Below are 56,907 nucleotides of genomic sequence, written 5' to 3' on the forward strand. Positions count from 1 at the left end.
GTGTATTCCGTTGATCGATGCCGAAGGTCGTTTGCTGGCCATTCTGGCGGTGCGGCAGATGCCGTTCTTCGCGTTCCAGGATCGCACCCTAAGCCTGTTGGCGTTGCTCGCCGGGCACATCGCCGACCTGCTGCGCCGCGACCCGCAAGTGCTGCAACTGGCCGACGCCGATGCGCAGCAGTTCACGCTGCAACTCAAGCGTTCGCTGGTGGATGTCGAGCAGCACAAACTGGCGGCCGGTCTTTTTGCCTTCGAAATGACCCGTCCCAACGATGAGCTGTCGCGTCTGTTCGAACGCAGCCAGCGTGGCCTCGATCTGCAATTGCCGCTGCGTAACAACCGCGATCATCAGCTGTTGCTGGTGCTGTTGCCGTTGACCAGTCCGCAAGGCACCGAAGGCTACCTGGCGCGGATGAACCTGATGTTGCACGAACACTTTGGCATTGAAAGCAGCCTCGACAGCCTCGGCGTGCGCGTGTTGCCGTTCAACCTGGAGCCTGGCTGTGAACGCAACGGGCTGCGTAATTTCCTGTTCAACGAGTGTGGCCTGAATGATCAGCAAGTGGCTGTTTAGCGGAGCCTTGTTGTTAGAGGCAGGCAGTTGGGCCAGTTTGTGGCTCGCGGCGCCCGAGTTACAACAATTGCTGGTGTTCACCCTCAGCCACGGCCTGGCGTGCGTGATGTTGTGCGCGGCGGTGTGGCTGTTGCTGCCGGCGCGCTACCGTTCGCCGCTGCCGTGGAGCCCGCTGTTTATCTTCAGCCTGGCGTTCTTCGTGCCGGTGCTTGGCGCGGTCGGCGTGGTGGCGGCGATCTTCCCGGCGCTGTACCTGCCGCGCAAACGCGACAAGCAAGCGTGGCAAGCGGTGGGCATCCCGAAACTGCCATTCCGGGCGCAGTTGCAACTGCACTCGCCGATCTTTGCCGATGGTGGTTTGCAGGACGTGTTGCGTCATGCGCCGGATCCGGATCAGCGTCTGGCCGCCCTGTTGGCCACGCGGCGCATGCCCGGCAAAGAAGCGGTGCCGATCCTCAAACTGGCGCTCGGTGACCCGAGTGACGATGTGCGGCTGTTGGCGTATTCGATGCTCGACAAGCAGGAAAGCGACATCAACCTGCACATCCAGAATGCGCTCGGCGAACTGGCCGGCGCCAATGCCAAAGCGGCGGGTGCGCTGCACGGCAGGCTGGCGCGCTGGTATTGGGAGCTGGCCTACCTGGGCCTGGCCCAAGGCAGTGTGCTCGACCACGTGCTGACCCAGGCCAGCGAACATGCCGAGCAAGGCTTGAAAGCGGGCGAGGGCGGTGAGCTGTTTCTGCTGGCCGGGCGCATTGCGCTGGAGCGAGGTGACGTTGAGCGTGCCGAAGTGCTGCTGAGTCAGGCTCAAGAGAACGGCATGGGCGCCGCGCAGGTGCTGCCGTTTCGCGCCGAGCTGGCGTTCGAGGCCGGTCGTTACCACGAAATTCCCGGTTTGCTCGCACGCCTTCCCGAGGAAACCCGTCAGCGGCCGCCGTTCGCCGCATTGGTCAGGAGCTGGACATGAGTCACAAGGAACAGGCACCGGTTGCCGACATCTGTCTGCTGCTCGAAGGCACCTGGCCTTACGTGCGTGGCGGCGTTTCCAGCTGGATACACCAGATGATCCTCGGCCTGCCGGAACTGACCTTTTCGGTGATGTTCATCGGCGGCCAGCGTCAGGCCTATCCGACCCGGCGCTACGACGTACCGGCCAACGTGCTGCACATCGAAGAAGTATTCCTCGAAGATGCGACCCATCCGACCGACAGGCTGGTGGTGCCTCGTGAGGCCGACGAACAGCAATTACAGGATTTGTATCGCTTCCTGCATCACCCGGATGCGCCAGACCCGGCCCTGGGCGAACGCTTGCTCGACTGCATCGCCCAGAGCCGCATGACCCTCGACGACGTGCTGCGCAGCCGCGCCAGTTGGGAGTCGTTGAGCGAAGGTTATCGTCAGCATTGCGCCGACCCTTCCTTCGTCAATTATTTCTGGACCCTGCGCGCAATGCAGTCGCCGTTGCTGATGCTCGCCGAAGCCGCGCAACGGATGCCGAAGGCGCGAGTGCTGCATTCGATTTCCACCGGGTACGCGGGCTTTCTGGGCTGCATACTCAAGCAGCGCTGGAACTGCACCTACTTGCTCAGCGAGCACGGGATCTACACCAAGGAACGCAAGATCGACCTGGCCCAGGCCAGCTGGATCGCCGAGAGTTCCGGCCAGGCGCTGAACCGCAGCCTCGATGCCGGCTCGGGTTACATCCGCACGTTATGGGTGCGTTTCTTCGAGCGCATCGGCCAGCTGACGTACAACAGCGCCGACAACATCATCGCGCTCTACGACGGCAACCGTCAGCGCCAGATCAAAGACGGCGCCCTGGCGGCCCGCACCCAGGTCATTCCGAACGGCATCGACCTGCCGGTATGGACCGCAGCGCTGGAATCCCGTGCCCACGGCATCGCGCCGGTGGTCGGTTTGATCGGCCGTGTAGTGCCGATCAAAGACGTGAAAACCTTTCTGCGGGCGATGCGCGGCGTGATCAGCGCCATGCCGCAAGCCGAGGGCTGGATCGTCGGCCCGGAAGAGGAAGACCCGGAATACGTCAGCGAATGCCGCAGCCTGATGGCCAGTCTGGGCCTGGAGGGCAAGGTGCATTTCCTCGGCTTCCAGCGCATTCAGGACATCCTGCCGAAACTCGGCCTGATGGTGCTGACCTCTATCAGTGAAGCGCAGCCGCTGGTGATCCTCGAAGCCTGGGCCGCCGGTACGCCGGTGGTCAGCAGCGACGTGGGTTCGTGCCGCGAGTTGATCGAAGGCGGCAGCGCCGAAGACCGCGACCTCGGCCACGCCGGCAAAGTGGTGGCGATTGCCGACCCACAAGCCACGTGCGCCGCGATCCTTGAATTGTTGCGCAGTCCGCGACGCTGGCAGGCCGCCCAGGCCAGCGGCTTGTTGCGGGTCAATCGTTATTACACCGAAGCCTTGATGCTGCAGCGTTACCGCGACCTGTATCAAGCCGCCATGGAGAACAGCTAAATGGCCGGTATTGGCTTTGAACTGCGAAAAATCCTGTCCCGCGATTCCTACACGGCGACCTTGCACGCCTACGTCTACGCCGGGCTGATCAGTTCCGGGCCGTGGGTGTTGTCGATCATCAGCGTCATGCTGGTGGGCATCATCAGCATCGGCCTATTGCTGCCGAACATGCTGGTCGGGCAGTTCCTGGTGACGGTGACGTACCTGATGGCCACCTCGTTGATCCTGACGGGCGGCTTGCAGCTGTTCTTCACGCGCTTCGTCTCCGACCGTTTGTTCGAGCACAAGTACGATCAGATCCTGCCCAACCTGTTGGGCGTGTTGTTGCTGGTGACCCTCGGCGCCGGGTTGTTGGGCATTGTGGTGCTCGGCTTGTTGTTCAACGAGCCGCTGATATACCGCGTGCTGGTATTGGCGAACTTCGTGGTGCTGTGCAACTTGTGGCTGGTGATCATCTTCCTCTCGGGGATGAAGGCCTATAACCGCATTCTGCTGGTGATGCTGGTGGGTTACACGCTGATGGTCGCGAGTGCCTACGTGCTGAGCTTTTTGCAGATGCCGGGCCTGCTGCTGGCGCTGTTGATCGGGCACAGCACGCTGCTGTTTCTGTTCCTCTACGACATCCTGCGCGAGTACCGCGCCGAGAAACTGATCGCCTTCGATTTCCTCGAACGCCGCAACGTTTTCCTCAGCCTGCTGGCCACCGGTTTCTTCTACAACCTGGGGATCTGGATTGATAAGTTCCTGTTCTGGTTCAACCCCGGCACCTCCAATGAAATCGTCGGACCGCTGCGCGCCTCGATCCTTTACGACTTGCCGATCTTCCTCGCGTACCTGGCGATCATCCCCGGCATGGCGGTGTTTCTGGTGCGCATCGAGACCGACTTTGCCGAGTGGTACGACCGCTTGTTCCGGGCGATCCGCGAAGGCGAAACCCTGCAGCACATCGGTCAACTGAAAACCGAAATGACTTTGTCGATCCGCCAGGGTCTGCTGGAAATCTGCAAGGTCCAGGGGCTGACGGCGGTGCTGTTGTTCCTGTTCGCGCCGCGCCTGCTGGACTGGTTGGGCATCTCCAGTTATTACCTGCCGCTGTTCTACATCGACCTGATCGGCGTGAGCATTCAAGTGGTGTTCATGGCGTTGCTCAACGTGTTCTTCTACCTCGACAAACGCACCGTGGTGCTGGAACTGTGCGTGTTGTTTGCGGTGTTGAACGCCATGCTGACGCTGTTCAGCATGTACCTGGGGCCAAGCTTCTTCGGGTACGGGTTTACGCTGTCGTTGCTGATCTGTGTATTGCTGGGTTTACACAGGCTTTCAACGGCGCTGGAAGATCTGGAGTACGACACGTTTATGTTGTCTCGCTGACGTTACGGTTCAGGCAAAAAAGGCACTGGCGATCATCGCCAGTGCCTTTTTTTTGTCCGACTGACGTCACTTGTCAGCCGAGGTTGCGCTGCTAGGCTTGTTCAGCCGGACCTGTCCGGCATGCCCATAATCTGTTTCAAACTGTAGAACGTTGTTCGCGGGAACCACATGTTTTTCAACTGGAGGTTTTCCCATGAGACTGCAGCTATTAAATGCTGCGATCATCGTCGCCAGCATGGCGGCCACCGGCTCGTCTCTCGCCGGTGAAGCATCGGCAGCATCGACTTCACAAACCGACAAGACCCCCTCCACCACTGCGGTAAAACAGGAGATCAAGCTCACCCGCATCACCCCCGAGTATTGGCGTGTCACGTTTCACAATCCGCCTTACAACATCTACGGCCCCGAGACCATGCCGCAGCTGAACGAGGTTGTCACGGCCATAGAAACCGATCCGAAAGTGGTGGTCGTTGTTTTTGACAGTGACGTCCCGGACTTCTTCCTCACGCACTACGACTTCGTCCCGCCGCTGACCGACACCACCAGCCTGCCCAACGGCCCCACCGGCCTGCCGCCGCTGCCCGATATGCTGGTTCGGCTAAGCAAGGCGCCAGTGGTCTCGATTGTGTCGATTCGCGGTCGCGCCACCGGCGTCGGCAGCGAACTGGCCCTGGCCAGCGACATGCGCTTTGCCAGCCGCGAAAAAGCCATCCTCTCGCAATGGGAAATCGGCGCCGCGCTGGTGCCCGGCGGCGGCCCGATGGCACGCCTGCCACGGCTGATGGGGCGTGGGCGCGCGCTGGAAGTGCTGCTCACCGGCAACGACATCAATGGCGAACTGGCCGAACGCTACGGCTACGTCAATCGGGCGCTGCCCGATGCCGAACTCGATACATTCGTCGACACCATGGCCCGGCGCATCGCCCGGTTCGACAAACAGTCGATCACCGACATCAAACGCCTGGTCGACGCCGCGAGCCTGCCACCCAACGAAGCCATCGCCGCCGAATGGGACGGTTTCATCGGCTCGGTCAAACGCCCGGCGGCGCAGCAACGCATCACCCAACTGATGGAGCTTGGCCTGCAGAAAAAAGCCGACGTCGAAAAACGCCTGGCGCACTACACCGGCACCCTGGGCGAGGCCTCGAAATGAGCCCGCCGTCGTTCAATCCTGATCAGGAGTCACTGTCATGAGTGCAGCACTGGAAACCGTTCTCTACACCGCAAAAACCCACACCGTCGGCGGCCGCACCGGCACCGGCAAGTCCAGCGACGGCGAGCTGGACGTCAAATTCAGCTCACCCGGCTCGGGAAAACCGGGCACCAATCCGGAGCAACTGTTTGCGCTGGGGTATTCCGCGTGTTTCATCGGCGCGATACAGGTGGCGGCGGGCAAGATGAAAATCAAATTGCCAGAAGACACGTCGGTGGATGCCGAGGTGGATCTGGGTAAAACCGCCAGCGGGGACTTTCAATTGGCGGTCAGGTTGAACGTCAATTTCCCCGGGTTGGAGGAGGGCGTGAAACGGGAACTGGCTGACGCGGCGCATCAGCTCTGCCCGTATTCGCGGATGACGCGGGGGCATGTGTCGGTGGATTTGAAAGTGCTTTGAATCCCCGCCACCTATTGGGCTGCTTTTGTGGGAGTGAGCTTGCTCGCGATAGCGATTGTTCATTCAACATGGATGTCGACTGATCCGCCGCCATCGCGAGCAGGCTCACTCCTACAGGTGATCTCCAGCGAACTCAAAATCTGAGTAAGACAAAAATCCACTGTGGGAGCGGGCTTGCCCGCGATAGCTGTAGATCAGCCGATAAATATGTCGAATGACGCACCGCCATCGCGGGCAAGCCCACTCCCACAATGAATCAACTGCGTGGCGCAGATTTCGGCACGACAACGTTGTCCAGCATCCGATTCACCGCCAGCTCCGCCAACATCACAATCTGCTGAATCGCCATCGCGGTGTGTCGATGCGGACCTTCCAGATACCCCGCAAAATCACCCGCCATCACACTGGCCTGGGCCAACGACTCACAGGTATGGGCGAGCAGGTCTTCGTCCTTGATATCCGGGGCAACGAGAAACATCGTGCTCGGCTTGCGGGCCGCGGGGGATTTCAGGGCGGAGGGGTTGAGGTAGTGATCGAGCGCGCGGTCGGCGGCTTCGTGGAGTTTTTTTGAATCGAGGGATTCGTAGGGGGAAACGTCGTCCGGGGCGGGCGGGTTTGGGGTTTCTTTGATCATGGCAATCGTCCTTTTAAGTCATTGGAGCTGCCACTCTTCCGATTCCACTCGAATAGGTGGCAACTGTGCGCGGGGTGGAAAAACCGAGATAAACGGACAAAACCCGGCAGACCCGAAGGTCTCCCACGCACAGCCGCCATAACTTGAACCTGCGGCCGAAAAAAAGCGCCACAGTATGCCATGGGGGCATGTTTGTTTATCTTCGGGTTTCCACACCCGATCGCTGATGCGCAGCGACCGACAAAGCCTATCCACTCCGCTTCCTACCCGACAACCGCCGCGACCTGTCGGAAAGCTCCCCGAAAATCACAGCGTCTGTAGGATCAGGTCGAGATTCAATGTTTAAAAAAACGCCTTCAATACCGGCGGTTTCCTACAAGACCAGCACCTAGCTCGAAGGCCCAACCCCAAACTTCAACCCACCCCAATGCCAGCCCTTCGACTGCTTCGTATAGCATCCAGCCTGATTCTTGGGTTCGGCATCACAGGCAATCCGCCCGTTGTTGTTGGTGTCGGTGGTACGGTCGTTGTAGTGCGCACAACCGGACGTCAGGGAGAGGGTTAGCGCAGCAATCAGTATTTTGAATTTCATGGCGGCATCATTGCGGGTAGGACGCCAGCATAAGACTGGTTGTTTAGAACCACAAATCACCAACCCCCAGATGCAACAAAACCCGCACTTGGCGGGTTTTGATTAGCTGAAGCTGGCCAAGATATGAATTAGCGGTCGATCAGGTTTTCCATTCACTCTAATCACACTGCCGCTCACTGAGCCAGTAGCCATTAACCGTTTCATTCCGCAGCATAGGGCCCTATTGACGTAGCCAATCTTCTGGCCTCTCAAGAAAATACCCACGGCCTCAGTATCGTGCAGGTTGCCTGCGTCAGGCACGAACGTTACCAGGTCGCCGACTCGCGGCTGAATGTCTGCCATGAGCCCATGGTGGCGAAATCCGGCAACTTCAATTAAGACGTCAATCGGAGTCTCTGCGCTTTGTAGATCAGGACAGAGTTCAAAGCTGTCGCTAGGCAGGCGTGCACCGGTCAATCCTAGAAGAGCGAAATTTGAACCAGCAAAGTCGCTTGGCAGGTGATGCTGAGCCAAAAACACGACATAGTCTTCGCGTTTTTTTGGTGGAAGACGGCGCATGAAGGCGTCTTCTACACCGTTAAGGTGCTCTTCCTGATCGATATCGAACGCAGGGAATCCTGTAAAGCCCTCATTGAGGGCTTTGTTAAAGTCGGGAGTGTTTTTCAAATAGCGAAAAGCCACTGTGCCCTCTTCACGGGTCAATTCTGCCACTACGCGACGATTGCGAACGACGCCCTCGGAGATAGGTTGGAGCCAGGTGAGCAGAAGCCTACGAGGTTCAAACACATGATTAATTGTATTCATTGAAGAATTTCCTGAAGTAAAGCTTTTCTGTGACCTATGAGTTTCGTCATGAACTCAACGCGCCCCACCGTTAGCCTGCTTTCGTGGGGGAGGTCCAGCTGAGTAAGGCTCAGCATTTTTTCGTACAACCCATCCAGATCAAATCGTTCCAGCTTGGCCCTGAGCATAGCGCTAATGCCTGGAGCATGTCTGGCTATCATCCTCATCGACTCTAGGTGGGTAATCCGATGTGTATCAGTTCGACTTTCTCGAAAATGATGACACCCTCGTTCGATATAGCTTCGAAACCGGGCGTCGTCCCACCCCTGCACTTTCTGAACAAAGCGCTCATGGCCCATGCTAGTACCGTTGTCGAACCACGGAGCGAATGAAATGTCGGTTTTCGGTGCTCCTTCTTCGTCTTTTTCGACGGTTACGAGGTAGCCCCAGTTATCTTGATGTCTATCAGAGTTGCCGATCAGGGAGTCGAACATAAGCATCAAGGCGAGTGGTACGAATGAAGATTTGCCTATGAGCTCATCACAGAACTGCCTTGCTTCCATTAGGTTGTGCTGTGTCCCGAGCCTACGATCAAAATCTGGATTGACCTTCTGAAAAATGTCACCAGCGGGGATGAACGTCTGCCTGTTTTCTTGGTAGAACCACTCAATGAGAGCCCCACATTGTCCAGTAGTCGAGTCAAAGGCTGCGAATGCCGGAGGTACTGGAATACCTAGCTGAAGGCCTACTTGATATGCCACCACCTCTACCCAAAACTGCTCTGGATAAGGCGTGGCTGACTGCTTGAAGAGGTATCGCCAGTCAGGTTTGAGTATTTCTGTAGGGGCATCAATAGGGGTAAAGACAGTTCTTTTGGGTCTGGCTCCCTCTGGATAGGCCCCCCCATATTTATCATCAGCCGGCCATGCCGCAACGTCTATGGCTTGGTTCTGTAGCAAATCCCTGCTCTCCCAGTAAGTCAATTTTGGAGTTCACGTTGCCGGGCACATGACCACTGGTCGTGCACTACCTAAAACGGCGTAACTATAGGAACGGGGTACCATATCGCTATCCATTATTTACGCCAATAGCCCTTTGTCTCTTGGTGTGTGTGATGGTTTTTCTGGTGGATAAAATGGGACGTGAGCAAAAGGAACCGCCATTCGTAGCGCTGCTTACAGATCCAACGGATTTACGGTAGTAGTCAGCCACTCCGCGGGCAAGCTCCCACAGGATTTGCGCTGTCCATGAGGTTGTGCCCGGCGTTGAGAGTTTCGCAGGGGCACGGGTGCGCTACTAATCACCAACCCCCAGATGCAACAAAACCCGCACTTGGCGGGTTTTGTTTTGCTTCGTATTTGGTGGAGCCGGGGGGATTTGAACCCCCGTCCGCCAGTACTCCGCTGTCGGTACTACATGCGTAGCCGTTTCTATTAAGTTAACCCTCAGCGACCCGAAGGGCAGGGTGCTTTGGGCGAGTTGTGTAAGTTTTAGCCGCTTCGTCCACAACGTACTGCACGGCGATTCTGTTCTATATGACAATCACTTTGGGTTTACAGACATCCCCTGGTGATTGCTGGACCCGAAGGTACCAGAAGCTCAGGATCTAAAGCTGCTTACGCAGCGAGAGAGAATTCCTGGCCGTAGGTTTCGTCATTGGCAACTATAAGTAGTTGCAACAGTGGATTTACGAGTTCTGTTACCAACTCGGCATGCACCTAAAGTTTCGCAACCGGCGTCGAATCCTAAACGGCCCCGAGCCTGTTGCTCTGTGAATCATGGTGAGCAACAAGCCTGCGCAGTGTACGCCAAACGCGTGAGAAGGCCAACCCGAAGGTTGGCCGCGAGTGATTATGGGGTGGGTTCGTTGCTCAGTTTGTCAGCGCCAATGCCTGGATGGCCTCGGTGGCGCATTTTTTGTCGTCCCCGGCGGCTTTTGAAGTTTTGGCGCTGGCCAGCAGTCTTTTGATCTCCGGTGCGTTGGTGGAGGTCGCTGGTAGCGTATTCACTTTGGCTTCGAGCTCCTGCAGTTTGCTCGTACAAAGGTCGTTGTCCGCAGCAAATACGGGAGAGGCCAGCATTGCAGCAGAAATGAACAGACCAGCGAGTGCGGTACGTTTCATGGATATCTCCTTGAACTGATGGTCTCGGTGCTGCCGTATGAGCGGGCGGCTCCGCCGAGGTCGCAACATAAGCCACGATTGATGGGGCCTACTTAAAAGACTGCGGCAATGCGCAAGAATTCGGTTGTTGCATAAAAGGCTATGAAAAAAATGTTCGATAGGTGTAATGGCAATAAAGAGGGTTACCAAACCCCAGATACAACAAAACCCGCAATTGGCGGGTTTTGAGTTGCTACATATTGGGTGCCGTCGCAGGCGCAAAAGGCCAACCTCGAAGGTTGGCCCCGAGCGGAGTTATTTCCCGCCCTTGCTCGCGTTCTTGAGATCCTGAATGGTTTGGTTGGTCTCGGCGATGCAATCGTCAGTCCCTGCCTTGGTGCCTTTTGCCTGATCGGCTTGGGCTTTCTTGACGCTTTCCATGACCTGATCAGTCATATCCGGTGGAATCTGTGCCTTGGCATTTTCGATGGTTTGCAGGTTGACCGCACAGAGGTCTTTTTCAGCGGCAAACGAGGTGGACGCCATCAGCGAGGCAGTAACGAACAGACCTAACAGTACAGAACGTTTCATGTGTATCTCCTTGAACTGAGGGTCCAGGCATCGCTGGCCGTCAGGACGGGCTGCCGAGTTTTGGTAAAGCCCGGCAATGTCCGGGCTTATTGAGTGGACTGTGGCAGCGCGTCAGGGTTCTATTTTTCTTGCGTAACCCTTGCCTGCGTTACCCGGTCCACCAAATAGACTAGTCCGTGATAATCGATTCCGCCGTATTGCGTCAGTCCGATCTCACAAGTGCGACTGGTGGAAATCCCCTCGCTGCACTGCTGCACCGCATCCTTGAGCGTGCGCAGCGAATGAGCATTCAACTCCGGCGTAGTGAAACCCTTGTCCCCGGCAAAACCACAGCAATGAATGCCCTCGGGAATGACCACGGTTTTGCTGCATTTGCGCGCCAGATCGATCAGCGCCTGGCTCTCGCCAAGGTGCTGGGTGCTGCAGGTGACATGCACCGCGATCGGCGCTTCCTGCGGTGTAAAATCCAGGCGATCCATCAAGTGGGTGCGGATGAATCGCACCGGGTCGTACAGGTCGAGTCGAACTTCGCCCAAATCCTGAACCAGCCGCAACGTGCACGGGCTGGTGTCGCAATAGATCGGATCGAGCCCGCCGCGACTGGCGTGCAGCAACGCGCCGATCAGTTCCTGGCGTTTGTGCTCGGCTTGTTCGGCGTAACCTTTGGAAGCAAACGGCTGACCGCAGCAGAGGCTGTCCAGGTTGTCCGGAAAGACAACCTGGTAACCGGCTTTTTCCAGCAGCCCACGGGTTTTGTCGTACAGCGACATCTGCTCTTTATCACCCGCCGCCGGGCCCATGACCCGCGAGACACACGCCGCCAGATACACCACGCGAGGGCGCTCGTCCGATACGACCGGGCTGAAGCGAATGGCTTTTTCCGGCTGCGGCATGGCGTTGGTCCATTGCGGGACCTGACCTTTGGACAACTTGGTCAACGTCGCCGACAGCTTCGCCAAACGCGGTGCGCCCAGCAGCATCCGCGCGCCGTTGGCGACATGCAGGGTGAAGCGCGCGCCTTGCAGCGCGGTGGCGAAATTTCCTTCAAGCCAGTTGGCGGTTTTCGTATGCGTCGCCTTGCGGCTGCGAAGCTTTTTCACCAGCTCACCGGTGTTGATGCCTACAGGGCAACGTTGCGCGCACAAGCCGGTGGCGGCGCAGGTGTCGATGCCTTGGTATTCGTAGGCGGCTTCAAGTTCGGAGGTGTCGACGCCTGCGCGCTTTTTCGCCTGAATGTCCCGCCAGATCACGATGCGCTGGCGCGGGCTCAGGGTCAGGCCTTTCGACGGGCAGACCGGTTCGCAGAAACCGCACTCGATGCACTTATCCACAATCTCGTCGGCGGCCGGCAGCGGTTTCAGGTGCTTGAGATGGATCTGCGGATCTTCGCTGAGCACCACGTCCGGGTTGAGGATGCCGTTGGGATCGAGCAGTCGTTTGAGTTGCCACATCAGTTGATAGGCATCGCTGCCCCATTCCAGCTCGACAAAGGGCGCCATGTTGCGGCCGGTGCCGTGTTCGGCTTTCAGCGAACCGCCGAATTCCACCGCCACCAATTGCGCCACGTCGTCCATGAACGCCTGATAGCGTGCGACTTCTTCCGGGTTGTTGAAGCCTTGGGTGAAGACGAAGTGCAGATTGCCTTCCAGGGCATGGCCGAAGAGGATCGCTTCGTCGTAGTGATGTTTGTCGAACAGTTCGATCAAGCGGTTTACGCCGATGGCCAGTTGTTCAACCGGGAAGGTCACGTCTTCGATGATCACCGTGGTGCCGGTTTTGCGCACGGCGCCGACGGCAGGGAAGGTGTCTTTGCGGATCGCCCAGAGTCGGGCGTTTTCCACTGGGTCTTCGGTGAAATCGACTTGTTTTTCCACAGGGAAAGAGGTCAGCGACGCCATGATCTGCGCCAGTTGTTCCTGTAGCAAAGTGGACGAGGCAGCGCGGGATTCGATCAGCAAGGCACAGGCATTGTTCGACAGCTGTTGTACGAAAGCCGGCATGCCGGGTTTGTTCTGCACCGAACGCAGACTGCGACGGTCCAGCAGTTCCACGGCCGACACCGGTTGGCTTTTCAACACGGTGACGGCGTTGCAGCAGGTCTCCACATCCGGGAACACGATCAGTGCCGAGGCCTTGTTCGGGTGATCGATGACCGTGTCGTAGGTCACCGCGCTGATGAAGCCGAGCGTGCCTTCGGAGCCCACCAGCAAGTGGCTCAAGATATCCACAGGCTCATCGAAATCCACTAGCGCATTGAGTGACAGGCCGGTGGTGTTTTTCAGACGGTATTTGTGGCGGATTCTCGCAGCCAGTTCGGCATTGGCGCGGGTCTCGCGGCCCAATGTTGCCAGACGTTCAAGCAGCGCGGCGTGGCTCTGGCGAAACGCCGCAACGCTCGCCGCATCTTCGGTATCAAGACGGCTGCCGTCGGCCAGCACCAGACGAATACCGGCCAGCGTGTGATAGGTGTTCTGCGCCGTGCCGCAGCACATGCCGCTGGCGTTGTTGGCGACGATGCCGCCAATTTTGCAGGCGTTGATCGAGGCTGGGTCCGGGCCTATCTTGCGCCCGAACGGCGCCAGCCACGCGTTGGCCTGCGCGCCGATCACACCCGGTTGCAGACGGATCTGCGTGCCTTGGCCGCGGATCTCGCGCCCGTTCCAGTTATCCCCAAGCACGATCAGCACCGAATCGCTGATGGCCTGGCCGGACAGGCTGGTGCCGGCCGCGCGGAAGGTCACCGGGACCTGATCACGTTGCGCCAGTTTGAGCAGCGCGACCACTTCCTCTTCGGACTCGACGCGGATCACCAGTTTCGGAATCAGCCGATAAAAACTGGCATCGGTGCCGAAGGCCAATGTCGACAACGGGTCGTCGAAGCGCCGCTCTTGGGGGATCAGTTGCTGCGCATCTCGCAGGAAAGCCGCCGGTAGAGTCATTGGTCCTCCAGAATCAAAACCACCAGGTCTTTCGGACCGTGCGCGCCGTAGGCCAGGACTTGCTCGATATCAGCGGTTTTCGACGGGCCGGACACCAGCAGGGCGTTGGTCGGCATGCCTTGCGCCCAGTTGAGTTCCTGCTGGACCTGATAGAAGTTGTCGCGGATTTCACTGGCCTTCAGCAGGGCAAAATGCACCGGCGGCACCAGGCTCATCAGGCGCGGTTCTTCCCGCGTTGGCCAGAGAATCAGACTGCCGGTGGCGGCGATTGCACCAAGGGTGGTGGTCAGGCTGGCCGGGGTATCGTTGAACAGCTCGGCTTTCCACTCTTCCATCGGGCGGTCGTAGGACTTGAGAGTCGGCAGACCTGGATTGTTCGCCCAGTGTTGAGTGACGCGTTGACCGTGAGGCGTAGTCGGCGCGATCAACAAGCTCGGCAACTGACGGTCTCGCAGCAACTGTGCGAGCAGCGCCGGCCAACCTTCGCCGGACGTCAGGTGGATTTCGGTGTGCACCGCTTCCATCAGTTTGCGCAGTTGCGGGATACGTTGTTCGGCGGTGTAGGTATAAGGCGCTGTCACCAGCTCGACGTCGAACGCGTCCGGCACCGGCGTTGTGCCTGTCAGACTTTTCCGTAGCTTGGCGAGGATGTTTTGCTTGGCGCTCATCAACGATCTCCCTGTTTGGCCAGATGCTCGCGGGCCATGTCATGCAGTGAGCGGGCAGCGGGTTTCGGTGCGCTGTGGTTTTGCGTCCACGGACCAACATTATTTGGTACCAGGGCACGCAGCCGTGTGGCGAAAAAGCCAAACAGACGATACAGCGTCGGCGAACTGTTGAGTCTGGCCCAAGCGTTCCAGATAAAACGTTCCTTGCGCGAATATTTGCTGCCCTGGCCGCGCATGACTTGATGCGGGCTGTCCGGGGCTTTGACATTCTCTTCCCGCAGGCGGCGCAGCAGTGCCGGGATCGGAATTTTTACCGGGCAGACTTCCCCGCAAGCACCACACAACGACGACGCGCTCGGGTGGTCCGGGACGTTCGCCAGGCCGACCATGTGCGGGGTGATGATTTTTCCGATAGGCCCAGGGTAAACCTCCCCATAGGCGTGGCCGCCGATTCGGGTGTAGACCGGGCAATGATTCATACAGGCGCCGCAGCGGATGCAGTTCAGGGTCTGGCGCAATTCGCTGTCGGCGAAGGCCTGGCTGCGGCCGTTGTCGAGCAGGACCAGATGCACTTCTTGTGGGCCGTCGAGTTCATGCGCCTTGCGTGGGCCGGAGATCATGTTGACGTAAGTGGTGATCGGCTGGCCGAGGGCCGAGCGCGTCAGCAGCGACAACAGCGGCACCACGTCGCGCAGGTTTTCCACGACTTTTTCGATGCCGGTGACGGCGATGTGCACGGGCGGCACCGTGGTGGTCATGCGGCCGTTGCCTTCGTTCTCCACCAGCAGCAAGGTGCCGGTTTCGGCCACGGCGAAGTTGACGCCGGAGACGCCGATGTCCGCTTCGAAGAATTTCTGTCGCAAGACTTTGCGACCGATCTGAATGAGTTGGTCAACGTCCTTGGTGTACTCCACGCCAAGTTTGTCGTGGAACAAGGACGCGACCTGACCGGCATTCTTGTGGATCGCCGGCATAATAATGTGTGAAGGCTTCTCGTGATCGAGCTGGACGATGTACTCCCCCATGTCCGACTCCAGGCATTCAATGCCTTGAGCTCCGAGGACATGGTTCATCTCCATCTCTTCGCTGACCATCGATTTGCCCTTGATCACTTGCCGCCCCTCGTGAGCGCGGATGATCGAGAGGACGATGCCATTGGCTTCGTCCACCGTTTCCGCCCAGTGCACTGTCACACCGTTGCGGGTCAGGTTCTGTTCAAGCTGCTCGAGCAGGTCGGGCAACTTGGATAACGCACGGGCGCGGACAGCATTGCCCAGCGCTCGCAAATGTTCTCTTTCATGGGCATCGCTGAAGGACGCTGCCCGTTTTGTCATCAGAGAATCCATCGCAGTGCGAAAGTTGTTTCGCAGCTGCTTGTCACCCAATGCTTTGTGAGCCCGGGTGCGAAAATCTTCTTCCACGGTAACCGTAGGAATAATCGCGGAAGCGTTCATAGAACACCTCCGGTTCGCTGCCAAAGGAAACTGGCCAGGTGTTGGCCGCGCAACGCTTCCTTCTGTTTCTCCAGCGAGCCGTTGATGTTCATCAGGCAACCGCAATCGGCACTGAGTACCTTGTGTGCGCCGGATTCCTTCAACGACCTTGTCTTGTCAGCCACCATCGCGCCGGAAATATCTGGCATACGGACGCTGAAAGTCCCACCGAAGCCACAGCATTCACTTTCATGGCTGTGGTCGACTCGCTCCACGTTACGGAGCTGCGCCAACAACTCGCGGCCATGCAAGTGGGTGTTCATCTCACGGCGTGCCGAGCACGACGTGTGCAATGCTACTTTGACTGGCTCGCCACTGTCCTTGAGCTGCACCTTGCAGACAAACAACAGAAACTCGGCCAGTTCATAAGTCCGGGCCGCCAGTGCCTGAACCTGTTTCAAGGTTTCCGGCTCGTCCTTGAACAAGTCGGCGTAATGTTCGCGCAACATGCCGGCACACGATCCCGACGGCACCACCACCGGGTAATCCCCGGCGAACAGCGCCAGTTGCGAGCGTGCCACGGTCCTTGCCTGCTCGGTGTAACCCGAGGTGTAGGCCGGTTGCCCGCAGCAGCTTTGCCCCTGCGGATACTCGACACGAATGCCTTCGCGTTCCAGCAAGTGAATAGCGTCCATCCCGGCTTCGGGGTAGAACAAATCCACCACGCAGGTTCCGAACAGGTAGACCCTTGACGGTTTCTCGCTGGGGTATTGCCGAGGCTCGGGCAGTGGCGGGGCGACGCGGGTCGCATTCGGCACAGCGTTGTAAAAAAGCTCGCTCATCAGGCGTGTCTCCGGGTGGTCCCGGTTATCCGTCTGTGGAGGCTGCTGAATATAGAGAGGCAAGCTTTCAGCAGCCTTACAGACCGGGTTGTGAATAGCTGACGCCGGAATCGTGGTCCGGCGTCGGTTTTTGCTTTTTATCGTGTAGTACTTAGTGCACCAGCATGCCGGTGAGCCAATAGGCCTGGATGTAGGTAATCAGGCCGACGATCGTTGCGAAGAATAGGCTGTGCTTGAGGGTGAAGCGGAACAGATCCGATTCCTTGCCTACCAGGCCGGTCGCGGCGCAGGCGACGGCGATCGATTGTGGCGAGATCATCTTGCCGGTCACGCCACCGCTGGTGTTCGCCGCTACCAGCAACACATCGCTGACGCCGATCTGGTGCGCGGTGGTCGCTTGCAACGAACTAAACAGCGCGTTGGACGAGGTATCGGAACCGGTCAGGAACACGCCCAGCCAGCCGAGGAATGGCGAGAAGAACGGGAAGGCTGCGCCGGTGCCTGCCAATACCAGCGCCATGGTCGAAGACATGCCCGAGTAGTTGGTGACGAACGCGAACGCCAACACCATGCCGATCGACAGAATCGGCCAGCGCAGCTCGTAGAAAGTCTCTCTTAAAGTGGTCAGACCAGTTTTGATGTTGATCTTCAGCACCAGCATCGAGATCAGCGCGGAGAAGAAAATAGCCGTGCCGGTCGCGGAAATCGGATCGAGTTTGAACACCGCTGGAATGGCGGTTGGCGCAGTCACGATCGGGGCGACCTTGATCACCATCTGATCCAGGTGCGGGATGGCGAAGTTGAACACCCAGCTGTACATCGAACCGCCGGCGGCGAACATGGCCTTGAACGGTTTCAGGGTCCAGATGGTGACCAGCACGGTGAGGATCAGGAACGGCGACCAGGCTTTGACGATTTCGAACAGGCTGTAGGGTGACGCCACACTGGTGCGCGGCTGACCGAAACCACCGGCGCTGGCGGTCACCACGGACGCCGAGACGGCACCGGCGATGTGTTGGCCGGCGGCGCGTTTTGGCTGCCAGACTTTCAGGAACAGCGTCAGGGAAATCAGGCTGACCAGGGCCGAGGTGATGTCCGGCAACTCAGGGCCGATGAAGTTCGACGTGAAGTATTGGGTGATGGCAAAGCTCAAACCGGCCACCAGCGCAGCAGGCCAAGTCTCCCGAACGCCGCGCAGGCCGTCCATCATGAACACCAGCCAGAACGGCACGAACAGCGACAGCAACGGCAGTTGGCGGCCGGTCATGGCGCCGATCTTGAACGCGTCGATACCGGTCACTTGCCCGGCCACGATGATCGGAATCCCCAGGGCACCGAAGGCCACCGGAGCGGTGTTGGCGATCAGGCACAGGCCGGCGGCGTACAGTGGGTTGAAGCCCAGTCCTACAAGCAGCGCGGCGGTAATCGCTACCGGCGCACCGAAACCGGCGGCACCTTCCAGGAACGCACCGAAGCAGAAACCGATCAGCAGAACCTGCAAGCGCTGGTCGTCGGTGATCGACAACACCGAGCTGCGGATCACTTCGAACTGACCACTCTTGACCGTCAGTTTGTAGAGGAACACGGCCGCGACAATGATCCAGGCAATCGGCCACAGACCGTAGGCAAAGCCATAGCCTGCAGCGGCGAAGGCCATATCGACCGGCATCTGGAAGGCAAAGATTGCAACGGCGATGGACAACGCCAGGGTGATGCTGCCGGCCACATGGCCTTTGAGGCGGAACACCGCCAACGCCAGGAAGAAAAACACGATGGGGATAACGGCCGCGAGCGCGGAGACGCCAAGGCTGCCGAGCGGGGTATAGAGCTGTTGCCAGGTTTGCATATGGGGTGGCCCCTAATTGTTGTTGGTCAGGCACTGGTCAGCGTTCTTGGATAATTGGTAATACCAATTTACAATCGCTGTTGGCTAGGGTAAAAGCCTTGTATGTGGTGTGTCAATTTGTCGCCCTAAAACTTTTGTCGAATAAGCGCTGAATCGTGGGCGTGATCCGCTTTAACAAGTGCCGTCTGGTAGGTGCTGGCACAGCGCCGATAGGCCAGAATAGAGGGCCCGGCGAGCCGTCGGGACCGTGGAGAATTGAGTTATGGGGTTTGATCAGATTCGTCAGCGCCGTTTGTCTGACGATATTGTCGAGCGGCTCGAGGGGATGATCCTCGAAGGCACGTTGAAGTCTGGCGAGCGCTTGCCGGCCGAGCGCGCGTTGGCCGAGCAGTTCGGCGTGTCACGCCCTTCGTTGCGCGAGGCGATTCAGAAACTGGCGGCCAAGGGCTTGCTGGTCAGTCGCCAGGGGGGCGGCAATTATGTGGTGGAGTCGCTGGGTTCGACCTTCAGCGATCCACTGTTGCATCTGCTGGAAAGCAACCCGGAAGCCCAGCGCGATCTGCTGGAGTTTCGCCATACGCTGGAGGCGTCCTGCGCCTATTACGCGGCACTGCGCGCAACGGATGTCGATCGCGAGCGACTGACGGCGGCTTTCAATCAGTTGCAGGACTGCTACACGCGTCACGATGAAGTGAGCCGGGCGGAAGAGGGCGCGGCGGATGCGAAATTTCATTTGGCGATTGCCGAGGCCAGTCACAACGCTGTGTTGTTGCACACCATTCGCGGGCTGTTTGATCTGCTCAAGCGCAACGTGGTGACCAACATTGGCGGCATGTACAAGCAGCGCACGGAAACCCGCGACATGCTGATCACGCAGCACCGGGAGTTGTACCTGGCGATTATCGAAGGGCGGGCGGAACAGGCGCGAGAAGTCTCCAGTCGACACATCCTGTATGTGCAGGAAGTGCTGGAAGAAGTGCGTCAGGAAGTGCAGCGCATGGCCCGGGCTGAGCGGCGCAAGGGGATGTAGTCAGTGGGGTTTTTGGTAAGTGTGCGATCGCCATCGCGAGCAGGCACGCTCCCACATTTGTTTTGTGTCGTTCACAAATCAAGTGTGGGAGCGTGCCTGCTCGCGATGGCGGTCTTGGGAGAAAAGAGAGTTAGTCTTCCTTGCCCTTGTTACGCACCGCACGCTGCAACTCGCGACCGGCATCGCGTTCGCGTTCGGTATCACGCTTGTCGTATTCCTTCTTGCCCTTGCCCAGAGCGATCTCGCACTTGACCATATGCTTGCTCCAGTACCAGGACAGGCACACGCAGGCATAGCCTTTTTGCTGCACGGCGGCGGCCAGCTTTTCCAGCTCGCGGCGGTTGAGCAGCAATTTGCGGGTGCGGGTCGGATCAGCGATGACGTGGGTGCTGGCGGTCATCAGCGGCGTAATGTGGCTGCCGAGCAGCCAGGCTTCGCCATCCTTGAGCAGCACGTAACTGTCAACCAGTTGCAGCTTGCTTGCCCGCAGACTTTTTACTTCCCAGCCGGCCAGGACCAGACCAGCCTCGAACTTATGCTCGATGAAGTAATCGTGTCGCGCCTTTTTGTTTTGCGCGATGGTCCCTGTTGGGTGTTTCTTCTGTTTAGCCATAGGGGCGGCATTATAGGGAGTTGCACGCAAGTCGGCTACGGTATCGCTACGTGCTTGAGCAGGTTGATTGAATCCCGGACAATGCGGCCTCTTTTTTGAACGCTTGGGCGTGATAACGATGTCGACAGACAAGGTTTCTGTCCACGGCAGTTGGGCTAGCCGCTGGGTCTTCATACTCGCCGCGACCGGTTCGGCCGTGGGCCTGGGTAGTATCTGGAAATTCCCGTACATGGTCGGCGTCTACGGCGGCGGCGCCTTCGTGCTGATGTTTCTGGCCTGTATCGCGCTGATCGGTGTGCCGGTCATGCTGGCCGAAACCCTGATCGGCCGCCGCGCGCGGCAGAGCCCGGCCAACGCCTTGAAGGTGCTGGCGGTGGAAGCGGGGCATTCGGGCAAGTGGTCCTGGGGCGCATTCGCCGGGATGATCACGGCGTTGCTGATCCTGTCTTTCTATAGTGTGGTCGGTGGCTGGTCGCTGGATTACATCATCGACATGGGGCGTGGCGACTTTCAGGGGGCAACGCCCGATCAGGTCGGCGCGTATTTTGGCAATGTGATCGCCGATCCGTGGCGTCTGACACTTTGGCACACGATTTTCATGCTGCTGTCGGCTGTGGTGATCGCCAAGGGTGTAGTTGCCGGGCTGGAGCGCAGCCTGCGAATAATGATGCCGCTGCTCTTTGTGATGATTCTGGTGCTGCTGGGCTACAGCATGACCACCGGGCATTTCATGGAAGGCGTGCATTTCATGTTCGACTTCCACCCGGAAAAAGTACTCGATGGCTTACTGCCGGCCATGGGGCACGCGTTCTTCTCCCTGAGTGTGGGCGTTGGTTCGATCATGATTTACGGCGCTTACATGCCCAAGCATTCGTCGATCTCCGGCACCGTGGTCGGCGTGGCGCTGCTCGACACCTTCGTTTCGTTGGTGGCCGGTCTGGCATTGTTTCCGATTGTGTTCGCCGCAGGCCTGAACCCGAGCGAAGGCCCTGGCCTGATGTTTGTCAGCCTGCCGTTTGCCTTCGGTAACGTAGCGTTCGGCCAGTTGATGGGCGTAGTGTTCTTCGTGCTGGTCGCGGTGGCTGCCTGGAGTTCGGCGATTTCCCTGCTTGAGCCGATGGTGGCTTACCTGGTCGAGCGCACGAAAGTCAGCCGCGCCTGGGTGACTTTCTGGCTGGCGTTTATCTGCTGGTTCGTGGGGCTGGGCACGGTGTTTTCCTTCAATATCTGGAAGGAAGCCAAATTTTTCGTGAACGAAGGCGGGATGTTCCATCTCTATCAATGGGGTGCGGCCGGTGGTCTGGACTTCTTTGGTGTGATCGATTTCTTCACGTCGCGGATCATGTTGCCACTTGGTGGTTTGTGTTTCGTGGTGTTTGCAGGCTGGGTGATGGGGCGTGAAGCGGTACGCGACGAGTTGTCGATCCGCAACCCTGCGTGGTTCGCCCTGTCCTTGTTCTTGATGCGCTATGTGGCGCCCATCGGCATTCTCGTAGTGTTTGCCGCACAGCTGTGGAAGTGACGCTGACATGACGACACACATTCAACGTTCGGCTCTGCTGCCTTACCCGGCGCAAGCGCTGTATGACCTGGTCAACGACGTGGCGCGTTATCCGGAGTTTCTGCCGTGGTGTTCGACCGCTGAAGTGCTGGAAAGCACGCCCGAGCACATGCGTGCCAGCGTCGGCGTGGCCAAGGGTGGGTTAAGTCAGCACTTCGTCACCAGAAATACTTTAGTGCCTGGCCATTCGATCGAGATGAACCTCGAGGAAGGTCCTTTCACCCAGCTGCACGGCATTTGGGTGTTCAAGCCGTTGGGCGAAAAGGCCTGCAAGATCAGCCTGGACCTGTCCTTCGATTACGCCGGGCCGATTGTTCGCGCAACCTTGGGGCCGCTGTTCAATCAGGCCGCAAACACGCTGGTGGACGCGTTTTGCCAGCGCGCCAAACAAATGCATGGTTGAGTCGATGGTTGACGTCGAGGTGGTCTACGCCGCGGTTGATCGTCAGGTGCTTCTCCCTGTGTCGGTGCCAGCCGGAACGACAGTACGCGCCGCTTTGCTGACGTCAGGCGTTGGCGAGGCCTTTACTGAGCTGGATTTGGCCAATTGCCCGGTGGGAATCTTCGGTAAAGTGATCACTGATGCGGGCAGTCGACCTGTCCAGGCAGGTGATCGCATCGAGATTTACCGGCCATTGCTGGCGGATCCGAAGGAAGTTCGTCGGCTGCGTGCCGCCAAGGCTGCCGAGGCCAAAGCCCGGAATCAGTGAGCTGCCTAAACGCCAGACAATAAAAAACCCGGACATGCCGGGTTTTTTATTGCGTCGCAAATTATTGCGGCGAAGTGTCCAGCGGTTCTGGCGTCGGGACCGGAACGGTTTCTACACCGTCTACGTCCTTCTGGATCTGGTCCAGCAACGAACCTGGCTTGACCGGTTTTTCCGGTTTCGGCTTCTCGGCGTTTTCTGCTGGTGCAGTGACTGTTGTGCCACTGTCCTTGCCGAGAATGGCTTCGTCGCGGCTCACGCCTGGCATGAAATCACCAGAGAGGCTGACAAGTTGATCATTTGGGTTGAAGATAACGCTAATGCGTTCCTGTTGGCGTTCACCGCCACCCGGTTGCAGGCTGTACAGATAATCCCAGCGATCGGCATGGAACGTGTCGGTCAGCAGGGGGTTGCCCATGATAAACCGTACTTGCTTACGGGTCATTCCCGGGCGTAACTGGTTTATCATGTCCTGCGTGACGACATTGCCCTGCTGGATGTCGATTTTGTAAACCCCGGGGAATGAACAACCGGCGAGTGCGAGCAGTCCCACAAAGGTGAAACTGGTTAGCAAGAGCTTGGTGTTTTGCATCGGTGGGCGACTTCCACTATCTTGGCTGGGACAACGTAAACGCCGATCATACCCGCATTAAGAGAAGCTGCGAAGCAGCATCGCGAGAAAGCTGACCATGGTTGAAAATAGCGAACTACGCAAAGCCGGCCTCAAAGTGACCCTTCCACGGGTCAAAATTCTGCAAATGCTCGATTCCGCCGAGCAACGCCACATGAGTGCCGAGGATGTTTACAAGGCGCTGATGGAGGCTGGTGAGGACGTCGGTCTGGCCACGGTTTACCGTGTACTGACTCAGTTCGAGGCAGCTGGCCTTGTGGTGCGGCACAACTTCGACGGAGGCCATGCGGTCTTCGAGCTGGATGACGGCAAGCATCACGACCACATGGTCAACGTCGAAACCAGCGAAGTGATTGAATTCTTCGACGAAGAAATCGAGCGCCTGCAGAAAGCCATCGTCGATAAGTACGGTTTCGAGATGGTTGATCACAATCTGGTGCTGTACGTGCGCAAGAAAAAGTAAGCATGTCGCGCGAGTTTCACATTCGCGAAACGAGCGAAGGCGACCCCTGGGTCGCCTTCGTGCTTTGTGCCGTCCTTAAATTTTTGCGGTGACGACCATTTTTTTCGCGTGAGCCAGGGACTCCTTGGTCAGGTCGATGCCGCCCAGCATCCGCGCCACTTCTTCAACGCGCTCATTCTTGCTCAGTTTGGAAACAGCCGTGTGGGTCGCCTCTTCGCCGCGCACCTTGTGCACGAATAGATGTTGATGGCCCTGAGCGGCCACTTGCGGCAAGTGGGTCACCGTCAGCACCTGCCCGCGTTCACCGAGGCGACGCAGCAACTGGCCAACAATCTCGGCGGTTGGGCCGCCGATGCCGACGTCCACTTCGTCGAACACCAGCGTCGGTACGCGTGAGGTCTGCGCGGTGATCACCTGAATAGCCAGGCTGATCCGTGACAGTTCGCCACCCGAGGCCACTTTGGCCAAGGCTTTCAATGGCTGGCCGGGGTTGGCGCTGACCAGCAGCTCTACCTGCTCGAGTCCATTAGGCAGCAGTTCGTCGCTGCTGTTAGGGCGTAATTCGATGGTGAAGCGCCCACCGGGCATGCCCAGTCGCTGGATTTCCTGTTCCACGGCGCTGGCCAGGCTGTTCGAGGCTTGATGGCGCAGGTCGCTCAGCTCCCGAGCCTTCTCCTGGTAATGACGGGCATAAGAGGCCAGCTCATCGCTCAGTCGCTCGATGGATTCGTCGTTGGCGTTCAGGGTTTCGATTTCATCCAGCAGGCGCTGTTGCATCTCAGCGACCTCGGTCGGCTGGATGCGGTGTTTGCGCGCCATGGTGTAGATCGCATCCAGGCGTTCCTCCAGGTACTGGAGACGGGCCGGGTCGGCGTCGAAGTTGTCTAGGAAGCGGTTCAGTTCGCCTACGGCCTCTTCAACCTGGATCTGTGCGCTGGTCAGCAGGCTGCTGGCCTCACCCAGCGCGCCGATCGAGTTATTAACGCTCGAGAGACGATTGAGGCTGGCGGTCAGCGCGTTCAGGACATTTCCGGAATCACTTTCGCTGCATTGCTCGACCACTTGCCGGCAGATGCCCAGCAGGGTTTCGGCGTTGGTGAGGTTCTTGTGCTCCTGCTCCAGCTGCTCCAGCTCGTTTTCGCCGAGGCCGAGGTTTTCCAGCTCTTCGAGTTGATAGCTGAGCAATTGATGGCGAGCGCGCTGCTCGTCGCCGGAATTTGAGAGGCGCTCCAGTTCCTGGCGAGTCTGGCGCCAGCGTTGGGCGGCGAGTTGCACCTGGCGGGCGAGGTCGGTGGCTCCAGCGTATTCGTCGAGCAAGCGGCGGTGAGTATCGGTCTTCAGCAGGGATTGGTGTTCGTGCTGGCTGTGGATATCGATCATCAGCTCACCGAGGGCTTTGAGATCGCCGAGCGGGCAGGGCGTGCCGTTGATATAGCCGCGAGAGCGTCCTTCGGCGGTGATGACCCGGCGCAGGATGCACGGGCCATCGCTCTCCAGGTCGCGCTCAGCCAGCCAGGCGCTGGCTTCCGGGATGTCGACCAAGTCGAAGGTTGCGAGGATGTCGGCCTTGTCGGCGCCGGGACGGACCACGCCGCTGTCGGCGCGGTCGCCAAGAGTCAGGCCGAGGGCGTCGAGCATAATCGACTTGCCGGCGCCGGTTTCCCCGGTTATCACGCTCATCCCGCGATCGAGTTCGAGATCGAGATGTTCAACGATGGCGTAGTTATGTACGGACAGGTGCACCAGCATAAAGGCCGCTCCCAGGCTTTAGGTCTGGTTATTTATACAGTGTTTTATTTGCGGCTGACAATGCCCCTGAATAGCTCGATCGACTCGGTCTGACGAAATACCTGGTCGACGCGTAATCACAATGCAGCGTTTTTTGTAGGGTTAATCGCAGCCCACCCCTTGAAGCTGATTTTTGCGGCCCCATATATCGGGACAGAAGCGCGAGTTGAGCTCGCGGACGTTATTGAAAGGAGAATTCTATGGCTGACGAACAGACAGTGGATACGCAAAATCTAGACGCCGATCAGGCTGCCCAGGATTCGGGTGATGAACTGGCGGCTCGTGTACAAGTGCTCGAAGAGCAATTGGCTGGCGCTCATGATCAAGCTTTGCGTGTAGCGGCTGATCTGCAGAACGTCCGCCGTCGCGCCGAGCAGGATGTAGAAAAAGCGCACAAATTCGCTCTGGAAAAATTTGCTGGCGATTTGTTGCCGATCATCGACAGCCTGGAGCGTGGCCTGGAGTTGTCCAACCCGGACGACGAAAGCATCCGTCCAATGCGCGAAGGCATCGAGCTGACCCTGAAAATGTTCCAGGACACCCTGAAGCGTTATCAGCTGGAAGCGATCGATCCGCATGGCGAACCGTTCAACGCCGTTCTTCATCAAGCGATGGCCATGCAGGAAAGCGCTGACGTAGAGCCGAACAGCGTTCTCAAAGTGTTCCAGAAGGGCTATCAGCTCAACGGTCGTCTGCTGCGCCCTGCAATGGTCGTGGTCAGCAAGGTCCCTGCGCCAGTTTCGCCTTCTATTGATGAGCAGGCTTGAAATTAGCCGCAAGGCCCCCATTTATAAGTCAAGCGTTTAAGTGCTACCGCAGTTAGCCACCACTGCTGCGGCAACCAAATCCAAAGTTTCGGGAGAGTGAACATGGGCAAAATTATCGGTATCGACCTGGGGACTACCAACTCCTGCGTCTCCGTGATGGAAAACGGCAAAGCCAAGGTTATTGAAAACGCTGAAGGCGCGCGTACCACGCCGTCGATCATCGCTTACGCCAACGATGGCGAAATCCTGGTTGGCCAGTCGGCCAAGCGTCAGGCTGTGACCAATCCGCATAACACCCTGTACGCGGTGAAGCGTCTGATCGGTCGTAAGTTCGACGAAGAAGTCGTACAGAAAGACATCAAGATGGTCCCGTACAAAATCGCCAAGGCTGACAACGGCGACGCGTGGGTAGAAGTGAATGGCCAGAAAATGTCGCCGCCACAGATCTCGGCTGAAATTCTGAAGAAAATGAAGAAGACCGCCGAAGACTACCTCGGCGAGCCAGTGACCGAAGCGGTGATCACCGTTCCGGCCTACTTCAACGACAGCCAGCGTCAAGCCACCAAAGACGCCGGCCGTATTGCTGGCCTGGACGTAAAACGCATCATCAACGAACCAACCGCAGCCGCTCTGGCCTACGGTATGGACAAGGCGAAGGGCGATCACACCGTGATCGTTTACGACTTGGGCGGCGGTACTTTCGACGTTTCCGTGATCGAAATCGCTGAAGTCGATGGCGAGCACCAGTTCGAAGTGTTGGCCACCAACGGTGACACGTTCCTGGGCGGTGAAGACTTTGACATTCGTCTGATCGACTACCTCGTCGACGAATTCAAGAAAGAAAGCGGCATGAACCTCAAGGGTGACCCGCTGGCCATGCAGCGCCTGAAAGAAGCTGCTGAAAAAGCCAAGATCGAACTGTCTTCGAGCATGTCGACCGACGTGAACCTGCCGTACATCACTGCAGATGCCACCGGTCCTAAGCACTTGAACGTGAAAATCTCCCGCGCCAAGCTCGAAGCGCTGGTAGAAGACCTGGTTCAGCGCACCATCGAACCTTGCCGTATCGCTCTGAAAGACTCCGGCATCGACGTTGGCGCGATCAACGACGTGATCCTGGTAGGCGGTCAGACCCGTATGCCACTGGTTCAGAAGCTGGTGACCGAGTTCTTCGGTAAAGAAGCACGTAAAGACGTGAACCCGGACGAAGCCGTTGCAATGGGTGCTGCTATCCAGGGTGCCGTACTGGCCGGTGACGTGAAAGACGTTCTGCTGCTCGACGTCAGCCCGCTGACTCTGGGTATCGAAACCATGGGTGGCGTGATGACTGCGCTGATCGAGAAAAACACCACGATTCCTACCAAGAAATCGCAAGTGTTCTCGACAGCCGACGACAACCAGGGCGCCGTGACCATTCACGTGCTGCAAGGTGAGCGTAAACAAGCCGCCCAGAACAAGTCCCTGGGCAAGTTCGACCTGGCCGAGATTCCACCAGCACCACGTGGCGTGCCACAAATTGAAGTGACCTTCGACATCGACGCCAACGGCATCCTGCACGTAGGCGCGAAAGACAAGGCTACCGGCAAGACTCAGTCGATCGTGATCAAGGCCAACTCCGGTCTGTCCGAGGAAGAGATTCAGCAGATGATTCGCGATGCTGAAGCCAACGCCGAGGAAGACAGCAAGTTCGCAGAGCTGGCTGCTGCCCGTAACCAGGGCGATGCACTGGTTCACTCGACGCGCAAAATGGTCGCTGACGCTGGCGATAAAGTGACTGCTGAAGAGAAGACTGCAATCGAAGCCGCTGTTGTTGCTCTGGAAGCCGCTGTCAAAGGCGACGACAAAGCTGCAATCGAAGCCAAGGTTGAAGAGCTGTCGAAAGTCTCCGCTCCAGTGGCGCAGAAGATGTACGCCGAACAGGCCCAGCCTGCCGAAGGCGCGGCACCTAACGACGAAAAAGCTGAAAAAGCCGACGACGTTGTTGATGCCGAGTTCGAAGAAGTCAAAGACCACAAGTAAGTTGTTGGTCGCCCGGTTGACTGCCTTCAGGCGGTGACTGGTAGGATGTCGCCGCGCGGGAGCTTGCTCCCGCGTTGGCGTGTCTGGAGTTAGAGAATTTTTACAGCATGCGACAACGCTCGAATGCTGGCGGTATGGCCGGGAATGCTCCTGCTTCTCGAGCCGAAAGTACCGCATTGAATCAAAGACCAGGATCGTTGAATTGACGTGAGTTGGGTCCGGGCCTGTATTGGGGCTCAACGAGTTTGGCGAGGCTCAGGAGGGGTTTGCCGGACGTCCTTAAGAGTGCAAAGACTTATGGCAAAGCGTGACTATTACGAAATATTGGGTGTTGAGCGTGGTTCAAGCGAAGCAGACCTGAAAAAGGCCTACCGTCGCCTGGCGATGAAGCATCACCCGGACCGTAATCCCGATGACAAAGCGTCGGAAGAGATGTTCAAGGAGGCCAACGAGGCCTACGAAGTACTGTCCGATTCCAGCAAGCGCGCGGCCTACGACCAGTACGGTCATGCCGGCGTCGACCCGAGCATGGGTGGCGGCGGTGCCGGATTTGGCGGTCAGAACTTCTCCGACATCTTTGGTGATGTCTTCAGTGACTTCTTCGGTGGCGGTCGCGGCGGTTCCCGTGGCGGCGCTCAGCGCGGCAGCGACTTGCGTTACACCCTCGAGCTGAACCTGGAAGAGGCGGTGCGCGGTACGACCGTGAATATCCGCGTTCCGACACTGGTCAACTGCAAGCCGTGCGACGGCTCGGGTGCCAAGAAGGGCTCCTCGCCGGTGACCTGCCCGACATGTGGCGGTATTGGCCAGGTGCGCATGCAGCAGGGCTTCTTCTCGGTGCAGCAGACCTGCCCGCGTTGCCATGGCCAGGGCAAGATCATTTCCGACCCGTGCAACTCCTGCAACGGAGAAGGCCGTGTCGAAGAGTACAAAACCCTCTCGGTGAAAGTGCCCGCCGGTGTGGATACCGGTGATCGCATTCGTCTGTCCGGCGAAGGCGAGGCGGGTGCGCAAGGTGGTCCGACGGGCGATCTGTACGTGGTGATCAATGTGCGCGAGCACGCGATCTTCCAGCGCGACGGCAAGCACCTGTTCTGCGAAGTGCCCATCAGTTTTGTTGATGCAGCACTGGGTGGCGAGCTGGAGATTCCAACCCTGGATGGCCGAGTCAAGCTGAAAATCCCTGAAGGGACTCAGACCGGCAAGCAGTTCCGTGTTCGCGGCAAAGGCGTTGCGCCTGTGCGTGGCGGCGGTGCCGGTGACTTGATGTGCCGTGTAGCGGTCGAAACCCCGGTCAACCTGGGTCGTCGTCAGCGCGAGTTGCTGGAAGAGTTCCGCAGCTCGCTGGCGGACGACAACAGCCATTCGCCGAAAACCACCGGTTGGTTCGAAGGCGTGAAGCGCTTCTTCGGCGATTTGTAAGGAGACTCGCATGCGACGTATTGCAGTGATGGGCGCCGCCGGGCGCATGGGCAAAACCCTGATCGAGGCCGTGCAGCAACAGCCGGGCGCGGGGCTGACGGCGGCCATTGATCGTCCCGACAGCTCGCTGGTCGGCGCAGATGCCGGCGAACTGGCTGCGCTGGGTCGTATCGGTGTGCCGCTGTCGGGTGATCTGGATCGGGTGGTTGACGAGTTCGACGTGCTGATCGACTTCACGCATCCAACGGTGACCCTGAAGAACCTCGCGTTCTGCCGCAAGCATCACAAGGCAATGATCATCGGCACCACCGGTTTCAGCGTTGAAGAGAAGCAGTTGCTGGCGGAAGCGGGCAAGGACATTCCGATTGTCTTTGCGGCCAACTTCAGTGTCGGCGTCAATCTTTGCCTGAAGCTGCTCGACACCGCTGCTCGCGTGCTGGGTGATGATGTCGATATCGAAATCACTGAAGCCCATCATCGGCATAAGGTCGATGCGCCGTCCGGTACTGCCGTGCGCATGGGTGAAGTGATTGCCGATGCGCTGGGGCGTGATTTGAAGAAAGTGGCGGTCTACGGTCGTGAAGGCCAGACCGGCGCTCGTGCTCGCGAAACCATTGGCTTCGCCACGGTGCGTGCCGGTGACATCGTCGGTGATCACACCGTGCTGTTCGCCGCCGATGGTGAGCGTGTCGAGATCACCCATAAAGCGTCCAGTCGCATGACCTTTGCGAAGGGCGCAGTACGTGCTGCTTTGTGGCTGGATGGTCGCGAGCCTGGTCTTTATGACATGCAAGACGTGCTCGATCTGCGTTAAGAAGTGCCTGAAATCGGGTTCGACCCCAGCGTTTGAGCCCGGTTTTACTCCGCCAAGCGACGTCCTGTCGCATTCTCCGGCCTTTAAGGCTCATTGGCGGTAGACCAAAAATGCCTTTTTCTGTAAGCTACAGCTTTAGTGTGTTCACTAAAAGCGCGCAGAATAATTCAGTGAATGAGCGGGGTGACGTGTCCATACGTCACTCCGCTTTTTTACACCTGCGATCGCCCTTTCAGGCTTTATTTACGGGAGGTCTTCTTGACTAAGCCAGCCATACTCGCCCTTGCTGATGGCAGCATTTTTCGCGGCGAAGCCATTGGAACCGACGGTCAAACCGTTGGTGAGGTGGTGTTCAACACCGCAATGACCGGCTATCAGGAAATCCTTACCGATCCTTCCTACGCCCAACAGATCGTTACCCTGACTTACCCGCACATCGGCAACACCGGCACCAACCCTGGAGATGCCGAGTCCGACCGCGTTTGGTCCGCTGGCCTGGTCATCCGTGACCTGCCGCTGGTTGCGAGCAACTGGCGTAACACGATGTCCCTGTCCGACTACCTGAAAGCCAACAACGTTGTGGCCATCGCCGGTATCGACACCCGCCGCCTGACACGCATCCTGCGTGAAAAAGGCGCGCAGAACGGCTGCATCATGGCCGGTGACAACATCTCCGAAGAAGCCGCCATCGCCGCTGCCCAGGGTTTCCCTGGTCTCAAAGGCATGGACCTGGCGAAAGTCGTCAGCACCAAAGAGCAATACGAATGGCGCTCGACTGTCTGGGATCTGAAAACCGACAGCCACGCGACTATCGAAGCCTCCGAGCTGCCGTACCACGTGGTTGCCTACGACTACGGCGTCAAGCTGAACATCCTGCGCATGCTGGTCGAGCGCGGCTGCCGCGTGACCGTGGTGCCGGCTCAAACACCAGCCGCCGATGTTCTGGCGATGAAACCGGACGGCGTGTTCTTGTCCAACGGCCCTGGTGACCCGGAGCCTTGCGATTACGCGATCCAGGCGATCAAGGACGTGCTGGAAACCGAGATTCCGGTATTCGGCATCTGCCTCGGTCACCAACTGCTGGCTCTGGCCTCCGGCGCCAAAACCCTGAAAATGGGCCACGGCCACCACGGTGCCAACCACCCGGTCCAGGATTTGGACAGCGGTGTGGTGATGATCACCAGCCAGAACCACGGTTTTGCGGTAGACGAAGCGACCCTGCCGGCCAATGTCCGCGCGATTCACAAATCGCTGTTCGACGGCACCCTGCAAGGCATCGAGCGTACCGACAAGAGCGCCTTCAGCTTCCAGGGTCACCCTGAAGCCAGCCCTGGCCCGAACGACGTAGCGCCATTGTTCGATCGCTTCATCAACGAAATGGCCAAGCGACGCTAATCGCTCGCCTTGATGTTGCAAAGCTTGAGGGGCGGTCCCGAACACCGGCGGCCCCCCTCAAGGCTTGAAAGATTGAACAAGACGGCTTGCCGACTGACCTGCGGATTTGAGTGACAAACCCATGCCAAAACGTACAGACATTAAAAGCATCCTGATTCTCGGCGCTGGCCCGATCGTGATCGGCCAGGCCTGCGAATTCGACTACTCCGGCGCCCAGGCCTGTAAAGCCCTGCGCGAAGAGGGTTACCGCGTCATCCTGGTGAACTCCAACCCGGCGACCATCATGACCGACCCGGACATGGCCGACGCCACCTACATCGAGCCGATCAAGTGGCAGACCGTTGCCAAGATCATCGAGAAAGAGCGTCCGGACGCACTGCTGCCGACCATGGGTGGCCAGACCGCTCTGAACTGCGCCCTGGACTTGGAGCGCGAAGGCGTTCTGGAGAAGTTCGGCGTAGAGATGATCGGCGCCAACGCTGACACCATCGACAAGGCTGAAGACCGTTCGCGATTCGACAAGGCGATGAAATCCATCGGCCTGGACTGCCCGCGCTCAGGTATCGCCCACAGCATGGAAGAGGCCAACGTGGTCCTCGAGAAGCTCGGCTTCCCGTGCATCATCCGTCCGTCCTTCACCATGGGCGGCACCGGCGGCGGTATTGCTTACAACCGTGAAGAGTTCGAGGAAATCTGCGCCCGCGGTCTGGACCTGTCGCCGACCAAGGAACTGCTGATCGACGAATCCTTGATCGGCTGGAAAGAATACGAGATGGAGGTTGTCCGCGATAAGAAGGACAACTGCATCATCGTCTGCTCCATCGAAAACTTTGACCCGATGGGCGTGCACACTGGTGACTCGATCACTGTTGCGCCGGCACAGACCCTGACGGACAAGGAATACCAGATCATGCGTAACGCCTCTCTGGCGGTACTGCGCGAGATCGGCGTGGAAACCGGCGGCTCCAACGTCCAGTTCGGCATCTGCCCGGACACTGGCCGTATGGTGGTCATCGAGATGAACCCGCGGGTATCCCGTTCTTCGGCGCTGGCCTCGAAAGCCACCGGTTTCCCGATTGCGCGTATCGCTGCCAAGCTGGCGATCGGCTACACCCTGGACGAGTTGCAGAACGAAATCACCGGCGGCGCTACTCCTGCGTCCTTCGAGCCGTCGATCGACTATGTCGTTACAAAGCTGCCACGTTTCGCCTTCGAGAAATTCCCGAAAGCCGACGCCCGCCTGACCACTCAGATGAAGTCGGTCGGTGAAGTCATGGCCATCGGCCGGACCTTCCAGGAATCCCTGCAGAAAGCTTTGCGCGGTCTGGAAGTGGGCGTTTGCGGCCTGGACGAGAAGCTCGACCTGAGCAATCCGGAAAGCATGAGCATCCTCAAGCGTGAACTGACCGTGCCGGGTGCCGAGCGTATCTGGTACGTGGCTGACGCGTTCCGCGCCGGTCTGTCGGTCGAAGACATCTTCGGCATGAACATGATCGACCCGTGGTTCCTGGTGCAGATCGAAGATCTGATCAAAGACGAAGAGAAGGTCAAGACCTTGGGTCTGGCCAGCATCGACCGCGACTTGATGTTCAAGCTCAAGCGCAAAGGCTTCTCCGACATGCGTCTGGCCAAGCTGCTGGGCGTGACCGAGAAGGCTCTGCGTCGCCACCGTCACAAGCTCGAGATCTTCCCGGTCTACAAGCGCGTTGACACCTGCGCGGCCGAGTTCGCCACCGACACCGCCTACATGTACTCGACTTACGAGGAAGAGTGCGAAGCCGCGCCGTCGGGCCGCGACAAGATCATGATCCTCGGCGGCGGTCCAAACCGTATTGGCCAAGGCATCGAGTTCGACTATTGCTGCGTACACGCGGCACTGGCGCTGCGCGAAGACGGGTACGAGACCATCATGGTCAACTGCAACCCGGAAACTGTTTCGACCGATTACGACACCTCCGATCGCCTGTACTTCGAGCCGGTGACCCTGGAAGACGTGCTGGAAATCTGCCGCGTCGAGAAGCCAAAAGGCGTGATCGTCCAGTACGGCGGCCAAACCCCGCTGAAACTGGCGCGTGCCCTTGAAGAAGCCGGCGTGCCGATCATCGGCACCAGCCCTGACGCCATCGACCGTGCCGAAGACCGTGAGCGCTTCCAGCAAATGGTTGAGCGTCTGAACCTGCGTCAGCCGCCAAACGCCACCGTGCGCAGCGAAGACGAAGCGATTCGTGCCGCCGCCAAGATCGGCTACCCGCTGGTGGTTCGTCCGTCCTACGTACTGGGCGGTCGCGCGATGGAAATCGTTTACGAAGAAGAAGAACTCAAGCGCTACTTGCGTGACGCGGTGAAAGTGTCCAACGACAGCCCGGTGCTGCTCGACCACTTCCTCAACTGCGCCATCGAAATGGACGTGGATGCAGTCTGCGACGGCACCGACGTGGTGATCGGCGCGATCATGCAGCACATCGAGCAGGCCGGTGTTCACTCCGGTGACTCCGCGTGCTCCCTGCCGCCGTACTCGCTGCCTGCGCATATCCAGGACGAGATGCGCGAACAGGTCAAGAAAATGGCCCTGGAACTGGGTGTTGTCGGCCTGATGAACGTTCAGTTGGCGCTGCAAGGCGAAGATATCTACGTCATCGAAGTCAACCCGCGCGCTTCCCGTACCGTACCGTTCGTGTCCAAGTGCATCGGTGTTTCCTTGGCAATGATCGCTGCCCGCGTCATGGCCGGTAAAACCCTGAAAGAAATCGGCTTCACCAAAGAAATCATTCCGAACTTCTACAGCGTGAAAGAGGCGGTGTTCCCCTTCGCCAAATTCCCTGGTGTGGACCCGATCCTGGGCCCAGAGATGAAGTCCACCGGTGAAGTGATGGGTGTGGGCGACACCTTCGGCGAAGCGTTCGCCAAGGCCCAGATGGGTGCCAGCGAAGTGCTGCCGACCGGCGGCACCGCATTCATCAGCGTGCGTGACGACGACAAGCCACTGGTTGCAGGTGTGGCCCGTGATCTGATCAACTTGGGCTTCGAAGTGGTCGCCACTGCCGGTACTGCCAAGCTGATCGAGGCCGCAGGCCTGAAAGTGCGTCGTGTGAACAAGGTGACCGAAGGTCGTCCGCACGTGGTCGACATGATCAAGAATGACGAAGTCACCCTGATCATCAACACCACCGAAGGTCGTCAGTCGATCGCTGACTCGTACTCCATTCGTCGTAATGCCTTGCAGCACAAAATCTACTGCACCACCACCATTGCTGCTGGCGAAGCCATCTGCGAAGCGCTGAAGTTCGGTCCCGAGAAGACCGTGCGCCGCTTGCAGGATCTACACGCAGGATTGAAGGCATGATCAAGTACCCAATGACCGTCCAGGGCGCGAAAGCCCTGGAAGAAGAACACGCTCACCTGACCAAGGTCGTCCGTCCGAAGCTCAGCCAGGATATCGGCACGGCCCGCGAGTTGGGTGACTTGAAAGAAAACGCCGAATACCACGCTGCCCGCGAGCAGCAGGGGATGGTCGAGGCGCGGATCCGCGACATCGAGGGCCGGATTCAGAATCAGGTCATCATCGACGTCACGACCATTCCTCACACAGGCAAAGTGATTTTCGGTACCACCGTTGAAATCGCCAACGTCGAGACTGATGAAAGCGTCACTTACCACATTGTGGGTGAGGATGAGGCTGACTTTAAGCTCGGCAAGATTTCGGTGGGCTCGCCATTGGCACGCGCCTTGATTGCCAAGGAAGAGGGTGATGTGGTCGCCGTGAAAACGCCGAGCGGCGTTATCGAGTACGAGATTGTCGAAGTACGCCACATCTAAACGCAGGCGCCCCCTACGTGCGGGCGCCATGCTTTGGCAGCTGACTCAGATGTTGTGGGTCGGCGGTCTGTGGCTGTTACATATTGGTCTGCTGCCGGTGCTGGGCCAGATTGGCCTGGCGCCGCTGCTGATCGACGAAATCGAAGGCATGCTGGATGCGCTGATGGTGGGATTCGCCACAGCGTGTGTGATTTTTCAGGCTTTGGTGCTGGTTCAGGCCGAGGGCCTTGTCAGTCTATGGCGGGATATTCGCGGGCAACTGCTGATGATGGCGCTGTATGCGTGCGCGATGTACTTCGTGGTGCGCTTCGGTTGGCCGGATGCGGTGCGCTGGGAAGAGTTCAGCTACCTGATCCTGGGGTTTTCCGGGCTGGTGCTGGTGTTGCAACCGGTGCCGGGATGGAGTGGCAGGGTGCGCGAAGCACACCCTTGACCCTTGCCATCACTTGAAGCGATGGACGTTCGACAGCTGCTTGTTGACGCTGAAGTTCTTGCGATAAATCAGTGCCATCTTGCCGATGACCTGGACCAGGTCCGCTTTGCCGACCTTGCACAGTTCTGCAATGTTCGCCAGGCGCGACTCGCGATCGAGGATGTTGAGCTTGATTTTAATCAGCTCGTGATCCGCCAAAGCGCGTTCAAGTTCGGCTAACACACCTTCAGTCAAACCGTTGTCAGCCACAATCAAAACTGGTTTCAGATGGTGGCCAATGGATTTGTACTGTTTCTTCTGCTCTTGAGTGAGCGGCATAATCTGACCCCTGCGTCTGATCTTGTAAAAAGCGGCGGCCAGTTTACCCGAGCGAGTCCGGGACCGCCCAGTTAATCACGACCCGTTTTATTTCGAGGTGGCCCGTGGCCCGTTCCAAGACAAGCCTTAAATGGCTGCAAAGACATGTCAATGATCCCTATGTGAAGCAGGCGCAGAAGGATGGTTACCGCTCGCGTGCGAGTTACAAGCTTCTGGAGGTCCAGGAGAAATACAAGCTGATCCGTCCGGGTATGAGCGTTGTCGACCTGGGTGCGGCGCCCGGCGGCTGGTCGCAGGTCACTAGTCGGCTGATCGGTGGTCAGGGGCGTCTGATCGCCTCGGACATCCTGGAAATGGACAGCATTCCGGACGTGACTTTCATCCAGGGTGACTTCACCCAGGACGAAGTGCTCGCTCAGATCCTTGAAGCCGTGGGTAATTCGCAGGTGGACCTTGTGATTTCCGATATGGCCCCCAATATGAGTGGTACGCCTGAGGTGGATATGCCAAAAGCCATGTTTCTGTGTGAGCTGGCTCTTGATCTGGCTGCTCGGATACTCAAGCCGGGTGGTAATTTCGTGATCAAGGTGTTTCAGGGCGAAGGGTTTGATGCTTACGTGAAGGACGCTCGTCAGAAATTCGACAAGGTCCAGATGATCAAGCCGGACTCTTCCCGTGGCAGTTCCCGCGAGCAATACATGCTGGCTTGGGGCTACCGTGGCCGTAGTGAGTAAATCGAGGTTTTTTTGCGGGTCGATAGGTTTTTCGTATTTCGCCCCGTGAGCATTAGCGAATATTGTGTAGAAAGTGTTTCACAAAGGGTTACAGACGGCGCCTGCCAGAGTCGTAGGTAATGTAGTAAGTTAGGCCGGTGAATATCATGCGAAGCGCGCGCCATTAGCGGAGCTTGCTTCAGAGGGTAGTTAATTGAACGATATGGCAAAGAATCTGATCCTGTGGTTGATCATCGCGGCTGTCCTGGTGACAGTGATGAACAACTTCTCCAGCCCTAACGAGCCGCAGACCCTCAACTATTCCGACTTCATCCAGCAGGTCAAGGATGGAAAGGTCGAGCGCGTAGCGGTTGACGGCTACGTGATTACCGGCAAACGCAACGATGGCGACAGCTTCAAGACCATTCGTCCTGCCATCCAGGACAACGGTCTGATCGGCGACCTCGTGGATAACCACGTCGTGGTCGAAGGCAAGCAGCCTGAGCAGCAAAGCATCTGGACTCAACTCTTGGTCGCCAGCTTCCCGATCCTGGTGATCATCGCCGTGTTCATGTTTTTCATGCGGCAGATGCAGGGTGGTGCAGGTGGCAAGGGCGGGCCGATGAGCTTTGGCAAGAGCAAGGCGCGCCTGCTCTCCGAAGATCAGGTGAAAACCACCTTGGGTGACGTTGCCGGTTGCGACGAAGCCAAGGAAGAGGTCGGTGAGCTGGTCGAGTTCCTGCGTGATCCGGGCAAGTTCCAGCGTCTGGGCGGTCGCATTCCTCGCGGCGTGCTGATGGTGGGTCCTCCGGGTACCGGTAAAACCTTGCTGGCCAAGGCGATTGCCGGCGAAGCCAAAGTGCCGTTCTTCACCATTTCCGGTTCCGATTTCGTCGAGATGTTCGTCGGTGTCGGTGCCAGCCGTGTTCGCGATATGTTCGAACAGGCCAAGAAACACGCGCCATGCATCATTTTCATCGATGAAATCGACGCCGTCGGTCGCCACCGTGGCGCCGGCATGGGTGGCGGTCACGACGAGCGCGAGCAGACGCTCAACCAATTGCTGGTTGAGATGGATGGCTTTGAAATGAATGACGGCATCATCGTCATCGCCGCAACCAACCGTCCTGACGTACTGGACCCTGCGTTGCTGCGTCCGGGCCGTTTCGACCGTCAGGTTGTGGTCGGTCTGCCGGATATTCGTGGCCGTGAACAGATTCTTAAAGTTCACATGCGCAAAGTACCAATGGGTGACGACGTCGCTCCTGCGGTGATCGCTCGTGGTACGCCTGGTTTCTCTGGTGCCGACCTGGCCAACCTGGTGAACGAGGCCTCGTTGTTCGCTGCTCGTACCGGCAAGCGCATCGTCGAAATGAAAGAGTTCGAACTGGCGAAGGACAAGATCATGATGGGCGCCGAGCGCAAATCCATGGTCATGTCCGAAAAAGAGAAGCAGAACACCGCTTATCACGAAGCAGGTCACGCCATCGTCGGTCGTGTCGTGCCAGAGCACGATCCGGTCTACAAGGTGTCGATCATCCCGCGCGGTCGTGCGCTGGGTGTGACGATGTTCCTGCCGGAAGAAGATCGCTATAGCCTGTCCAAGCGTGCACTGATCAGCCAGATCTGCTCGCTGTACGGTGGCCGTATCGCTGAAGAAATGACCCTGGGTTTCGACGGTGTTACCACCGGCGCGTCCAACGACATCATGCGTGCCAGCCAGATTGCGCGGAACATGGTGACCAAGTGGGGTCTTTCGGAAAAACTCGGTCCGTTGATGTATGCCGAAGAAGAGGGCGAAGTGTTCCTCGGTCGCGGCGGCGGTGGTCAAAGTGCGAGCTTCTCTGGTGAGACAGCCAAGCTGATTGACTCCGAAGTGCGCAGCATCATTGACCAGTGCTACGGCACGGCCAAGCAGATCCTCACGGATAACCGCGACAAGCTCGACGCCATGGCCGATGCCTTGATGAAGTACGAGACGATCGATGCCGATCAGATCGATGACATCATGGCGGGTCGCACGCCTCGCGAACCACGCGACTGGTCGGGCGGCGGCACCGGTACTTCCGGGACACCTCCGGTGGTGCAGGATGAGCGTCCGGAAACACCGATCGGCGGTCCGGCTGCTGACGTATAAGGTTTGAAATGACTTCTGTTCAGTCCTCGACCCGGTTGCCTTGCGGCAACCGGGTTCTTGATTTGGCCCAGACGCATGTCATGGGCATTCTCAATGTCACTCCCGATTCCTTTTCTGATGGCGGCCGATACAGCCAGCTCGACGCGGCCCTGCGCCACGCCGAGTCGATGGTCGCAGCGGGCGCCACGCTGATCGATGTCGGTGGCGAATCGACGCGGCCCGGTGCAAGGGCGGTTTCGCCACTTGAAGAGCTGGAGCGCGTGGCGCCTATCGTTGAGCGCATCAATCGCGAGCTGGATGTGATTATTTCGGTCGATACCTCCACTCCGGCGGTCATGCGCGAAACCGCACGGCTCGGAGCGGGATTGATCAATGATGTGCGCTCGCTACGTCGAGATGGCGCCCTGGATGCGGCAGCCGCCACCGGATTGCCGGTGTGTCTGATGCATATGCTCGGTGAGCCGGGCGACATGCAGGACAATCCGCATTACGGCGACGTGACCGGGGAGGTCGGCGAGTTTCTCGCCGAGCGCATGGCCCAATGTGCGTTGGTGGGAATCCCGGCTGAGCGGATTATTCTTGATCCAGGGTTTGGATTCGCGAAAACCTTGCAGCACAATCTAAGCTTGTTCAAACATATGGAAGACTTGCACGCCTTGGGGCGGCCCCTGTTGGTGGGGGTTTCGCGAAAGAGCATGATAGGTCAGGCCTTGAATCGCCCGGTTGGAGAACGCCTGTTTGGCGGTCTGGCGCTCGCGGCGCTGGCTTCGGCCAAGGGGGCGCGTATATTGCGCGTCCATGATGTAGCCGAAACAGTGGACGTGGTGCGGATGATCGCCGCAGTGGAATCAGCCGAATAAGAATGATGGAGCACTTATGAGCAAAAAATACTTTGGCACCGACGGTATTCGTGGTCGGGTCGGTGAGTACCCGATTACTCCTGATTTCATGCTCAAGCTCGGTTGGGCTGCGGGCATGGCGTTCCGCAAAATGGGCGCCTGCAAGGTGCTGGTCGGCAAGGACACCCGGATCTCCGGTTATATGTTTGAGTCCGCGCTCGAGGCGGGTCTGACGTCGGCAGGTGCTGACGTGATGCTCTTGGGCCCGATGCCGACTCCGGCGATCGCTTACCTGACACGCACCTTCCATGCCGAAGCCGGTATCGTGATCAGTGCCTCGCACAACCCTCACGACGACAACGGCATCAAGTTCTTCTCCGGAAAGGGCACCAAACTTCCGGATGAAGTCGAACTGATGATCGAAGAGTTGCTCGACACCCCGATGACCGTGGTTGAGTCGAGCAAGATTGGCAAAGTGTCGCGCATCAACGACGCCTCTGGCCGCTATATCGAATTCTGCAAAAGCAGCGTGCCGACCGGTACCAACTTTGCTGGCCTGAAGATCGTGATCGACTGCGCTCACGGCGCGACCTACAAGGTTGCACCTAGCGTGTTCCGCGAGCTGGGTGCCGAAGTCGTTGTGCTTTCCGCTCAGCCAAACGGCCTGAACATCAATGACAATTGCGGTTCGACCCATATGGGGCAATTGCAGGCTGCCGTATTGGCCGAACACGCCGATCTGGGTATTGCCTTCGACGGTGACGGTGACCGCGTCTTGATGGTTGATCACACTGGCGCCATTGTTGATGGTGATGAGCTGCTGTACATCATCGCCCGCGATCTACATGAGCGCGACAAGCTGCAAGGTGGCGTGGTCGGAACATTGATGAGTAACCTGGGGCTGGAGTTGGCCTTGGCGGATCTGTCGATTCCTTTCGTGCGTGCCAACGTTGGCGATCGTTATGTGATCGCTGACTTGCTGGAGCGCAACTGGTTGGTAGGTGGTGAGAACTCGGGTCATATTGTCTGCTTCAATCACACCACCACAGGTGATGCGATCATTGCTGCGTTGCAGGTGCTGATGGCGCTGAAAACGCGCTCGGAAGGTCTGGCTCAGGCCCGTCAGGCGCTGCGCAAGTGTCCTCAGGTGCTGATCAATGTCCGGTTCGGCGGGGGCGCGAGTCCGCTCGACCATCCGGCGGTCAAGGAAGCCAGCGACCGTGTCACCCAAGCCATGGCCGGTCGCGGGCGCGTGTTGTTGCGCAAGTCCGGGACAGAGCCGTTGGTGCGGGTGATGGTCGAAGGCGAGGACGAAACACAGGTTCGCGGTTACGCCGAAGAGCTGGCAAAACTGGTTACTGAAGTTTCTGCCTGAATTCGGCTTGCCAGCCATGATTGTGTTGGGTAACATCTGCGCCCACTTTGACCGACGAGGTACAGCATGCGTCGCCCTATGGTAGCTGGTAACTGGAAGATGCACGGTACCCGCGCCAGCGTCGCTGAGCTGATCAATGGCCTGCGTGATATGGCCTTGCCGAGCGGTGTTGATGTAGCGGTATTCCCGCCTTGCCTGCATATCAATCAAGTGATTGATGGCTTGGAAGGCAAGTCGATTTTGGTCGGCTCGCAGAATTCTGCGGTGGAATCCATGCAAGGTGCACTGACCGGTGAAATCGCGCCGAGTCAATTGGTGGATGCAGGTTGTTCCCTGGTTCTTGTCGGGCATTCCGAACGCCGCCAGATCATGGGCGAGCAGGACGGTATGCTGATTCGCAAGTTCGCAGCGGCACAGGCATGTGGCTTGATTCCGGTGTTGTGTATAGGGGAAACCCTTGAGCAGCGTGAAGCCGGTAAAACTCTTGAGGTTGTCGGGCGTCAGCTAGGCAGTATCATAGAGAAGCTGGGTGTTGGTGCCTTTGCAAATGCAGTAATAGCTTACGAGCCGGTCTGGGCCATTGGCACTGGACTGACTGCTTCGCCGCAACAGGCGCAGGATGTGCATGCAGCCATTCGCGCTCAGTTGGCGGCAGAGAATTCTGAGGTCGCACAAGGTGTGCGGCTTCTATACGGCGGCAGCGTGAAGGCGGCCAATGCGGTCGAACTGTTCGGCATGCCGGATATCGATGGGGGGCTCATTGGTGGAGCTTCCCTGAATGCAGATGAGTTCGGTGCGATTTGTCGCGCCGCGGGAAACTGAAAAAATGCTGGAAACAGTCGTAGTCGTTTTTCATCTGCTGGGTGCATTGGGCGTAGTTGCTCTGGTATTGCTGCAGCAGGGTAAAGGTGCGGATGCTGGCGCGTCTTTCGGAGCAGGTGCTTCAAATACTGTGTTCGGAAGCCAAGGTTCCTCTACCTTTCTTAGTAAGTTTACTGCTATACTTGCCGCCGGTTTCTTCATAACCAGCTTAGGGTTAGGTTACTTTGCTAAAGAGAAAGCTCATCAGCTGACTCAAGTAGGTTTGCCAAACCCTGCAGTGTTGGAAGTACCAAAGCAGCAACCGGCTTCTGATGATGTACCGGTGCTTCAAGAGCAAAAGTCGGCTACTCCAGCGACTGACGTGCCTCCAGCTCAAGAGCAAAAGTAAGAAGGGTTTCAAACGTAGTATTGCCGAGGTGGTGGAATTGGTAGACACGCAACCTTGAGGTGGTTGTGCCCATAGGGTGTAGGGGTTCGAGTCCCCTTCTCGGTACCAATTATCAGGAGAGCCCGCTGTTGCGGGCTTTCTTGTAGGTGGAAGGTTACATTGACCCTGTCAAGGATCGGTCGTATACTTCCGCCCCAGCTTTGTCGCGGGGTGGAGCAGTCTGGTAGCTCGTCGGGCTCATAACCCGAAGGTCGTCGGTTCAAATCCGGCCCCCGCAACCAGTTTAAGGAGCCCCTTTTAAGGGGCTTTTTGTTAGCTGGACACTTTCTACGCCGCTGTTCGACGGCGTTTCAAGGATGGGCGTTTCGCCCATTTTTTTATTTTGCATAGCATGCACATACATGCACGAGGGGGTTCAGGTGTCGAGCAAGCTAGAAGAGTTGCAGGCCTTGTTGGCCCCGGTGGTCGTGGCCCTGGGCTATGAATGCTGGGGTATTGAGTTTTCGGCTCAAGGTCGCCACTCAATGTTGCGCGTTTATATTGATAAAGAGGGCGGTGTACTGGTGGACGATTGTGCCATCGTCAGCCGTCAGATCAGCGGTGTCCTGGATGTTGAAGATCCAATCGCCGTTGAATACACCCTTGAAGTTTCCTCGCCTGGCATGGAACGCCCACTGTTCACTATTGAGCAGTTTGCAAAATTTGCCGGTGAACAAGTGAAGATCAAGCTGCGCTCGCCTTTTGAAGGACGACGCAACTTTCAGGGCCTTCTGCGCGGTGTAGAAGAGCAGGACGTCGTGGTGCAGGTTGAAGACCATGAGTTCCTGTTGCCGATCGATATGATCGACAAGGCCAACATTATTCCCAGTTTTGACTGAGACGCGGATCCCGCGGATCCAATGGCTTGCGAAAGGCGAGGCGTACGATGAGCAAAGAAGTACTGCTGGTTGTTGAGTCGGTATCCAATGAAAAGGGCGTACCGGCAAACGTAATTTTTGAAGCGCTGGAGCTGGCTCTGGCCACTGCTACCAAAAAGCGTTTCGAGGACGAAGTCGATCTGCGTGTGGAAATTAATCGCCACACCGGTGCTTACGAGACATTCCGTCGCTGGACGGTCGTCGAAGAAGCAGACCTGGATGATCCGGCCATCGAAACCTGGCCGAGCAAGGTTGCCGAAACGCACCCGGGCGCCCAGGTAGGTGATGTAGTCGAAGAGAAAATCGAATCCATCGAGTTCGGCCGCATTGCTGCACAGACTGCCAAGCAAGTCATCGTGCAGAAAGTTCGCGAAGCCGAGCGCGCTCAAGTCGTTGACGCTTATCGCGAGCGCCTGGGGGAAATCATCTCCGGCACCGTGAAGAAAGTGACTCGCGACAACGTGATCGTCGACCTGGGCAACAACGCTGAAGCGTTGCTGGCTCGTGAAGACATCATCTCTCGCGAAACCTTCCGGGTTGGCGTGCGCTTGCGTGCGCTGCTCAAGGAAATCCGCACCGAGAACCGCGGCCCGCAGCTGATCCTGTCGCGTACCGCGCCGGAAATGCTGATCGAGTTGTTCCGCATCGAAGTGCCGGAAATCGCTGAAGGCTTGATCGAAGTAATGGCAGCCTCCCGTGACCCGGGTTCGCGTGCCAAGATCGCGGTCCGCTCGAAAGACAAACGCATCGACCCGCAAGGCGCTTGCATCGGTATGCGCGGTTCGCGCGTCCAGGCAGTGTCGGGTGAGTTGGGCGGTGAGCGTGTGGACATCGTCCTTTGGGACGACAACCCGGCTCAGTTCGTAATCAACGCCATGTCCCCGGCTGAGGTTGCGGCAATTATCGTTGACGAAGATGCCCATGCAATGGACATCGCCGTTGGCGCAGACAATCTGGCTCAGGCCATCGGTCGGGGTGGTCAGAACGTGCGTCTGGCTAGCCAGTTGACTGGCTGGACCCTGAACGTGATGACCGAATCGGACATCCAGGCTAAGCAGCAAGCAGAAACCGGCGACATCCTGCGCAACTTCATCGACGAGCTGGAAGTCGACGAAGACCTGGCACAGGTGCTGGTAGATGAAGGCTTCACCAGCCTGGAAGAGATTGCCTACGTACCGTTGGAAGAAATGCTCAACATCGACGGCTTTGACGAAGAAACCGTCAACGAGCTTCGCGCTCGTGCCAAGGATCGTTTGTTGACCAAAGCCATCGCTACTGAGGAAAAGCTGGCAGACGCCCATCCGGCCGAAGACCTACTCTCGCTTGAGGGTATGGACAAGGATTTGGCGATGGAACTGGCGGTGCGCGGCGTAATTACCCGCGAAGACCTGGCCGAGCAGTCTATTGACGATCTGCTCGACATCGACGGCATTGACGATGATCGTGCCGGCAAGTTGATCATGGCCGCCCGAGCCCACTGGTTCGAGTAATTAGGCGCGGCCTGAGGAGAGAAGTGCATGACGCAAGTCACGGTGAAACAACTGGCCGATGAGGTCAAAACACCGGTAGAGCGCCTGTTGCAGCAGATGCGTGAGGCAGGTCTGCCGCACACCGCCGCCGATGAAGGTGTGAGCGATAGTGAGAAGCAGTCTTTGCTGACTCACTTGAAGAGCAGCCACAAGGCGAAAGTGGAAGAACCGCGCAAGATTACATTGCAGCGCAAAACCACCAGCACCCTGCGTGTTGCTGGCAGCAAAAGCATCAGCGTTGAAGTACGCAAGAAGAAAGTCTTCGTACAGCGCAGCCCGGAAGAAATTGAAGCCGAGCGCAAACGCGAACTGGATGAACGTCGCGCAGTAGAAAATGCTGCTCGTCAGAAGGCTGAAGAAGAAACCAAGCGCCGCGCCGAAGAAGAAGCGCGTCGCCAGCCTGCTGCAGCGCAATCCGCTACTAACGACGCCGTTGCAGCCCCTGCAGCAGTTGCCGAACCAGTACGCGAAAGCGCGCCGGTTGTAGCCGCTGCTCCAGCACCGTCTGCTGACGTTCGCAACAAGCAGAACGAACAGCGCCGTCCGGACAAACCACGTGCCGACGATAACAATCGTCGTGGCAGTGGCGATGGCGAGCGCAAAAACGCTCCGCATCGTGCTTCGGTCAAAGAGAAAGCGCCTGCTCCACGCGTTGCCCCACGTACTACCGACGAAGAAAGCGATGGCTTCCGTCGTGGTGGTCGCGGCAAGGCCAAGCTGAAGAAGCGCAATGCCCACGGTTTCCAGAGCCCAACCGGCCCTGTCGTGCGTGATGTGCAGATCGGCGAGACCATCACTGTTGGCGATCTCGCCCAGCAGATGTCGGTCAAGGCTGCTGAAATCATCAAGTTCATGTTCAAACTGGGTACGCCAGCGACCATCAACCAGGTGCTTGATCAGGAAACTGCTCAACTGGTAGCCGAAGAACTGGGCCACAAAGTGACCCTGGTCAGCGACACCGCCCTGGAAGATTCCCTGGCTGAGTCCTTGAAGTTTGAAGGTGAGACGTTCTCCCGTGCGCCGGTTGTGACCGTAATGGGCCACGTTGACCACGGTAAGACCTCGCTGCTCGACTACATCCGTCGTGCCAAGGTAGCTGCTGGCGAAGCCGGCGGTATCACCCAGCACATCGGTGCGTACCACGTTGAAACTGATCGCGGCATGGTCACTTTCCTCGATACCCCGGGTCACGCCGCGTTTACCGCAATGCGTGCCCGTGGTGCCAAGGCGACTGACATCGTGATCCTGGTGGTTGCAGCGGACGACGGCGTAATGCCGCAGACCATTGAAGCGGTCCAGCACGCCAAGGCTGCCGGTGTTCCACTGGTTGTTGCAGTGAACAAAATCGACAAGCCGGGCGCTGATCTCGATCGCATCCGTAGCGAGCTGTCGGTTCACGGCGTGACTTCGGAAGAGTGGGGCGGCGACACTCCGTTCGTATCGGTTTCGGCGAAAGTCGGTACTGGCGTGGACGAGTTGCTCGAAGCTGTTCTGCTGCAAGCCGAAGTTCTGGAACTGAAGGCAACCCCTTCGGCCCCAGGTCGTGGTGTCGTGGTTGAATCGCGTCTCGACAAAGGTCGTGGCCCGGTTGCTACCGTTCTGGTTCAAGACGGTACCCTGCGCCAAGGCGACATGGTCCTGGTCGGTTCGAACTACGGCCGTGTACGTGCCATGCTCGACGAGAACGGCAAGCCAATCAAAGAAGCCGGTCCTTCCATCCCTGTCGAGATCCTCGGCCTGGACGGTACTCCGGACGCTGGCGACGAGATGAGCGTGCTGTCGGACGAGAAGAAAGCCCGTGAAGTGGCTCTGTTCCGTCAAGGCAAGTTCCGCGAAGTCAAACTGGCCCGTGCTCACGCCGGCAAGCTTGAAAACATCTTCGAGAACATGGGCCAGGCAGAGAAGAAGACGCTTAACATCGTCCTCAAATCTGACGTCCGTGGTTCGCTGGAAGCGTTGAACGGCGCCTTGAACGGCCTGGGTAACGACGAAGTGCAAGTGCGTGTTGTCGGTGGCGGTGTCGGTGGTATCACCGAGTCCGACGCTAACCTGGCACTGGCCTCCAACGCTGTACTGTTCGGCTTTAACGTGCGTGCCGATGCCGGCGCTCGCAAGATCGTCGAGCAGGAAGGTCTGGATATGCGTTACTACAACGTGATCTACGACATCATCGAAGACGTCAAGAAAGCCCTCACCGGTATGCTGGGCAGTGATGTTCGCGAGAATATCCTGGGTGTCGCTGAAGTGCGTGACGTGTTCCGTTCGCCGAAGTTTGGCGCGATCGCCGGTTGCATGGTTATCGAAGGTGTTGTTCACCGTAACCGTCCAATCCGTGTACTGCGTGAAGACATCGTTATCTTCGAAGGCGAGCTGGAATCCCTGCGCCGCTTCAAGGATGACGCTTCCGAAGTACGTGCCGGCATGGAATGCGGTATTGGCGTCAAGAGCTACAACGACGTCAAAGCTGGCGACAAGATCGAAGTTTACGAGAAGGTTCAGGTTGCTCGCAGCCTCTAACTCGCGCACTTCAAGGGCCACGGCGAGCCGCCGCATGCAAGTGCGCGGCACGGCGTCAGGACTCTAAACGCAACGCCCGGTCTGGCTTTTGTCAGGCCGGGCGTTTGCCGCTTTCAGACCCCTCGGGTTTCACCGTGGGGCAGTAACAGGTAACAAGACATGGCAAAAGAATACAGCCGTACCCAACGTATCGGCGATCAGATGCAGCGTGAGCTGGCACAGCTGATCCGTCGTGAAGTCAAAGACCCGCGCGTCGGCCTGGTCACCATCACCGCTGTTGAAGTCAGCCGTGACGTCGGTCACGCCAAGATCTTCATCACCGTGATGGGTCAGGACAACGCCGAAGACATCGCACAAAGCATCAAGGTGCTCAACTCCGCCGCTGGCTTCCTGCGTATGCAGTTGGCTCGCGAAATGAAGTTGCGCAGCGTTCCGCAGTTGCACTTCCACTACGACGAAAGCGTCGTGCGTGGTGCACACCTGTCGGCCCTGATCGAGCGTGCGGTGGCTGAAGACAATCAGCACCCGGTAGCCGCTGAACCCGAAGACGCCAAGGAGTAATCGGTGGCTCAGGTCAAACGTATCCGTCGTAACGTCAGCGGTATTATCCTGCTCGACAAGCCGCTGGGGTTCACCTCCAACGCCGCGTTGCAGAAGGTTCGCTGGTTGCTGAACGCCGAGAAGGCCGGGCATACCGGCAGTCTCGATCCGCTGGCCACCGGCGTGCTGCCGTTGTGCTTCGGTGAGGCCACCAAGTTCTCGCAATACCTGCTCGATTCCGACAAGGCTTATGAAACCCTGGCGCAGCTGGGCAAGACCACCACCACGGCCGATGCCGAGGGTGAAGTTTTGCAGGAACGCCCGGTGACCGTTGGTCGTGTCGATGTCGAAGCTGTTTTACCGGGTTTTCGCGGGCAAATCAGTCAGATACCGCCGATGTACTCGGCGCTCAAGCGTGACGGACAGCCGCTGTACAAGCTGGCTCGTGCAGGCGAAGTAGTGGAGCGCGAACCGCGTTCTGTTACTATTGCGCGCTTGGAATTACTGGCCTTCGAGGGTGATACTGCGCGGCTTGCGGTGGATTGCAGCAAAGGCACCTATATCCGCACCCTGGTGGAGGATATCGGTGAGCAACTCGGTTGTGGCGCTTACGTGGCTGAATTGCGACGTACCCAGGCCGGGCCTTTCACGCTAGCACAGACGGTCACGCTGGAAGAGTTGGAAGCGGTACATGCCGAAGGCGGCAATGAAGCGGTTGATCGCTTCCTGATGCCGTCGGACAGTGGTCTGCTGGATTGGCCGCTGTTGCAGTTCTCGGAGCACAGCTCGTTCTACTGGCTTAACGGCCAACCGGTACGAGCCCCGGATGCACCGAAGTTCGGCATGGTACGGGTACAGGATCACAATGGTCGCTTCATCGGTATCGGTGAAGTGAGCGAAGACGGGCGCATCGCGCCACGTCGACTGATTCGGTCAGAATGACCGGACGAGGGTGGCTGTTAACAGGCACGGTCACTACTCATTTTTAGATACAGGGATTTGTCCCTGGCCTGTTGAAGCTGTTTCTCTGAAACAGTTTCCTGATAAAAGGATTGCCTCATGGCTCTCGACGTTCAAGAAAAAGCTCAAATCGTAGCTGACTACCAGCAAGCTGTTGGTGACACTGGTTCGCCAGAAGTGCAAGTTGCACTGCTGACCCACAACATCAACAAGCTGCAAGGTCACTTCAAGGCCAACGGTAAAGATCACCACTCCCGTCGTGGTCTGATCCGCATGGTTAACCAGCGTCGTAAGCTGCTGGACTACCTGAAAGGCAAGGATCTGGGTCGTTACCAGGCTCTGATCGGTCGCCTGGGTCTGCGTCGCTAATAAGCGATTGCGCTAGAGGTTGGTTGTCTGTCGTGCGTCAGTGGGTTTCCCGCTGGCGCATGGCAGGCTCCCAGCCTCAAGTTTTATCTGGACACACGTTTTACCCTGGACAGGCGTTGGGCCGATTCCCGACATTGCCCAAGAATTTCGCAAGAAGACAAGTTCCCCAAGAGCCACAAAAGAAGGTAGGACACCGTGAACCCGGTAATCAAAAAATTCCAGTTCGGTCAGTCGACCGTTACCCTCGAGACTGGCCGTATCGCCCGTCAGGCCTCCGGCGCAGTATTGGTCACCGTTGACGACGACGTCAGCGTATTGGTGACTGTGGTCGGCGCCAAGCAAGCCGATCCAGGCAAGGGCTTCTTCCCTCTGTCCGTTCACTACCAGGAAAAGACTTACGCTGCCGGTAAGATCCCTGGCGGTTTCTTCAAGCGCGAAGGCCGTCCTTCCGAGAAAGAAACCCTGACTTCCCGACTGATCGACCGTCCGATCCGTCCGCTGTTCCCAGAAGGCTTCATGAACGAAGTGCAGGTTGTCTGCACCGTCGTATCCACCAGCAAGAAAACCGATCCGGACATCGCTGCGATGATCGGTACCTCGGCTGCCCTGGCTATCTCCGGTATTCCTTTCGATGGCCCGATCGGCGCTGCCCGCGTTGCGTTCCACGAAAGCACTGGCTACCTGCTGAACCCGACTTACGAACAACAGAAAGCTTCGAGCCTGGACATGGTCGTTGCCGGTACTTCGGAAGCCGTGTTGATGGTTGAATCGGAAGCCAAAGAGCTGACCGAAGACCAGATGCTGGGCGCGGTACTGTTTGCTCACGACGAGTTCCAGGTGGTGATCAACGCCGTCAAGGAACTGGCCGCCGAAGCTGCCAAGCCGACCTGGACCTGGGCTCCACAGCCAGAAGCCACTGCTCTGCTGGGCGCTATCCGTGCCGAGTTCGGCGACGCAATCTCCCAGGCTTACACCATCACTATCAAGGCCGACCGTTACGCTCGCCTGGGTGAGCTGAAAGACCAGGTGGTTGCCAAGCTCTCCGGTGAAGAAGGCCAGCCTTCGTCCAGCGAAGTCAAAGCTGCTTTCGGCGAAATCGAATACCGCACCGTTCGCGAAAACATCGTAAACGGCAAGCCACGTATCGACGGTCGCGACACCAAGACTGTACGTCCTTTGAACATCGAAGTTGGTGTTCTGCCCAAGACCCACGGTTCGGCTCTGTTCACCCGTGGCGAGACCCAGGCCCTGGTTGTTGCAACACTGGGCACCGCCCGTGACGCACAACTGCTGGACACCCTGGAAGGCGAGAAAAAAGACCCGTTCATGCTGCACTACAACTTCCCTCCGTTCTCGGTAGGTGAGTGTGGTCGCATGGGTGGCGCTGGTCGTCGCGAAATCGGTCACGGCCGTCTGGCTCGTCGTTCGATTGCAGCCATGCTGCCTGCTGCCGACGTGTTCCCGTACACCATTCGTGTTGTGTCGGAAATCACCGAGTCCAACGGTTCGAGCTCCATGGCTTCGGTCTGCGGCGCTTCCCTGGCCCTGATGGATGCCGGCGTTCCGATGAAGGCACCGGTTGCCGGTATCGCGATGGGTCTGGTTAAAGAAGGCGAGAAGTTCGCCGTCCTGACCGACATCCTGGGTGACGAAGACCACCTGGGCGACATGGACTTCAAAGTAGCCGGTACCGCCAAAGGTGTGACCGCGCTGCAGATGGACATCAAGATCAAAGGCATCACCGAAGAAATCATGGAGATCGCTCTGGGCCAAGCCCTGGAAGCGCGCCTGAATATCCTCGGTCAGATGAACCAGATCATTGGCCAGTCGCGTACCGAACTGTCGGAAAACGCTCCGACCATGATCGCGATGAAAATCGACACCGACAAAATCCGTGATGTCATCGGTAAAGGCGGCGCGACCATTCGTGCGATCTGTGAAGAGACCAAGGCTTCGATCGACATCGAAGACGACGGCTCGATCAAGATCTTCGGCGAGACCAAGGAAGCGGCTGAAGCTGCACGTCAGCGCGTTCTGGGCATCACCGCAGAAGCTGAAATCGGCAAGATCTACGTCGGTAAGGTTGAGCGCATCGTCGACTTCGGCGCATTCGTCAACATCCTGCCTGGCAAGGACGGTCTGGTTCACATCTCGATGCTGAGCGATGCTCGCGTTGAGAAAGTGACCGACATCCTGAAAGAAGGCCAGGAAGTGGAAGTACTGGTACTGGACGTGGACAACCGCGGCCGTATCAAACTGTCCATCAAAGACGTAGCAGCGGCCAAGGCGTCGGGCGTTTAATCACCCCCGTCTGACCGTTTCAACGTTATAAAAAATGCCCCGCAGTGAAAGCTGCGGGGCATTTTTTTGTCTGTGAAACAGCGCCTGAAGTTGCTGGTCCTCGAACCCGGTGCTAGGTTTAGCCCACCGCCCGTGTAGCTCAGCCGGTAGAGCAGCGCACTCGTAACGCGAAGGTCGCAGGTTCGATTCCTGTCTCGGGCACCATTCCCTCCTATTTCACCTTTCTGCTCAGATCTTCCACAGTGCGTTTGAGCTGATCCAGTTGATTGTCCTGATCACTGACTTCCCGCTTAAGGCTGGACAGGTCGCTGGAACTGGAGCTGGAACTCGATCCAGCGCTACGCTTGAGGTCTTCCACCTGGCTGGCAAGCCTTTTCAGGTCGTTCTCCTGTTCGTTGACGGTACGTTTGAGGTCGTTCACTTCGCTGGAGCTTGAACTTGAACTGGAGTTCGAGTTGCTGCTGCGCTTTAGATCGTCCATCTGAGTGGCTAGCTTTTTCAGGTCGTTTTCCTGTTCGCTCACAGTGCGTTTCAGATCACTCACTTCGCTTGAGCTTGAGCTTGAGCTTGAGCTGGAATTCGAGCTGCTGCTGCTGCTGCGCTTGAGGTCGTCCATCTGGCTGGCGAGCTTTTTCAGTCCGTTGTCCTGTTCGCTGACCGTGCGCTTGAGGTCGCTGACTTCGCTGGAACTGGAGCTGGAATTCGAGCTGTTATTGCGTTTGAGCTCGTCCACGGCCTTGGCAAGGTTTACCAAACCGGTGTTCTGTTCGCTGACCGTGCGTTTCAGGTCGTTCACTTCGCTGGCGCTGGAACTGGAGCTCGAACCACTGTTGCGTTTGAACTCGTCCATGGCCTTGGCGAGGTTCTTCAGCGCCGTTTCCTGGTCACTGACCGTGCGCTTGAGTTTGTCCACTTCGCTGGCATTCGAATTTGAACTGGACCCCGTGTCCTTTTTGAATTCTTCGATGAGCCGTGCCTGTGCACTGACGGTTTTCTTCAGCTCTTCCAGATCTGCCGTATCGCTTTTAACCAGTCTTTGTAATTTTTCCACGTCCTCAATACTGATACCGGATCTGACCATCACGTTTGTGCCGTAATAGTCGTGGTAAACGAGAAATTTATCGGAAGAGTTTGCGCTGTCGGATTTGTACTCCAGACCTGCTTGAGCCGAATCGGGTAATGCCAGGGTGCCGAGAAGAAGGGCGGCCATGCCAGTTGCAGACAGGATGGACGAAAGCTTGGAGAAATTGCGCATCACGGGTTCCTTGTGACGTGCCTAGATGGCACATCGCTATGACTTTACCTTTTGAACGTTGTTCCTGGGTAGCGAAGGAAAATTTTCAGAAAGGCCGATCAACGGTTTTTTTGTAGATTTGATGTAAAAGTCCATATAAATCGTCGACCAAACGTCCTATATTCGGACGTTGCACACGTACCACTTTGCAGTTTTCAGATGATCCCCGAATGGTTCTGAAGGCCAGACAAACCGGGCTTCACACGGTTTTTTGCGTCAGAGAGATCCTTGATGATCCAGATCCATCTTCCATTCCCCAGATCAGCGAGAACGCCATGACCGTTAAAGAATTGACTCAAGAAGCCAGACACGAAGAAGCGCTTAAAAAGTACCTGCTTGATACGCCCCAGCTAGCGGACGAGATCAAGGACCTGCCAGCCGACGATCAGAAAGACCAGGTCCAGTGGGCGTTCGAGGATGAGGCGGAATCCCAGGGCTTGCAGCCGTGGGAGCTGACGCTCAAGTACACCTCGACCCCTGAAGAGTTCGAGGCTGCGCGCCTGGTGCTGCACAAGGAGGCGGCCGAGGTGTTGGGCGTCGAGTGGGAAGAGTACTGCGAGATGAACAATCTGGTGGTCTGACAAAAACGCCAGCCTCAATGAGGCTGGCGTTTTTCATTCTCAGAGGCTGAGACGCATCGACAGGTCGACAGCCTTCACATCCTTGGTCATAGCACCAATCGAAATGTAATCCACCCCGGTTTCCGCGATCGGCAGCAGCGTGTTTTCGTTGATACCACCGCTGGCTTCCAGTTTCGCCTTGCCCGCGTTCAGACGCACGGCTTCACGCATGTCATCCAGGCTTAGCTCGTCGAGCATGATGATGTCTGCACCCGCCGCCAGGGCTTCCTTCAATTCCTCCAGGCTCTCCACTTCAATCTCGACCGGCTTGCCCGGGGCGATCTTGTGCGCAGCGTTAATGGCCTCAGGAATGCCACCGCAGGCGGCGATGTGGTTTTCCTTGATCAGGAAGGCGTCGTACAAGCCGATGCGGTGGTTATGGCAACCGCCGCAGGTCACGGCGTACTTCTGCGCCAGACGCAGGCCCGGCAGGGTTTTACGGGTGTCGAGCAGCTTCACCTGGGTCTCGCCGACAAAATCCGCCAGGTATTGCGCGCGGGTGGCTACGCCCGAGAGTAATTGCAGGAAATTCAGTGCGCAGCGTTCGCCGGTCAGAAGCGAGCGTGCCGGGCCTTCGAGGTGGAACAGCGCCTGATTGGGTTTCACCCGTTCGCCGTCGCGCACCTGCCAATGCACCGCGACCCGTGGATCGAGTTGCCGGAAAACGGCATCGACCCATGCGGTGCCGGCAATGACCGCAGCGTCGCGGGTGATGATGGTGGCTTTAGCCAGGCGTTCGGCCGGGATCAGCTGTGCGGTGATGTCGCCGCTGCCGATGTCTTCGAGCAACGCACGGCGCACGTTGGCTTCGATTTCGGCGGTCAAATCGGCGAGACGTAGATTCGGCATAACGGGCTCCACAAACAAAGTGGTCCGATTATAGGGCCATGGCGCGAGGCAACCCAAGGCATCAGAGGCGTTCCCCTCATCTGCAAACCTGCATTTGGTCGATTCCCTTGAGTCATCGGCACTAAGTCAGCGTCTTCCCAATGCGTCTATTTCGATACGAAGCGCAGAGTCCGCTGGCACACGGGGGCGCTTTTGCAAGATAATCCGCCTTGCTTTTGACGTCATGGCTTTGACGTGTTTTTGGGTTCACGACTATTCGCAGAATCACCGTTTCAGGAGGCTTGGATGCACAACGACGGGAATGTAGTGCCTTTGCACAAGGCGGCTACCGATCAGGCGACGCAATCGCCGCTCGCCCGCCTGCCTGTGATTCTGCTTCAGGTTCGCGACAAGGCCACTCAACAGCTCAGGCACGGCTTGCAGGAGCTGTTTGATAACGCCGACGACACGCTGTTCGAAATGGCTGATCGGGCCCGCAACGATGTGGAGCAGAACCTCTTTTTCGAAGCCATGCGCGACTTGCGACTCAAGCGAAAAAGCATCGAGCGCGGTTTTCTCGAACAATTCTTCGAGGCGTTCGTCAGCCTTTCGCAGTACGACAGCCCCCAGGTGGCCATGCCTCAGGCATTGGCGTTTGAAACCGATGCATTGTCCAATGACGATCTGGAGCGCAGCGTCGCGGTGGAAGCCATGGTCAGCAAAGTGCTGAACCGCGACGGGTTCGCCCTCGACCAACTGACAGCCCGACTCAGTGCTTTGCTGGGCAAGACGCTGGACGATAAACACAACCCGCTGGGACCGGCGCGGCTCTGCGAGTATTTCTTGCAGGCCTGGCGCAACTTGGGGGTGGAGATCAAGGTCAAGCTGATCATTCTCAAACTGTTCGACCGCTACGTGCTCAGTAGCGCTGATCAGCTGTACGCCGAAGCCAATCAACTGCTCATCGCAACCGGCGTGTTGCCCGACCTCAAGCCTGCGCCGATGCGACGTGCCAGCGATCATGCGGCCGCCAGCGCCCATGCCGAACCGATCGAGGTCGGCATCCACTCGGGTGATACGCCGATCGACGATGGCGTGCAGGAAGTCTTTGCCGCGTTGCAGGAGTTGTTGTTGCACGTGCGCGGCAGCGTCGCACCCACCCTCGAAGCCAGTGCCCAGACCCAGCCTATTTCCACCCGAGACCTGTTGCGCCTGCTCTCGCACTTGCAGCAATACGTGCCGGCGCTGGCAACCCAGGACGACTTCGATCTGCGTAACCAGCTTGAACAACTGCTGACCCGGGTCAGCGTCAAAAGCGGCAAGTCGCGTGTGGTCGGCGTGGCTGACGAAGACGTGATCAACCTGATCGCCATGCTCTTCGAATGCATCCTTGATGACCGCAACCTGCCGGACTCGCTCAAGGCGCTGATTGGTCGGTTGCAGATCCCGATGCTCAAGGTTGCGGTGCTCGACAAGAGCTTCTTCAGCCGCGCCAGCCATCCGGCGCGGCGTCTGCTCAACGAAATCGCTGCCGCCGCGATGGGTTGGGGCGAGTGCGATGACCACGAGCGTGACAGCCTGTACTTGCGCATCGAGCAAGTGGTGCAGCGCCTTTTGAACGACTTTGTTGACGACCCGGCCATTTTCTCCGAGCTGCTGGCGGACTTTCTCGCTTTCACCAGTGACGAGCGCCGTCGCAGTGAACTGCTGGAGCAACGCACCCGTGATGCCGAAGAGGGCCGCGCCAGGACCGAACTGGCGCGCCAGCGTGTCGAGCAGGCGCTGAATCAGGCGTTATTGGGCAAAGTGCTGCCCCAGGCTGTGGTGGTCTTCGTGCAGGAGGCCTGGAGCAAAGTGCTGTTGTTGACCTGCCTCAAACACGGTGATGCGTCGGCGGAATGGCATGCGGATGTGCAGACCATGGAGCAATTGATCTGGAGCGTGCAGCGCCATGACGAACCCGATGCTGGCCTGCGTTTGTTCGCGCTGGTGCCCGGGCTGCTGAAGGCCTTGCGCGACGGGTTGAGCAGCTCGGCATTTGATCCGTTCGCCACCAGTGAGTTTTTCAGTGAGCTGGAAACCTTGCACGTGCAATTATTCGAGCGCCCGGGCCAGGCGGCTGAACAACCCGCCGACCCGCCGGTGATGGTCGAAGTGCTGCAGCAAATCGTGCTGCACACCGCCGACGAGGGCCCGAGCGATGCGGTGTCAGTACGGTTGCCGGCGGACGATGCCGGTTTGCTTCAGGTCGATCAAATGCGTCCGGGCTGCTGGGTCGAGTTTCAGGAAGACGAGGAGAATACCCTGCGTTGCAAGCTGACAGCGATCATCGATTCCACCGGCAAATACATCTTTGTCGACCGCACGGGAATGAAAGTACTGGAGCGCAGCCGCACCGGTCTGGCCCTGGAATTTCGCCGTGGCGCGGTGCGGGCGCTGGACGGTACCTTGCTGTTCGACCGGGCCCTGGAGTCGGTGCTGGGCAATCTGCGGCGTCTCAATCGCGGCAAGTGAT

At 58.1% G+C, this 56,907-nt stretch carries 51 protein-coding genes, 3 tRNA genes and 1 other RNA gene (1 of these 55 only partly in view); 37 read left to right on the forward strand and 18 right to left on the reverse strand.

Annotated features, from left to right (window positions below):
* The 6 genes from ACA075_RS03705 to ACA075_RS03730 all read left to right on the forward strand — a co-directional run.
* Positions 1–574: the 3' end of a PelD GGDEF domain-containing protein gene (locus ACA075_RS03705; RefSeq protein WP_094469212.1), read on the forward strand. 794 nt of this gene lie to the left of the window's left edge; only the last 574 of its 1,368 coding nucleotides appear in the window; its start codon lies off the left edge, out of view; its stop codon occupies positions 572–574.
* Entirely contained in the window at positions 552–1,541 is a 990-nt protein-coding gene (locus tag ACA075_RS03710; RefSeq protein WP_497297342.1) for a HEAT repeat domain-containing protein, read from the forward strand. The genes ACA075_RS03705 and ACA075_RS03710 overlap by 23 nt, the downstream gene beginning before the upstream one ends.
* A complete protein-coding gene (gene pelF / locus ACA075_RS03715; protein ID WP_497297343.1) occupies positions 1,538–3,052 on the forward strand; it encodes a GT4 family glycosyltransferase PelF in 1,515 nt (504 codons plus the stop codon). The genes ACA075_RS03710 and pelF overlap by 4 nt, the downstream gene beginning before the upstream one ends.
* Positions 3,053–4,423 (forward strand): exopolysaccharide Pel transporter PelG, encoded by a 1,371-nt coding sequence (pelG, locus tag ACA075_RS03720; protein ID WP_497297344.1) that lies wholly within the window; start codon positions 3,053–3,055, stop codon positions 4,421–4,423.
* Between the two features lie 193 nt (positions 4,424–4,616).
* The gene (locus tag ACA075_RS03725; protein ID WP_497297345.1) at positions 4,617–5,576 is read left to right on the forward strand and encodes an enoyl-CoA hydratase/isomerase family protein; all 960 of its coding nucleotides are present in this window, start codon (positions 4,617–4,619) and stop codon (positions 5,574–5,576) included.
* Between the two features lie 37 nt (positions 5,577–5,613).
* On the forward strand, positions 5,614–6,036 hold the full coding sequence (locus ACA075_RS03730; protein WP_094469208.1) for an organic hydroperoxide resistance protein: 423 nt from the start codon (positions 5,614–5,616) through the stop codon (positions 6,034–6,036).
* A gap of 256 nt (positions 6,037–6,292) precedes the next feature.
* Here the strand turns inward: ACA075_RS03730 and ACA075_RS03735 are convergent, their stop codons facing one another.
* The 12 genes from ACA075_RS03735 to ACA075_RS03790 form a co-directional block, all read right to left on the reverse strand.
* Positions 6,293–6,670, reverse strand: coding sequence for a DUF6124 family protein (locus tag ACA075_RS03735; protein ID WP_497297346.1), 378 nt, complete (start codon positions 6,668–6,670; stop codon positions 6,293–6,295).
* 388 nt (positions 6,671–7,058) lie between these two features.
* On the reverse strand, positions 7,059–7,262 hold the full coding sequence (locus ACA075_RS03740; protein ID WP_497297347.1) for a hypothetical protein: 204 nt from the start codon (positions 7,260–7,262) through the stop codon (positions 7,059–7,061).
* A 102-nt stretch (positions 7,263–7,364) separates the two neighbouring features.
* Positions 7,365–8,066 carry an HIRAN domain-containing protein gene (locus ACA075_RS03745; protein WP_497297348.1) on the reverse strand — a complete coding sequence of 234 codons (702 nt, stop codon included), beginning with the start codon at positions 8,064–8,066 and terminating at the stop codon, positions 7,365–7,367.
* Entirely contained in the window at positions 8,063–9,028 is a 966-nt protein-coding gene (locus ACA075_RS03750; RefSeq protein WP_497297349.1) for a HipA domain-containing protein, read from the reverse strand. The genes ACA075_RS03745 and ACA075_RS03750 overlap by 4 nt, the downstream gene beginning before the upstream one ends.
* Before the next feature lie 376 nt (positions 9,029–9,404).
* Positions 9,405–9,802, reverse strand: a transfer-messenger RNA (tmRNA) gene (gene ssrA / locus ACA075_RS03755).
* 114 nt (positions 9,803–9,916) lie between these two features.
* A complete protein-coding gene (locus tag ACA075_RS03760; protein WP_094469201.1) occupies positions 9,917–10,168 on the reverse strand; it encodes a PA2433 domain-containing protein in 252 nt (83 codons plus the stop codon).
* Positions 10,169–10,462: 294 nt separating this feature from the next.
* Positions 10,463–10,738, reverse strand: coding sequence for a PA2433 domain-containing protein (locus ACA075_RS03765; RefSeq protein WP_497297351.1), 276 nt, complete (start codon positions 10,736–10,738; stop codon positions 10,463–10,465).
* Between the two features lie 119 nt (positions 10,739–10,857).
* On the reverse strand, positions 10,858–13,677 hold the full coding sequence (locus tag ACA075_RS03770; RefSeq protein ID WP_497297352.1) for an FAD-binding and (Fe-S)-binding domain-containing protein: 2,820 nt from the start codon (positions 13,675–13,677) through the stop codon (positions 10,858–10,860).
* Positions 13,674–14,345, reverse strand: coding sequence for a LutC/YkgG family protein (locus ACA075_RS03775; RefSeq protein ID WP_497297353.1), 672 nt, complete (start codon positions 14,343–14,345; stop codon positions 13,674–13,676). The genes ACA075_RS03770 and ACA075_RS03775 overlap by 4 nt, the downstream gene beginning before the upstream one ends.
* Positions 14,345–15,799: a LutB/LldF family L-lactate oxidation iron-sulfur protein gene (locus tag ACA075_RS03780; RefSeq protein ID WP_497297354.1), complete on the reverse strand. Its 1,455-nt coding sequence runs from the start codon at positions 15,797–15,799 to the stop codon at positions 14,345–14,347. Before ACA075_RS03780 ends, ACA075_RS03775 begins: the two co-directional genes overlap by 1 nt.
* The gene (locus tag ACA075_RS03785; RefSeq protein WP_461996930.1) at positions 15,796–16,620 is read right to left on the reverse strand and encodes a (Fe-S)-binding protein; all 825 of its coding nucleotides are present in this window, start codon (positions 16,618–16,620) and stop codon (positions 15,796–15,798) included. Before ACA075_RS03785 ends, ACA075_RS03780 begins: the two co-directional genes overlap by 4 nt.
* 151 nt (positions 16,621–16,771) lie before the next feature.
* Positions 16,772–18,466, reverse strand: coding sequence for a lactate permease LctP family transporter (locus ACA075_RS03790; protein ID WP_497297355.1), 1,695 nt, complete (start codon positions 18,464–18,466; stop codon positions 16,772–16,774).
* 262 nt (positions 18,467–18,728) lie between these two features.
* On the opposite strand from ACA075_RS03790, the gene ACA075_RS03795 reads away from it, so the two are divergent.
* Positions 18,729–19,496, forward strand: a complete 768-nt coding sequence (locus ACA075_RS03795; RefSeq protein ID WP_219096612.1) for a GntR family transcriptional regulator — start codon at positions 18,729–18,731, stop codon at positions 19,494–19,496.
* 130 nt (positions 19,497–19,626) lie between these two features.
* Here ACA075_RS03795 and smpB read toward each other — a convergent pair whose 3' ends face one another.
* Positions 19,627–20,109, reverse strand: a complete 483-nt coding sequence (gene smpB / locus ACA075_RS03800; protein WP_007900551.1) for an SsrA-binding protein SmpB — start codon at positions 20,107–20,109, stop codon at positions 19,627–19,629.
* Positions 20,110–20,227: 118 nt separating this feature from the next.
* Between smpB and ACA075_RS03805 the strand changes: the two genes are divergently transcribed.
* Genes ACA075_RS03805 through ACA075_RS03815 form a run of 3 tightly spaced genes read left to right on the forward strand, consistent with a single transcriptional unit; the run spans position 20,228 to position 22,380 of the window.
* Positions 20,228–21,631 carry a sodium-dependent transporter gene (locus ACA075_RS03805; RefSeq protein ID WP_497297356.1) on the forward strand — a complete coding sequence of 468 codons (1,404 nt, stop codon included), beginning with the start codon at positions 20,228–20,230 and terminating at the stop codon, positions 21,629–21,631.
* Between the two features lie 7 nt (positions 21,632–21,638).
* Positions 21,639–22,073, forward strand: coding sequence for a type II toxin-antitoxin system RatA family toxin (locus ACA075_RS03810; protein WP_010463538.1), 435 nt, complete (start codon positions 21,639–21,641; stop codon positions 22,071–22,073).
* Complete coding sequence (locus ACA075_RS03815; protein WP_497297357.1) at positions 22,066–22,380, forward strand: RnfH family protein; 315 nt, start codon at positions 22,066–22,068, stop codon at positions 22,378–22,380. The genes ACA075_RS03810 and ACA075_RS03815 overlap by 8 nt, the downstream gene beginning before the upstream one ends.
* Before the next feature lie 61 nt (positions 22,381–22,441).
* Here the strand turns inward: ACA075_RS03815 and ACA075_RS03820 are convergent, their stop codons facing one another.
* Positions 22,442–22,969 (reverse strand): outer membrane protein assembly factor BamE, encoded by a 528-nt coding sequence (locus tag ACA075_RS03820; RefSeq protein ID WP_109627901.1) that lies wholly within the window; start codon positions 22,967–22,969, stop codon positions 22,442–22,444.
* Between the two features lie 97 nt (positions 22,970–23,066).
* On the opposite strand from ACA075_RS03820, the gene fur reads away from it, so the two are divergent.
* Positions 23,067–23,471, forward strand: coding sequence for a ferric iron uptake transcriptional regulator (gene fur / locus ACA075_RS03825; RefSeq protein ID WP_003197684.1), 405 nt, complete (start codon positions 23,067–23,069; stop codon positions 23,469–23,471).
* Positions 23,472–23,546: 75 nt separating this feature from the next.
* Here fur and recN read toward each other — a convergent pair whose 3' ends face one another.
* Entirely contained in the window at positions 23,547–25,220 is a 1,674-nt protein-coding gene (gene recN / locus ACA075_RS03830; protein ID WP_497297359.1) for a DNA repair protein RecN, read from the reverse strand.
* Positions 25,221–25,459: 239 nt separating this feature from the next.
* Here recN and grpE point away from each other — a divergent pair, with 239 nt between their 5' ends.
* The 8 genes from grpE to ACA075_RS03870 all read left to right on the forward strand — a co-directional run bounded on the left by grpE (position 25,460) and on the right by ACA075_RS03870 (position 35,925).
* A complete protein-coding gene (grpE, locus tag ACA075_RS03835; RefSeq protein ID WP_497297360.1) occupies positions 25,460–26,026 on the forward strand; it encodes a nucleotide exchange factor GrpE in 567 nt (188 codons plus the stop codon).
* 102 nt (positions 26,027–26,128) lie between these two features.
* Positions 26,129–28,045 (forward strand): molecular chaperone DnaK, encoded by a 1,917-nt coding sequence (gene dnaK, locus ACA075_RS03840; protein WP_219096608.1) that lies wholly within the window; start codon positions 26,129–26,131, stop codon positions 28,043–28,045.
* Positions 28,046–28,342: 297 nt separating this feature from the next.
* Entirely contained in the window at positions 28,343–29,467 is a 1,125-nt protein-coding gene (dnaJ, locus tag ACA075_RS03845; RefSeq protein ID WP_438657946.1) for a molecular chaperone DnaJ, read from the forward strand.
* 10 nt (positions 29,468–29,477) lie between these two features.
* The gene (gene dapB / locus ACA075_RS03850; protein WP_109627907.1) at positions 29,478–30,281 is read left to right on the forward strand and encodes a 4-hydroxy-tetrahydrodipicolinate reductase; all 804 of its coding nucleotides are present in this window, start codon (positions 29,478–29,480) and stop codon (positions 30,279–30,281) included.
* 258 nt (positions 30,282–30,539) lie between these two features.
* Entirely contained in the window at positions 30,540–31,676 is a 1,137-nt protein-coding gene (gene carA / locus ACA075_RS03855) for a glutamine-hydrolyzing carbamoyl-phosphate synthase small subunit (RefSeq protein WP_219096607.1), read from the forward strand.
* A 121-nt stretch (positions 31,677–31,797) separates the two neighbouring features.
* A complete protein-coding gene (gene carB / locus ACA075_RS03860; RefSeq protein ID WP_497297362.1) occupies positions 31,798–35,019 on the forward strand; it encodes a carbamoyl-phosphate synthase large subunit in 3,222 nt (1,073 codons plus the stop codon).
* Positions 35,016–35,492: a transcription elongation factor GreA gene (gene greA / locus ACA075_RS03865; RefSeq protein WP_027924456.1), complete on the forward strand. Its 477-nt coding sequence runs from the start codon at positions 35,016–35,018 to the stop codon at positions 35,490–35,492. Before carB ends, greA begins: the two co-directional genes overlap by 4 nt.
* Positions 35,493–35,520: 28 nt before the next feature.
* Positions 35,521–35,925 (forward strand): MFS transporter, encoded by a 405-nt coding sequence (locus ACA075_RS03870; RefSeq protein WP_497297363.1) that lies wholly within the window; start codon positions 35,521–35,523, stop codon positions 35,923–35,925.
* Positions 35,926–35,934: 9 nt separating this feature from the next.
* On the opposite strand, the gene ACA075_RS03875 is transcribed toward ACA075_RS03870, so the two are convergent.
* Positions 35,935–36,243: a YhbY family RNA-binding protein gene (locus ACA075_RS03875; protein WP_008057408.1), complete on the reverse strand. Its 309-nt coding sequence runs from the start codon at positions 36,241–36,243 to the stop codon at positions 35,935–35,937.
* Positions 36,244–36,347: 104 nt separating this feature from the next.
* On the opposite strand from ACA075_RS03875, the gene rlmE reads away from it, so the two are divergent.
* The 16 genes from rlmE to ACA075_RS03955 all read left to right on the forward strand — a co-directional run bounded on the left by rlmE (position 36,348) and on the right by ACA075_RS03955 (position 51,854).
* Positions 36,348–36,977 (forward strand): 23S rRNA (uridine(2552)-2'-O)-methyltransferase RlmE, encoded by a 630-nt coding sequence (rlmE, locus tag ACA075_RS03880; protein WP_008005470.1) that lies wholly within the window; start codon positions 36,348–36,350, stop codon positions 36,975–36,977.
* Positions 36,978–37,179: 202 nt separating this feature from the next.
* Positions 37,180–39,093, forward strand: a complete 1,914-nt coding sequence (ftsH, locus tag ACA075_RS03885; protein WP_219096604.1) for an ATP-dependent zinc metalloprotease FtsH — start codon at positions 37,180–37,182, stop codon at positions 39,091–39,093.
* Between the two features lie 8 nt (positions 39,094–39,101).
* Positions 39,102–39,953, forward strand: coding sequence for a dihydropteroate synthase (folP, locus tag ACA075_RS03890; RefSeq protein ID WP_497297364.1), 852 nt, complete (start codon positions 39,102–39,104; stop codon positions 39,951–39,953).
* Between the two features lie 16 nt (positions 39,954–39,969).
* On the forward strand, positions 39,970–41,307 hold the full coding sequence (gene glmM / locus ACA075_RS03895; RefSeq protein WP_010463493.1) for a phosphoglucosamine mutase: 1,338 nt from the start codon (positions 39,970–39,972) through the stop codon (positions 41,305–41,307).
* Positions 41,308–41,373: 66 nt separating this feature from the next.
* Positions 41,374–42,129: a triose-phosphate isomerase gene (gene tpiA, locus ACA075_RS03900; protein ID WP_497297365.1), complete on the forward strand. Its 756-nt coding sequence runs from the start codon at positions 41,374–41,376 to the stop codon at positions 42,127–42,129.
* A gap of 4 nt (positions 42,130–42,133) precedes the next feature.
* Complete coding sequence (secG, locus tag ACA075_RS03905) at positions 42,134–42,517, forward strand: preprotein translocase subunit SecG (RefSeq protein WP_017336473.1); 384 nt, start codon at positions 42,134–42,136, stop codon at positions 42,515–42,517.
* 22 nt (positions 42,518–42,539) lie between these two features.
* Positions 42,540–42,625 (forward strand) — tRNA-Leu (locus ACA075_RS03910).
* 96 nt (positions 42,626–42,721) lie between these two features.
* A tRNA-Met gene (locus tag ACA075_RS03915) sits at positions 42,722–42,798 on the forward strand.
* Positions 42,799–42,936: 138 nt separating this feature from the next.
* A complete protein-coding gene (gene rimP, locus ACA075_RS03920; RefSeq protein ID WP_010463487.1) occupies positions 42,937–43,395 on the forward strand; it encodes a ribosome maturation factor RimP in 459 nt (152 codons plus the stop codon).
* A 47-nt stretch (positions 43,396–43,442) separates the two neighbouring features.
* Entirely contained in the window at positions 43,443–44,924 is a 1,482-nt protein-coding gene (gene nusA, locus ACA075_RS03925) for a transcription termination factor NusA (RefSeq protein WP_008024459.1), read from the forward strand.
* Between the two features lie 27 nt (positions 44,925–44,951).
* The gene (infB, locus tag ACA075_RS03930) at positions 44,952–47,480 is read left to right on the forward strand and encodes a translation initiation factor IF-2 (RefSeq protein ID WP_497297366.1); all 2,529 of its coding nucleotides are present in this window, start codon (positions 44,952–44,954) and stop codon (positions 47,478–47,480) included.
* A gap of 159 nt (positions 47,481–47,639) precedes the next feature.
* Positions 47,640–48,041, forward strand: a complete 402-nt coding sequence (rbfA, locus tag ACA075_RS03935; RefSeq protein ID WP_007942872.1) for a 30S ribosome-binding factor RbfA — start codon at positions 47,640–47,642, stop codon at positions 48,039–48,041.
* 3 nt (positions 48,042–48,044) lie between these two features.
* On the forward strand, positions 48,045–48,962 hold the full coding sequence (truB, locus tag ACA075_RS03940) for a tRNA pseudouridine(55) synthase TruB (RefSeq protein ID WP_461968467.1): 918 nt from the start codon (positions 48,045–48,047) through the stop codon (positions 48,960–48,962).
* Positions 48,963–49,079: 117 nt separating this feature from the next.
* Positions 49,080–49,349, forward strand: coding sequence for a 30S ribosomal protein S15 (gene rpsO / locus ACA075_RS03945; RefSeq protein WP_003176135.1), 270 nt, complete (start codon positions 49,080–49,082; stop codon positions 49,347–49,349).
* A gap of 195 nt (positions 49,350–49,544) precedes the next feature.
* The gene (gene pnp / locus ACA075_RS03950) at positions 49,545–51,650 is read left to right on the forward strand and encodes a polyribonucleotide nucleotidyltransferase (RefSeq protein ID WP_010463478.1); all 2,106 of its coding nucleotides are present in this window, start codon (positions 49,545–49,547) and stop codon (positions 51,648–51,650) included.
* 128 nt (positions 51,651–51,778) lie between these two features.
* A tRNA-Thr gene (locus tag ACA075_RS03955) sits at positions 51,779–51,854 on the forward strand.
* A gap of 7 nt (positions 51,855–51,861) precedes the next feature.
* Here the strand turns inward: ACA075_RS03955 and ACA075_RS03960 are convergent.
* On the reverse strand, positions 51,862–52,905 hold the full coding sequence (locus ACA075_RS03960) for a hypothetical protein (RefSeq protein ID WP_497297367.1): 1,044 nt from the start codon (positions 52,903–52,905) through the stop codon (positions 51,862–51,864).
* A gap of 314 nt (positions 52,906–53,219) precedes the next feature.
* On the opposite strand from ACA075_RS03960, the gene ACA075_RS03965 reads away from it, so the two are divergent.
* Entirely contained in the window at positions 53,220–53,525 is a 306-nt protein-coding gene (locus ACA075_RS03965; protein WP_497297369.1) for a DUF6388 family protein, read from the forward strand.
* Positions 53,526–53,564: 39 nt separating this feature from the next.
* On the opposite strand, the gene nadC is transcribed toward ACA075_RS03965, so the two are convergent.
* Complete coding sequence (nadC, locus tag ACA075_RS03970; protein ID WP_497297371.1) at positions 53,565–54,413, reverse strand: carboxylating nicotinate-nucleotide diphosphorylase; 849 nt, start codon at positions 54,411–54,413, stop codon at positions 53,565–53,567.
* Between the two features lie 285 nt (positions 54,414–54,698).
* Here nadC and ACA075_RS03975 point away from each other — a divergent pair, with 285 nt between their 5' ends.
* Positions 54,699–56,906 (forward strand): DUF1631 domain-containing protein, encoded by a 2,208-nt coding sequence (locus ACA075_RS03975; protein WP_497297373.1) that lies wholly within the window; start codon positions 54,699–54,701, stop codon positions 56,904–56,906.
* Position 56,907: the final 1 nt, after the last annotated feature.

The organism is Pseudomonas sp. LBUM1663, assembly GCF_059695905.1.

Bases quoted from the DNA above. Each gene is read 5' to 3' on its own strand.
- ACA075_RS03815 (WP_497297357.1), top strand. From the start codon at position 22,066: ATGGTTGAGTCGATGGTTGACGTCGAGGTGGTCTACGCCGCGGTTGAT.
- carB (WP_497297362.1), top strand. From the start codon at position 31,798: ATGCCAAAACGTACAGACATTAAAAGCATCCTGATTCTCGGCGCTGGC.
- ACA075_RS03765 (WP_497297351.1), bottom strand. From the start codon at position 10,738: ATGAAACGTTCTGTACTGTTAGGTCTGTTCGTTACTGCCTCGCTGATG.
- dnaK (WP_219096608.1), top strand. From the start codon at position 26,129: ATGGGCAAAATTATCGGTATCGACCTGGGGACTACCAACTCCTGCGTC.
- ACA075_RS03780 (WP_497297354.1), bottom strand. From the start codon at position 15,799: ATGAACGCTTCCGCGATTATTCCTACGGTTACCGTGGAAGAAGATTTT.
- ACA075_RS03740 (WP_497297347.1), bottom strand. From the start codon at position 7,262: ATGAAATTCAAAATACTGATTGCTGCGCTAACCCTCTCCCTGACGTCC.
- dnaJ (WP_438657946.1), top strand. From the start codon at position 28,343: ATGGCAAAGCGTGACTATTACGAAATATTGGGTGTTGAGCGTGGTTCA.
- recN (WP_497297359.1), bottom strand. From the start codon at position 25,220: ATGCTGGTGCACCTGTCCGTACATAACTACGCCATCGTTGAACATCTC.
- ACA075_RS03730 (WP_094469208.1), top strand. From the start codon at position 5,614: ATGAGTGCAGCACTGGAAACCGTTCTCTACACCGCAAAAACCCACACC.
- smpB (WP_007900551.1), bottom strand. From the start codon at position 20,109: ATGGCTAAACAGAAGAAACACCCAACAGGGACCATCGCGCAAAACAAA.
- ACA075_RS03785 (WP_461996930.1), bottom strand. From the start codon at position 16,620: ATGAGCGAGCTTTTTTACAACGCTGTGCCGAATGCGACCCGCGTCGCC.
- ACA075_RS03725 (WP_497297345.1), top strand. From the start codon at position 4,617: ATGAGACTGCAGCTATTAAATGCTGCGATCATCGTCGCCAGCATGGCG.
- ACA075_RS03810 (WP_010463538.1), top strand. From the start codon at position 21,639: ATGACGACACACATTCAACGTTCGGCTCTGCTGCCTTACCCGGCGCAA.
- ACA075_RS03795 (WP_219096612.1), top strand. From the start codon at position 18,729: ATGGGGTTTGATCAGATTCGTCAGCGCCGTTTGTCTGACGATATTGTC.
- ACA075_RS03820 (WP_109627901.1), bottom strand. From the start codon at position 22,969: ATGCAAAACACCAAGCTCTTGCTAACCAGTTTCACCTTTGTGGGACTG.
- ACA075_RS03870 (WP_497297363.1), top strand. From the start codon at position 35,521: ATGCTTTGGCAGCTGACTCAGATGTTGTGGGTCGGCGGTCTGTGGCTG.
- folP (WP_497297364.1), top strand. From the start codon at position 39,102: ATGACTTCTGTTCAGTCCTCGACCCGGTTGCCTTGCGGCAACCGGGTT.
- ACA075_RS03735 (WP_497297346.1), bottom strand. From the start codon at position 6,670: ATGATCAAAGAAACCCCAAACCCGCCCGCCCCGGACGACGTTTCCCCC.
- secG (WP_017336473.1), top strand. From the start codon at position 42,134: ATGCTGGAAACAGTCGTAGTCGTTTTTCATCTGCTGGGTGCATTGGGC.
- nadC (WP_497297371.1), bottom strand. From the start codon at position 54,413: ATGCCGAATCTACGTCTCGCCGATTTGACCGCCGAAATCGAAGCCAAC.
- infB (WP_497297366.1), top strand. From the start codon at position 44,952: ATGACGCAAGTCACGGTGAAACAACTGGCCGATGAGGTCAAAACACCG.
- grpE (WP_497297360.1), top strand. From the start codon at position 25,460: ATGGCTGACGAACAGACAGTGGATACGCAAAATCTAGACGCCGATCAG.
- ACA075_RS03790 (WP_497297355.1), bottom strand. From the start codon at position 18,466: ATGCAAACCTGGCAACAGCTCTATACCCCGCTCGGCAGCCTTGGCGTC.
- ACA075_RS03805 (WP_497297356.1), top strand. From the start codon at position 20,228: ATGTCGACAGACAAGGTTTCTGTCCACGGCAGTTGGGCTAGCCGCTGG.
- ftsH (WP_219096604.1), top strand. From the start codon at position 37,180: ATGGCAAAGAATCTGATCCTGTGGTTGATCATCGCGGCTGTCCTGGTG.
- ACA075_RS03760 (WP_094469201.1), bottom strand. From the start codon at position 10,168: ATGAAACGTACCGCACTCGCTGGTCTGTTCATTTCTGCTGCAATGCTG.
- ACA075_RS03745 (WP_497297348.1), bottom strand. From the start codon at position 8,066: ATGAATACAATTAATCATGTGTTTGAACCTCGTAGGCTTCTGCTCACC.
- ACA075_RS03965 (WP_497297369.1), top strand. From the start codon at position 53,220: ATGACCGTTAAAGAATTGACTCAAGAAGCCAGACACGAAGAAGCGCTT.
- fur (WP_003197684.1), top strand. From the start codon at position 23,067: ATGGTTGAAAATAGCGAACTACGCAAAGCCGGCCTCAAAGTGACCCTT.
- nusA (WP_008024459.1), top strand. From the start codon at position 43,443: ATGAGCAAAGAAGTACTGCTGGTTGTTGAGTCGGTATCCAATGAAAAG.
- pelG (WP_497297344.1), top strand. From the start codon at position 3,053: ATGGCCGGTATTGGCTTTGAACTGCGAAAAATCCTGTCCCGCGATTCC.
- glmM (WP_010463493.1), top strand. From the start codon at position 39,970: ATGAGCAAAAAATACTTTGGCACCGACGGTATTCGTGGTCGGGTCGGT.
- tpiA (WP_497297365.1), top strand. From the start codon at position 41,374: ATGCGTCGCCCTATGGTAGCTGGTAACTGGAAGATGCACGGTACCCGC.
- ACA075_RS03975 (WP_497297373.1), top strand. From the start codon at position 54,699: ATGCACAACGACGGGAATGTAGTGCCTTTGCACAAGGCGGCTACCGAT.
- ACA075_RS03770 (WP_497297352.1), bottom strand. From the start codon at position 13,677: ATGACTCTACCGGCGGCTTTCCTGCGAGATGCGCAGCAACTGATCCCC.
- ACA075_RS03960 (WP_497297367.1), bottom strand. From the start codon at position 52,905: ATGCGCAATTTCTCCAAGCTTTCGTCCATCCTGTCTGCAACTGGCATG.
- ACA075_RS03875 (WP_008057408.1), bottom strand. From the start codon at position 36,243: ATGCCGCTCACTCAAGAGCAGAAGAAACAGTACAAATCCATTGGCCAC.
- ACA075_RS03710 (WP_497297342.1), top strand. From the start codon at position 552: ATGATCAGCAAGTGGCTGTTTAGCGGAGCCTTGTTGTTAGAGGCAGGC.
- greA (WP_027924456.1), top strand. From the start codon at position 35,016: ATGATCAAGTACCCAATGACCGTCCAGGGCGCGAAAGCCCTGGAAGAA.
- rpsO (WP_003176135.1), top strand. From the start codon at position 49,080: ATGGCTCTCGACGTTCAAGAAAAAGCTCAAATCGTAGCTGACTACCAG.
- pelF (WP_497297343.1), top strand. From the start codon at position 1,538: ATGAGTCACAAGGAACAGGCACCGGTTGCCGACATCTGTCTGCTGCTC.
- dapB (WP_109627907.1), top strand. From the start codon at position 29,478: ATGCGACGTATTGCAGTGATGGGCGCCGCCGGGCGCATGGGCAAAACC.
- rbfA (WP_007942872.1), top strand. From the start codon at position 47,640: ATGGCAAAAGAATACAGCCGTACCCAACGTATCGGCGATCAGATGCAG.
- ACA075_RS03775 (WP_497297353.1), bottom strand. From the start codon at position 14,345: ATGAGCGCCAAGCAAAACATCCTCGCCAAGCTACGGAAAAGTCTGACA.